This is a genomic window from Methylosinus sp. sav-2 (genome assembly GCF_004366495.1).
Lineage (GTDB): Bacteria > Pseudomonadota > Alphaproteobacteria > Rhizobiales > Beijerinckiaceae > Methylosinus.
In genome coordinates, this window is record NZ_SOEJ01000022.1 from 1 (window position 1) to 43,433 (window position 43,433).

A 43,433-nucleotide genomic window follows, 5' to 3' on the forward strand; every position below is an offset into this window, starting at 1 on the left:
CCTGACACCAGGCCGGATGAAAACCGGTCGCCGGCCGCCCAGATCACAGCCGTGAACAATTCATCCCGGCTGCCATAATGCGCGTAGAGCGTCGCTTTGCTGACGCCGGCTTCCTGAGCGATCGCCTCCATCGATGTTTCGGCGAAGCCTCGGCTGAGAAACAACCGGTGAGCCGCCTCGACGATGCGCTCGACCGTTCGCGGCCCTCTCGTCCTTACTTTCGGCCTGCCGGGCTCCGCCATTGCGATCCTCATTCGATATCCATAACTGAACGACATCGTTCAATAGTTGACGGTCGGCTTCGCTATTGATAGCCTTTTGCGGTGCAAATACAAAACCTAACCGTTCATTTGAACGGGGCGCGATGTTTCGGAAGAGATGGTCGCGGGGCTGCGCGCGCCCGTCCAATCCCACAAAGCACGCCGTCGCCGTCAGGGTAGGCAAGAGGGAATCATGAGCAACATTGTCTGCGACAAGCTCGGCATTCGCTATCCGATCCTGCAAGGGCCGATGGCCTGGGCCTCGGACAGCAAGCTCGCCGCAAGCGTTTCCAACGCCGGCGGGCTGGGGATCATGGGGCTCGGCTTCTGCCCGCCGGCCGTTTTCGAGGCCGAGATCCGCGCGGCCCGGGCCCTGACGGAGGCGCCTTTCGGCCTCAACATCATCACCTGCCTGCCCGACGCCGACAAGCTGCTGGAAATCACCCTGCGCGAAGGGATCAAGGTCGTCGAGATCGAGACGTTCCCCGCCTATTTCGACACGCTTCCGCGTTACGTCGAAGCGCTCAGGAGCCACGGCGCCGCGACGATCGGCAAGGCGTCCTCGGTGTCGGAGGCCAAAGTGTTCGAAGCGGCCGGGGTCGATTTCATCTCGGTCAAGGGGTACGACGGCGGCGGTCACATCTTCGGCCTCACCGGCACATTCTCCCTGATCCCCCAGGTCGTGGACGCCGTTTCCATCCCCGTGATCAATTCGAGCGGCGTCGCTGATGGACGCGGCGTCGCCGCTTCGTTCATGCTCGGCGCCGCCGGCGTCGAGGTCGGAAGCCGCTTCCTGGTCGCCGAGGAATGCCCGATCCACGCCAACTACAAGAACGCCATCGTCGCCGCCGGGGAGGGCGACACCGTTCTGACCGGCGTCAGCGCCGGCGACGGGGTGCGTGGCGTCAAAAACCGGCTGACGGATGAAATGCTGCGCCTCGAACGGGAACTGCCGCCCGACGACGCCGCGGAGCGCATCCGCGAGATCGGTCGTGGCGTCTTGCGCGCGGCGGCCGTCGACGGCGACGTCGAGAACGGCAGCCTCGTCGTCGGCCAGAACCTCGGGCTGCTCGACGCCATCTTGCCGGCGAGCGTCATCATGCAGGAATTGATCGCCGGCTATTCGAGGGTCGCGCCTCGAGCAACGTGAACTGGGCAAGTTCGAACTGCTCCGCAAACGAGCGTCCGGGGAGACGAGTCGGCGTTACCGCCGCCCGTCGAGCGACGAGGCGTTGCCTCCATGGCCCGGACCGTTGTCGTAGCGAGCGTGCGATCACGCGTCATCGAGCGGAGAAAATCCATGACGACCTATGAAATGCGCATCTACACGCTGAAATCCGTCGAGGCCGCCACGGCCTATCGCAAGATCTGGATCAAGCATATCGAAAGCCTGAAAGCATTCGGGATCGTCACACATGGCGTGTTTACCGTTGCGAGCGATCCGGCGAAAGTCGTCGCGCTCGTCGGCTATCCCGAAGGTGTCGATCCCAAGGCGGCCTCTGATCGCTATATGGCCAGCGATCTGTTCAAGGTGGACATGGCGGGTTTCGACATCGCCTGGCTCTCCTGCGTGGAGACGATATTGCTCACCCCCGAGACATTCTCTCCTCTCCGGTGACGAAACTCTCGAAATCGCTCCCGAAGCCTTCCAGCTTCTGAAAGACCGCTTTGAGCCGGTCGCGCCGGACGAGGGTCGCGTGGAGACGTGGGCCATTAGAAATGCGCGACGAACCAGTCGCGCGCCGCCGGACAGGATTGGGCGAAGCTCTCGCAGTAAGGAGCGAATTGACCGCAGGGTAGCGTCGCAAATTTCTTTGGTTCGCCGGCCCGTTCGAATACTTGGCGCGAGACCTCGAATGGCATCAGCGTAAGCAAAAGCATTTTCTCTTGAGCGACGCGATCCCGCAGCCGCTGCAGGACGCCCGGCCCGGGAATGTCGCCTTTCGGCGCAACCCGACGTTGGGCCTGTCGGCGCGACAGGTCTGCAAGGGGTCAACAGCGGTCTGGTTCGCCCTTTATTTTTCTCGCCTGCCTGGGTCTCGGACCCGCGCCTTCCGCCTCCCTCCGCTTCCGCGAGAACGGCGGCGGCAGTTTTTCCTCCACCCATGGCAGCAGGCGGATCGGGTGAGGCTGTAGATGCGCCGTCACGATCGGAATCTTCATGATGCTCGGCAGCATTTTGGCGAGCGCAATCGCGTCGCAGTAGATTTCCTCGCTCGGAGTGGCGCCCGAATGCCCCATGATGTCGCCCCGAATTTCGCTGTGTATTCCCTCCTGCTTCAATGTATTGCCGAAAGACTTGCGCATGGAATGGATGACCTTCTTGCGCTCCTTGGCGTCGGGAATGGCTTGGTGTAGCCCGTCGATCAGCTCGTCATAGAGCCGATCGCCCAGAGGTGACGAGGATGTCGGCGATTTGAGATCGGGGAAGACCATCTCATAGCCGAGCGCTCTCACGGCTGCGACATAATCGAGAAAGCCGAGGCAGATGAGCTCTGGATGCAGGACGACCGAGCGCTCGGAATACAGATTCTTGATGCGCCGAACTTCGCTCGTTCTGATCGTTATATAATGGAGGCGCTGCGTCGAGGCAGCCGCGTGAAGACGACGCGGAACACCCTCTGGATTTGCGGCTGGGAGAGGCGACTGGTCATGGCGGCCGGAAAGAAACAACGATCGGCGAGCGCGGAAATCTGGCCCGCGAGGTAGCGCGCTCTCCCGGGGTTGCTGGCGCCCAGGCCGAGAATCAGGGTCGCAGAATTTCTCGATTCGGCAAGGGCCGATGGCAGTCGCCGCCGCCAATAATAGTACGCGCCGCGACGCACGACATGGGGGATGGCGGGCACGAAAATCTCCGTGGTGTACCAGCCATGTGTCACAAGGGATGTGGAAACTCGCCCCAGCTGAGGCGATTTTCAAGCGATTCCAACGATTTGCGGAATTCTGGCTGGGGCGGGAGGATTCGAACCTCCGTATGGCGGAATCAAAATCCGCTGCCTTACCACTTGGCGACGCCCCAATGCGCCGACCAGCCGAGTCGCCGGGCGGCGGCTATCCCATAATGCCCCGGCGTCGCCTCCGCAACTTTTTCGCGCGCCTCTAGTCCCAGGCGCGCAGCGGCGTGAAGCGGGCGAATTTTTTCGATTGATGGCGATCCATGCGGGCCAGCACGTCGCGCAGGAATGTCACCGCCTCGGCGAGATATGGCCCCTTGTTCAGCATCACGCATTCGGCGCGCTGCGCCATGGCGGCGTCTGTGGTCTCGGCCCGGCTCGGCGCGCCGTCCTTGATGAACTGGTCGAGCACCTGCGTCGCCCAGATCACCGGCACATGGGCGGCCTCGCAGAGCCATAAAATCTCCTCCTGCATCTCGGAGAGCCGGGCGAAGCCGAGCTCGACCGCGAGATCGCCGCGCGCGATCATCACCGCTGTCGGATGATGCAGCGCCGAGCGCAGAATGAGCCGCGGCAGATTGCGCACGGCGAGCGGCGTCTCGATCTTCAGCACGATCGTCTGCTTGGGCAGCGCGCCGCGCCGCGCCGCGAGATGGTCCTGGAGGAGATCGACGTCGGCGGGCTCCTGCACGAAGGAGAAGCCGACGAGATCGGCCTCGGCCGCGACGAAATCGAGATCGCGGAAATCTTTTGGCGTCAGCGGCGGCAGGCGCAGATCGATGGTGGGGAAATTGAGGCCCTTCTCGACCTTCAGCCGCTCGCCCTTGCCGCGGGCGCTGAACACTTCCAGCTCCACGGCGCCCGCGCTCGCGCCGACGACGCGCGCGCCGATCTTCCCGTCATTGATCCACACTTCCGCGCCGAGCGCCAGCTGGCCGATCGCCTCCGGAAAGGAGGGCCGGATGGCGACCGGCCCGCCGGCGCGCGGATCGAGCGTCGCGACCATGGCGAAGCGGTCGCCGCGATAGAGGCGCAGCTTCTCGGGCGCGCGCAATTGCTCGATCCGGCATTTCGGCCCGGCGATGTCCATCAGCACGCGGCAATTGCGGCCGAGCGCGCGCTCGGCCGCGCGTATGTTGGCGATCATCGCTTTCCAGGCGGTAGCGTCGTCATGCGCGCAATTTATGCGCGCGCAGCCCATGCCGGCCTCCAGCAGCCGGCGGATCAGCTCGGGCTCGCTCGCCGCCTCGCTCGGCAGCGTGACCATCACGACAGCGTGCGGCGTCGTGGGGACTGCGCCGAAAATCCGATCGCGCGCGGCGCTTATGGCGTCCTCGCCGGCGCGCATGGCGGCGGCGGTGGGGTAGGGGGCGTCTGCCTCGCCGGCGAGCCGCCGCAGCGTCGCCAGAAGCGCGTCCAGAGCCTCCATCACCTTGGCCTCGCTGCGGCCGAGCGACGAGAGGCCGAATGCCGAGAGGCGCGATTGCAGATCGCTGAGATCGCGGCGGCGCAGGGCGAGGTAATGGGCGAGATTTTCCGCCGCCGGCGCGGCTTCGGCCGGAAACGGTCCGCCCCAGCTCTCGATGAGCCTCTGGCCGTCGGCGACGACCTCCTCGCGCAAGCGCGACAGGGCGGTCAACAATTCATGGAGATCGGCGCGAGCTTCGCTCGCCTGCCTGAAGTCGTCGTTCATTCGGGTCCACTCGCGGCGGGGGCCAGAAGCTTTCTCCCTCCATCGTGACGCTTTCGCAACGCTCCCGCGCGGCGCGTCGTCACACGGCCAGCGCGCCGGCGGCGGCGGCCGCGCCGCGCAGAGCGGCGATATTCTCGCGATAGACCGAGGCGCCGCTCCCGGCGAAGACGGCGGAGCCGGCGACGAGAACATCGGCGCCGGCCTCGACGATCGCCGTCGCCGTCTGCCGCGTCACGCCGCCGTCCACCTCGAGGAATATTTCGCGCCGGCCGATCATCTCCCGTATGCGGCGGATCTTGTCGATCTGCGAGGGGATGAAGCCTTGCCCGCCGAAGCCGGGGTCGACGCTCATCACCAGAATGAGATCGACATCGTCGAGCACATAATCGAGCGCGCGCTCGCTGGTGCCCGGATTGAGCGAGACGCCGGCCTTCTTGCCGAGCGAGCGGATGAGCCGCAGCGAGCGATGCAGATGCGCGCCCGCTTCGGCATGCAGGGTGATGATGTCGGCGCCCGCCTCGGCGAAGGCCGCGACATAAGGATCGACCGGCTCGATCATCAGATGCGCGTCGAAAATGCACGACGCGTGCGGGCGCAGCGCCTTCACTACGCCGGGGCCGAAGGTGATGTTGGGCACGAAATGCCCGTCCATCACATCGAGATGAATCCAATCGGCGCCGGCGGCGACGACATCGCGCACCTCCTCGCCGAGCCGCGCGAAATCGGCGGAGAGAATGGAAGGGGCGATGATGATGTCACTGGTCATATGAGGGGCTCCGTCGCAGCCGGCAGTCGAGTTGGTGGCGGGTCCCGCCGAGGGCGAATGCGCTCCGGGGGCCGCGTCGGGCGTCACGCGGATTTCGTAATGACCGTGCACCAGTGGGTTGGCGGGGCGCGCCCTGAACCGCGCGTCCGCCGCACATCACATAGAGGGGGGATCCCATGAAAAAAGCCATTGCTCTCGGAGCGCTGCTGGCGCTGTCGCTCACGAACGCTTTCGCCGCCGATTGCGTCGTTCACATCAAGCGCACGGCCTGCGCCGGCCAGGAGGCGGAATCCTACAAGAAGTGCAACGGCAAGCAGGAGTGCGACACGCAGGAATCCGCTGAGAGCGAAGCCGAATGCTCCGCGTCGGCGTTGAAGCACTGCGACAACTCCCGCCTGGACATCACGAAATACAAGGTCGTGACGGCGACCTTCAAGGGCGCGGCGCTGACGGGCGGCTTCGCCTCCAGCGGCAAGCCCAGCTCGAAGGGCACGAATTTCTGCGCCGCCGATCGTCCCGACCTCAATCAGTGCAAATAAGCGCGAAGCGCGCATCGGCGCGCCCGATATTTGCGGGCGCGCCGGTTTAGACCTCACTCCGCGGCCCTCTTTTCCGAGAATTGCGGATCGAGCGCGCCGCTAGCGTAACGCTTGGCCATGTCGGCGAGCGGGATCGGCTTGATCTTGCTCGCCTGGCCCGCGGCGCCGAATTCCTCATAGCGCTGCTTGCACACTTTGCGCATCGCCTCCTGCGCCGGCTTCAGATATTTGCGCGGGTCGAACTCGCCCTTGTTCTTCAGCAGCGTCGCGCGGATGGAGGCGGTGACGGCGATGCGGCAGTCGGTGTCGATGTTGATCTTGCGCACGCCGAATTTGATGCCGCGCTGAATCTCTTCCACCGGCACGCCCCAGGTCTGCGGCATCTCGCCGCCGGCCTCGTTGAACGCGTCCTGCAAATCCTGCGGCACGGAGGAGGAGCCGTGCATCACCAGATGCGTGTTCGGCAGGCGATTGTGAATCTCCTCGATCACATGCATCGCGAGAATGGCGCCGTCGGGCTTGCGCGAGAATTTGTAAGCGCCGTGCGAGGTGCCCATGGCGATGGCGAGAGCGTCGACCTTGGTGCGGGCGACGAAATCGACAGCTTGGCTCGGGTCGGTCAGCAGCTGGTCGTGGCTGAGCTTGCCCTCGGCGCCATGGCCGTCCTCTTTCTCGCCCTCGCCGGTCTCCAGCGAGCCGAGCACGCCGAGCTCGCCCTCGACCGAAGCGCCGACCCAATGCGCGAGATCGACGACGCGGCGCGTCACCGCGACATTGTAGTCATAGCTCGCCGGCGTCTTGCCGTCGGCCTCCAGCGAGCCGTCCATCATCACCGAGGTGAAGCCGAAGCGAATGGCGCTGGCGCAGGTGGCTTCGCTATTGCCATGGTCCTGATGCATGACCAGCGGAATGTCGGGATACATGATCGCCAGCGCCTCGATCATCTTGGCCAGCATCACGTCATTGGCGTAGGAGCGGGCGCCGCGGCTCGCCTGGATGATGACCGGAGCGTCGACCGAGGCGGCGGCCTCCATCACCGCGAGGCCCTGCTCCATATTGTTGATATTGAAGGCCGGCACGCCATAGTCGTGCTCGGCGGCGTGGTCGAGCAATTGTCTCAGGGTGATGAGCGCCATTTGCGGTGTCCTCCCAGTGCCGGAATTCGATTAAAGTCTACGGCGGCGCCGCCAGAGCAATGCGGGGGCGCAGGCCGATTCCGTTGATAGCGATATAGCGGAGCGCGGGCGATGTCATCACCTCCCGCGGCCGCTCGCCGAGAATTGCGGCGCCCTCTCGCGAGGGTTTCTCTTGGTCTATTCGTTCGAGCTCGAAATCGACTATTCATTCCCTGCCGGCGCGACGCCCGCGAAGCCGCGGGCGCCGTTCCGATTACGCCGATCGTCAGAGCAGCGCTTGCGCGGTCCCGGCCACGCCTTCGGCCGTTATGCCGAAGCGGGCGTAGAGCGCATCCGCCGGCGCGCTCGCGCCGAAGCCCGTCATGCCGACGAAAGCGCCGCGCTCGCCGATCCAGCGGTCCCAGCCGAGGCGCGCGGCGGCCTCCACCGCGACGCGCGGCGCCGAGCCGAGCACGCTGGCGCGATAGGTCGGCGATTGCGTCTCGAACAGCTCCCAGCAGGGCATGGAGACGACGGCGGCGCGCACGCCCCGCGTCCACAGAAGATCGGCGGCGGCGAGCGCGATCTGCACTTCCGAGCCGGTGGCGATGAGCGTTACATGGCGTCCGCCGCTCGGCTCGCGCAGCACATAGGCGCCGCGGGCGGTGAGATTCTCGCCGAGCGGCCGCTCCAGCGTCGCCAAATTCTGACGCGACAGGCTCAGCACGGAGGGCGTCGTCTTCGCATTGAGGGCGATTTCCCAGCTCTCCGCCGTCTCGATCGCGTCCGCCGGGCGGAACACATAGAGATTGGGCAGAGCGCGCAGCGAGGCGAGATGCTCGATCGGCTGATGCGTCGGCCCGTCCTCGCCGAGGCCGATCGAATCATGCGTCAGCACATAGACGACGCGCTGGCCCATCAGCGCGGAGAGGCGGATCGCGCCGCGCGCATAATCGGAGAAGACGAGAAAGGTTCCGCCATAGGGAACGAAGCCGCCATGCAGCGCTATGCCGTTCATCGCCGCGGCCATGCCGTGCTCGCGCACGCCATAATGAATGTAGCGGCCGGCGAAATTCTCCGCCGAGACGGAGCCGAGCCCTTTGGTGATGGTGAAGTTGGAATGGGTGAGATCGGCGGAGCCGCCGATCGTCGCGTCGGTCGCGGCGTTGATGACGCCGAGCACGGTCTCGGAGGATTTGCGCGTCGCCACCTTGGGCCGCTCGGTGGCGAAGCTCTCGCGCAGCGCGCGCAGCGGCCCTGCCACCGCGCCGGAGACGTCGCCCTTCAGGAAATTCTCGAATTCGTCGCGCTTGCCCGAGGCGGCGAGGCGCTGCTCCCAGGCGAGCCTTGCGCTCTCGCCGCGGCGGCCGGCGGCGCGCCAGGCCTCCAGCGTCTCCGCCGGAATCTCGAAAGGCTCATAGGGCCAGCCGAGCTCGGCGCGGGCGAGCTCGATCTCCGATGCGCCGAGCGGTGCGCCGTGAACCGTCTCCTTGCCCTGCTTGCCGGGCGCGCCATAGCCGATGACGCTGCGGCAGGCGATCAGCGAGGGGCGCGCCTCCTGCTGCGCGGCGGCGAGCGCGGCGGCGATCTCCGCCGGCGCATGGCCGTCCACGCGCTGCACATGCCAGCCGGAGGCGGCGAAGCGAGCGAGCTGATCGGTGGAGGTGGAGAGCGTCGTCGGCCCGTCGATGGAAATGCCATTGTCGTCCCAAAGCACGATCAGCCGGCCGAGCTTCAAATGGCCGGCGAGATCGATCGCCTCATGGCTGACGCCTTCCATCAGGCAGCCGTCGCCGGCGATGACATAGGTGCGATGGTCGACGATCTCATCGCCGAAGCGCGCCGCCTGCAGCCGCTCCGCAATGGCGAGGCCGACGGCGGTGGCGAGGCCCTGGCCGAGCGGGCCGGTCGTCGTCTCGACGCCGACGGTATGGCCGAATTCGGGATGGCCGGGGGTCTTGGAGTCGAGCTGGCGGAAGTTCTGCAGATCGTCGATCGTAACGCCCGGATAGCCCAGCAGATAGACGAGGGCGTAGAGCAGCATGGAGCCATGGCCGGCCGACAGCACGAAGCGGTCGCGATCCACCCAGTCCGGCGCGGCGGCGTCGAATTTCACGAACTGACGAAACAGCACCGCGGCGACGTCGGCCATGCCCATGGGCATGCCGGGATGGCCGGATTTGGCCTTCTCCACCGCGTCCATCGCCAGCGCGCGAATGGCGTTGGCGGCGCGGCGCTCGTCCTCGGCCGCGGCGACTTCGACGACAGTTTCCAAGACATTCGACATCGGGTTCGTTTCCTCAGGCTTCGCCACGTTTGCGTTTCATCAGCTCCAATATCCGCGGCGTGAGTATGAGCTGCATGGCGAGATCGAGCTTATTGCCCGGAATGACGATGGAATTGGCGCGCGACATCCAGCTGCCGGCGATCATCGTCACGAGATAGGGAAAATCGACGCCGCGCGGATCGCGGAAGCGGATGACGACGATCGATTCGTCCGGGCTCGGGATGGAGCGCGCGACGAAGGGATTGGAGGTGTCCACCGTCGCGGCGCGCTGGAAGTTGATGTCCGTCTCCGAGAATTGCGGGCAGATGTAATACACATAATCGTGCATCCGGCGCAGGATCGTCTCGGTGACGGCCTCGGTGGTGTAGCCGCGCGTGTTGCGGTCGCGATGGAGCTTCTGCGTCCATTCGAGATTGATGACCGGCACGACGCCGATCTTGAGATCGGCGTAGCGCGCGACATTGACCTCCTCGGTCACGACCGCGCCATGCAGGCCCTCGTAGAACAAAAGGTCGGTATTGGCGGGCAGCTCGCGCCATGGCGTGAATGTGCCCGGCGGCGAGGCGAGCACGGCGCCCTCGTTCGCGTCATGGACATAATGGCGATATTGCCCGCTTCCGGTCTCGCCATATTCCTTGAACAGATTCTCGAGCTCGCCGAGCAGATTGGCCTCGGGACCGAAATGGCTGAAATGCTGATTGCCCTGCGCCTGAGCGTCGCTCATGGCGGCTTTCATCTGGTTGCGGTCGAAACGGTGGAAGGAATCGCCTTCCACATAGGCGACCTCCACCTTCTCGCGGCGGAAAATCTGCTCGAATGTCTGCTTGACCGAGCTCGTGCCAGCGCCGGACGAGCCGGTGATCGAGATGATCGGATGCTTGATCGACATGACGACGCTCACCGCAGGCCGGAACGGGACGCGCAGGCCGGGAGGGCCGCGCGCGGGTTGCGCGGCCGCCGTCTTTCGCCGACGCGGCCGCGCTGCAATTCTCCTACAAGAAAAGCCGGGCGTTTGCTCGGCCCGCGCAAAAAATAATCTCGGCCGCCGCCGCCGGCCGTCCCATGCGCCGGGCTGGATTTTATTTTATTATTATATATCAATAATTTATGTTGGTATCTCGGTCTCCCTCCCTCCGGCCGTCGCCACGGCCCTGCGGTGGAGCGGTCGAGCGCTCGGTTGACCTCCCGGCGGGGTCGATTAGAGAGAGCGCTCCGGCGCTCGCGCCCCCGTTCTGCAGCAGGTGATTTCATGTCCGCCACCTATGACGTCCTCGGCGTCGGAAACGCCATTGTCGACACACTCTCGCGCGCGGAGGACGATCAGCTGGTCGCCGCCGGTCTCCACAAGGGCGCGATGCAGCTCGTCGATGAAGCCCGCGCCGCCGAGATCTACGCGGCCATGGGGCCGACGACTGTTATGTCCGGCGGCTCGGCAGCCAACACTCTGGTCGGCGTCGCCGGCTTCGGCCTGGCCGCCGCCTTCATCGGCAAGGTGAAGGAAGATGACGCCGGGCGCGAGTTCGCCCATGACATTCGCAAGGCCGGCGTCGCCTTCGAGACGCCTGTCGCCGCCGATGGCGCCGCCACCGCGCGCTGCCTCATTCTGGTGACGCCGGACGGCCAGCGCACGATGAACACTTTCCTCGGCGCCTGCCAGGCTCTCGGTCCGGAGGATGTCGACGAGGCGCTCGTGCGCTCGTCCAAAATCCTCTATCTCGAAGGCTATCTCTGGGATCCGCCGGCCGCCAAGGAGGCTTTTCTGAAGGCCGCCAAGGCCAGCCGCGCCGCCGGCAATCGCGTCGCGCTCTCGCTGTCCGACGCGTTCTGCGTCGATCGCTATCGCGGCGAGTTCTTGGGGCTGGTGCGCGACGGCCTCGTCGATATTCTCTTCGCCAATGAGAGCGAATTGCATTCGCTCTATGAGACCGCCGATTTCGCGACGGCGGCCAAGGCGCTCGGCGCCGAGGCCAATCTTCTCGGCGTGGTCACGCGCTCCGAGAAAGGCGTCGTCGTCGTCGAGGGGAAGAAATGCGTCACCGTTCCGGCCTATCCGGTGACGGAAGTGGTGGACACCACCGGCGCCGGCGATCTCTTCGCCGCGGGTTTCCTCGCCGGCCTCGCACGCGGCGCGCTCTATGAAGGCGCGGCCTCGCTGGGCGCGCTGGCGGCGGCGGAGATCATCGCCCATGTCGGCGCGCGGCCGCAGAAGGATCTGCTCCAGCTCGCCCGCGACCACGGCCTGCTGGCCTGAAGCGGCGCGCGCTTTTACCTCCCCCTAGAGGGGGGAGGTCGAGCGCGAATGCGCTCGGGAGGGGGTGAACCCCCCGAGTCTTTGTCGTTGAACCCCACCCCGGACCGCTTTGCGGTCCGACCCTCCCCCTAGAGGGGAGGGTGGCGCCCTCAGCGCTTCGTCGCGGCCAATTTGTCGGCGAGCGCCTGCGCTTCCTGCGTCAGCGCGGCGAAGAATTTCTCGGATTTCGCATGTTCGGCGAAGCAGTGGCGGAAGGCGGAGGAGCCTTCCTCCTGCAGCTTCGAATATTTCTCGAAATCCTTCTCGTCGGCGAGGCCGGAGGCGGAATAGGAATCCATCGCCTTCTTGGCCTTGGCCTGATGCTCGCTCCAGATTTTCTCGCAGGCGGGCGCGGATTCGATCTTCGCCTTGGCGGGCGTCGAGGCGATATAGAGCCGCCCTTCGCTGGCGACGGCGACGATGATCTCGTCCGGCAGCGCGCCGCCGGCGTCGTCCTGGCTGCGCAGATCGAGGAGGGCGGTCGCCAGCGTCGCCGCGGAGGGCTTGGCGATAGGCAGATCGGCGTATTTCTCGACGCCCGCGTCCGGGCTCACCGCCAGAGTGTAGAAATAGGGCGAAGGCAGCGCCTCACCGAGCGACTGCGGCGGCTTCTCGCCCTTCAGCCAATTCTTGCGATGGGCGCGCAAAAAGGCCTCGGCGAGGCCCTGTGTCGAGACGGTGAGCTGCGATTTGTCGTCGTCGCCGGAGAAGGCGAGGCCGTCGAGCTGATCGGCGCCGACGCCGTCGAATAGAGTCTCTATGCTGTATTTGCCGAGCTTCTGAAAACCAGGTACGGAGACGGGGCCGATGATCGCCTCCATCTTCTCGCCGAGCTCTTTGAGCGTCTTCTGCTCCTCCGCCTCGGCCGCTCCGGCGGCTTTGCCGGCGGCCTCCAGCTTGCGGAGCTTGGCGGTCGAGCGGTCGCGGAGGGAAATATAGGCTTCCTCCGGCGTCGCGGCCGTGGCGGCGAGGGGCGTGAAGGCGAGCAGGAGCGCGAGCGAAGCCGTTTTCGCCATCATCGATCTCACCTCATCCAGTGAATGGCCAGCAGCGCCACCAGCACGACGGCCAGCATGAACCAGCGATCCGACCGCCGCCGCGCCCGCGCCAGACCTTCGAGCGAATCTTCCGACAGCCGCAGGCCCTTCGTGCCGGCGGACGCCAGCATTTCGACGGCCGCCTCGGCGTCATTGAGCAGCTTGGGCAGGCGCGTCGTGAATTTGGCGACCTCGATCGCCGCGCGGCCGGCGTCCTCGAGCTTGGCCTTGGGGCCGAGATTATCCTCGATCCAGCTGCGCACGACCGGATCGGACGTCCGCCAAATATTCAGCGTCGGATCGAGCGAGCGGGCGACGCCCTCGGCCACCACCATGGTCTTCTGCAGCAGCACCAGCTCCGTGCGGGTGCGCATGTCGAACAGCGCCGTCACCTCGAAGAGCAGAGTGAGCAGCCGCGCCATGGAAATGTCTTGCGCATTCACCGTATGCAGCGGCTCGCCAATGGCGCGCAGCGCTTGCGAGAACTCCTCGACCGAGTGAATCGGCGGCACATAGCCCGCCTCGAAATGCACCTCGGCGACGCGCTTGTAATCGCGGGTGATGAAGCCGAACAGGATTTCAGCCAGAAAGCGCCGCTCCTTGAAGCCGAGCCGGCCCATGATGCCGAAATCGATGGCGACGAGCCGTCCCTTGCGATCGACGAAGAGATTGCCCTGATGCATGTCGGCGTGGAAGAAGCCGTCCCGCATCGCCGTGCGAAGGAATGACTGCAGCACCTTGCGGCCGAGATCCTTCAGATCATGGCTCATGGCGGCGACGCGAGCGAGGTCCGACAGCGGCGCGCCGTCGATCCATTCCAGCGTCAGCACCTCGCGCGTCGTGCGGTCCCAATCGACGCCGGGGGCGCGAATATCGGGATCGTCGGCCACATTGTCGCGAAATTCCGAGGCCGCCGCCGCCTCGAGGCGGAAATCCGTCTCGAGCTTCACCGAGCGGGCGAGCGTGTCGACGACCTGGATCATCCGCAGCCGCCGCGCCTCCGCCGAGAAACGCTCGGCGGCGCGGGCGAGAATATACATATCGGCGAGATCGCGGCGGAACTGGCGTTCCACATCCGGCCGCAGCACCTTCACCGCGACCTTGCGCTCGCCCTCCGCATAGGCGACGCGGGCCGGATGCACCTGGGCGATGGAGGCCGCCGCCACCGGCTCGCCGAAGGAGAGGAAAATCTCGTCGATCGGCTTGCCGAAGGCTTTTTCGATGATCTCGACCGCGGCCTTGCGGCCGAAGGGCTCCATTCGATCTTGCAGCGCGGTCAGCGCGTCGGCGATTTCGCCGCCGACCACATCCGGGCGCGTGGCCAGAAACTGGCCGAGCTTCACATAGGAGGGGCCGATCTGCGCGAAGGCGCGCACCAAAGCCTGCGGCGCGCCGCCGGCGCTGCTGCCGGGCTTGGCCAAAAGATTGCCGAAGCGCAGCAGAAATTGCGCCGGGACGGGCAGTATGGCCGGATCGACGCTCTTGAACACGCCTTCGCGCGCCAGAATGAAGCCGGCGCGCGCCAGTCGGAAGAAATGCCCGAAGCCGATGAGCACGAAGAGCCGCCGTTCGTCTTTTGGTTTTCGGGAAAGATCAGAGCTTCCAGCCGGAGTGGATCGCCACCACGCCGCCCGTCAGCCGCTCGAAGCCCGTGCGGCGGAAGCCGGCGCGCCGGATCATCCGCTCGAACTCGTCCGCGCGGGGGAAGCGCTGAATGGATTCGACGAGATAGCGATAGGGCTCGCCGTCGCCGGCGACGAGCTTGCCGATCGCCGGGATCACATTGAAGGAATAGGCCTCGTAGATCTTGTCGAGGCCCGGAATCGCGACCTGCGAGAATTCCAGGCACAGGAACCGCCCGCCGGGCTTCAGCACGCGATGCGCCTCGGCCAGCGCGACCTCGATCCGCGGCACGTTGCGAATGCCGAAGGCGATCGTATAGGCGTCGAAATGCGCGTCCGGGAAGGGCAGGGATTCGGCGTTGGCCTGGACGAATTCCAGCTTGTCGGAGAGGCCGCGCTCCTGCGCGCGGTCGCGGCCGACGTCCAGCATGTCGCCGTTGATGTCGAGCACGACGATCTCCGCCTCCGGCCCGGCGGCCTTGGCGATGCGGAAGGCGATGTCGCCGGTGCCGCCGGCGACGTCCAAATGGCGGAAGGGGCCACGGCGGGCGGGCCGCACCTTGGCGGCGAACACATCCTTCCACAGCCTGTGCATACCGCCAGACATCAGATCGTTCATAATGTCGTAGCGGCGCGCCACCTTGTGGAAAACATCGTCCACGAGGCCTTGTTTTTCGTCCAATCCGACTTCGGAGAAACCGAAATGGGTCGAGGTCTCGCGCTCAGAGGTCATAATCTCTCGGGTCCGGTGGCGTTCCGGGCGATATAACGCGCCTTTGCGCCTATGGCTATGGCTGGGGGCGAAAACCGCCCCGCTTCGAGAAGAGTCGGATCGCCGAGCGGTCCGGGGCGGGGGCCGGGCGAACGAGAAAAGGTGCCGGGAGAGGCGTTTCCACCTCCCCATTGAGGGGGAGGTCGAGCGCCGAAGGCGATCGGGAGGGGGTGAACGCCCGAGTCTTTGCCGCGGAACCCCACCCCGTCCGGCTGTCGCCGGCCGACCCTCCCCCTAAAAGGGGAGGGTGAGCGCGTCCCATCGCGGCTCGCGCTGCCCAAAACGCTCAAACGTGTTATCGATGGGCGAGGCTCGGCCACATCCGCCACGGAACGCGGGGGCGAGCCGGGGAGGGGCGGAACGGCGTCGTATGTCAAATCAGATCAAAGTCCTGGACCATGGTTTCGTCCGCCTCGTCGATCATATGGGCTCGGACCTCTCCATCGTGCGCGCGGCCCGCGTCTCCTATGACGCCGCCTGGCGCGCCGGCGAGAATGAGGGCTCGGACAAGAAGCTCATCGATTACCTCTGGAAGAACCGCCATACGACGCCCTTCGAGGCGGTGGAGTTCCAATTCGAGGTGATGGCGCCGATCTTCGTGCTGCGCCAATGGCACCGCCACCGCACCTGGACCTATAATGAGCTGTCCGGCCGCTACCGCGAATTGCCGGAGACCTATTACCTCCCCGATCCGGAAAACATCGGCGAGCAGGCGGTCGCTAATAAGCAGGGCCGCCAGCCCGGCGGCGATCTCGAGGCGCGCCGCGCCGAGGTGGAGAAGCTGCGCGCCGGCTTCGAGGCTGCCTTCGCCACTTATCGCGAGCTGCTGGCCGCCGGCTGGCCGCGCGAGCTGGCCCGCACCGTTCTGCCGGTCTCCACCTACAGCCATATGTTCGCGAAGGTCAATTTGCTGAATTTATTGAAGTTTCTGTCGCTCCGCGCCGATCCGCACGCGCAATATGAGATCCGCGTCTACGCCGAGGCGATGGAAAAGCTCATCGAGCCCATTGTCCCAGTCGCCGTCGCGGCCTGGAAGGCGGGGCGGTTCTGAGCCCATGCCCGAGCTGCCCGAGGTCGAGACGGTCCGCCGCGGGCTCGAGCCCGTCTTCACCGGCTCGGGCCTCGCGCAGGTGGAGCTGCGCCGCGCCGATCTGCGCTTTCCCTTTCCGCCGGGCTTTGCCGCGCGGCTCGCGGGACGGCGCGTCGAGGCGCTGAAGCGGCGGGCGAAATATCTCCTCGGCGAGCTGGACAGCGGCGAGACGCTCATCATGCATCTGGGCATGAGCGGCTCCTTCCGCATCGACGCCGACGACCCCGAGGGCGCCTATCACCGCGCCGCGACCACCAAGCCGGCGCATGACCATGTCGTGTTCCATTTCACGAGCGGCGCCAGCGTCACCTATAATGACCCGCGCCGTTTCGGCTTCATGCTGCTGGTCCCGCGCGGCGAGATGGCGGCGCATCCGCTGTTCAATGGTCTCGGAGTCGAGCCGCTGGGGCCGGAGCTGACGCCGCAGCGTCTCGCCGAGGAGCTGCGCGGCCGCAAGGCGCCGCTGAAAGCCGCGCTGCTCGATCAGCGCATCATCGCGGGCCTCGGCAATATTTATGTCTGCGAGGCGATGCACCGCTCGCATCTCTCGCCATTGCGGGCCGCCGGAACGTTGGTCGACGCCAAGGGCAAGCCGAAGCGCGGCCTCGTCGATCTCGTCGAGGCAATCAGGCAGGTTCTGGGCGAGGCGATAGAGGCGGGCGGCTCCAGCCTGCGCGACCATCGCCAGACCGATGGCTCGCTCGGCTATTTCCAGCACTCTTTCCGTGTCTATGATCGCGAGGACGCGCCCTGTCCGACGCCGGGCTGCCGCGGCCATGTCTCGCGCGTGATCCAGAGCGGGCGCTCGACCTTCTTCTGTCGCGACTGCCAGAAGTGAGCGCGCCAGTCCCGCGCAAGCGGCGGCGCTCAAAGCTCGCTCATACTCGCGGGTGATTCTGAGCGCTCCGTCCTCGCCGATCGACGCGCCGGCCATCGGGCGCAGCGGAGGAGAGTTTCATGGATAATGCGGACGCGCTCCCTCCTTTCATCGAGCTCGCCGGGGCGAGCGTCCCGCATAAGATCATCGACATTGGCGCGCGCCATATCAGCGGCGAGCCGGTCTATGCGCCTCTGCTGCGCGGCGGCGAGGCGACCATCGTCGGCTTCGAGCCCGACGAGGCCGCCGTCGAAGAGCTGAACGCGCGCAAAAATCCGGGCGATGTCTATCTGCCGCACGCGGTCGGCGATGGCGGACGCCATACGCTGCACATATGCGCCGCGCGCGACATGACCTCGCTGCTGAAGCCCAATCCGGCGGCGATGGAGATGTTCCACGGCTTTCCTGTCTGGTCGGAAGTCGTCGCGACGCAAGAGATCGACACTGTGCGGCTCGACGATGTGGCCGAGACAGAAGGCGCGACATTTCTGGAATTGGACGTGCAGGGCGCGGAGCTGATGATCCTGCAAAACGCCGTCGAAAGACTGCGGCGCGCCTATGTTCTCCATATCGAGGTCGAGTTCCTGCCGCTCTATGAAGGCCAGCCGCTATTCTCGGAAATAGAGCTGTTTCTGCGTACGCAGGGCTATGTGCTGCATCGCTTCACGCCGATGATGAGCCGCGTGCTGAAGCCGCTGATGCTCGGCAATGATATTTTCGCGGGCATGAGCCAGATCGTCTGGAGCGACGCCATTTTCGTGCGCGACTTCATGCGTCTCGATCTGCTCGCCGATGACGAGCTGATCGGCGTCGCGCAGATCGCGCATGATTGCTATCGCTCTGCCGATCTCGCTCTGCGCCTGCTCACCGAGCATGATCGCAGAAGCGGCCGCAATCTGGCGCGCGCTTATATGTTCGGCCTACGCCATCGGGCGCCGCGCGAGGCTGCGGAGTAGGCGGTAGCGGTCGCGTGACTTCGAGGAGGGGCGAGCGCCCCTCCGCGTCCTTTTAGCGTCAGAAGCCGAAGAATTTCTCGCGCAGCGCATCCTCATAGTCTTCCTTGGCGGCCAAGGCTTTGTTGCGGGCCTCGTCCTCGTCGAAATGCGCCTGCTCCCATTTGTCGACCTCGGCCACGGAATGCGGCGCGACAGTGACGAGCGCCTCTTCTTTCCGGATCGCCGCGATCCATTCCTCCATCGCCGCTTTGTACAGGGTCTGCAACTCGTCGAGCTCGGCGAATTCTTCGGCGGCCTGTTCATTCATGTCCGTCGTCCCTTTCCCGCGTTTGGGGAGTTGCAGGATAGGCGGTCCAAATGAAGGGACTGCGACGAGCGACGCTCGCGGGATTTCCCGCGCGCTCGACGGAATTTGCTTTCCCGACGCATTTTGCCGATAAGAAGCCGTCCTCCGCAAACCCCCGCACATCATGTCGCTCGAAACCGTTCCCGTCCTTCGCGTGGATGGCGTCTCCAAAACCTACGCCGAGACCGTGGCCGTGAAGCCGCTGAGCTTCGCGCTTCCCGCCGGCTCGGTGACGGGTCTGCTCGGCGGCAATGGCGCCGGCAAGACGACGACCATCGGCATGGTCATGGGCCTCATCGAGCCGACGACGGGAACCATCGAGATCTTCGGCCGTGATTTTCTGAAAGACCGCTATCACGCGCTCGGCCGCATGAATTTCGAGAGCCCTTATGTGGATATGCCGCATCGTCTCACCGTGCGGCAGAATCTCACCGTCTTCGGCCGGCTCTACGGCGTACGCGGCGTCGCCGACAAGATCGAGGAGCTGGCCGCCGATCTCGCCTTGAAAGAATTTCTCGATCGCCCGAGCGGGCGTCTCTCCGCCGGGCAGAAGACGCGCGTCGCGCTCGCCAAGGCGCTCATCAACGAGCCGGAGCTGCTGCTGCTCGACGAGCCCACCGCCTCGCTCGATCCCGACACCGCCGATTGGGTGCGCGGGCATCTCGAGGATTATCGCCGCCGCCGCAATTGCGCGATCCTGCTCGCCTCGCACAATATGGCGGAGGTGGAGCGCCTCTGCGATCGCGTGATGATGCTGAAGGAGGGAAGCCTCGTCGACGACGGCTCGCCCGCCGAGCTGCTCGCGCGCTATGGCCGCGGCAATCTCGAGGAAGTGTTTCTCGATGTCGCGCGCGGCCGCGGCAATGGAGGCGCCGCATGAGCGCGTCTTTGGAATTCTCGATCGCGCGGGTCGGCGCGATGACCTTGCGCTATTCCTATCTGCTGCGCTCGTCGCTGCCGCGCATGCTGGAGATGATGTATTGGCCCACGGTGCAAATGCTCACCTGGGGCTTTCTGCAGACCTATCTCCTGCGCGCGCCGGGCGGTCTCGCGGGCGCCGATAAGACGACGATCGCCGCCGGCTCGCTCATCGGCGCGGTGCTGCTGTGGGACATATTGCTGCGCGGCCAGCAGGGATTTTCTTTCTCCTTTCTCGAGGAGATGTGGTCGCGCAATATCGCCAATCTCTTCATGAGCCCATTGCGGCCGGCGGAATTCGTCGCCTCCATGATGGCGATGAGCCTCATTCGTCTCTTCGTCGGCATGGTTCCGGTGACGATCCTGGCCATTTGGTTCTTCGGCTTCAATCTCTGGGCGCTCGGCTTCGCTTTCGTGGCCTTTTTCGCCATTCTCATCATCTTCGCCTGGAGCGTCGGACTCTTTGTGTCCGGCCTGTTGCTGCGTTACGGCCTCGGAGCGGAAAGTCTCGTCTGGTCGCTGATGTTCGTCATTCAGCCGCTCGGCTGCGTCTATTACCCGGTCTCCGTTCTTCCCGGCTGGCTGCAGCCGATCTGCTGGGCCTTGCCGCCGACTTATGTGTTCGAGGGGCTGCGCGCTGTGCTCGGCGATCACGCGCTGCGGCTCGATCTCATGTTTTATGGCTTGGCGCTGGATGCGGCGCTGTTCGTCGCGGCGGCTTTCGCTTTCGTGCGCCTGCTCGCTGCGGCGCGGCGCGCCGGGACGCTGCTGCAGACGGGCGAATGACGCGCCTTTCGGCGGCCTGTCTCGTCCGGCGCTGAAGCGGATTTCCTGTTGCGGCATGACTGCCGGCGCTCGATAATGGATCGACAGCCGCTCGTTCGGCGCGCCGACGCTCGGCGCGCGCGCCTTCGCTCCTCGCCTGTCGAGTTCGATGGGAACAGCAGCTCGATGCGTATTCTGATCGTCGAAGATCAACCCGATATTTCCACGCTCATCGCCGATCGCGTTCGGCGCGCCGGCTATGCTCCCCATTGCGTCCAGGCTCTGGCCGATATTCCCGGGGCGCTCGGCGCCTGCGATTATTCGGTGATGCTGCTCGACCGGCGCTTGCCCGATGGCGACGGCCTGTCGGTCGTCGCCGCGGCCAAGCGTATTCGCCCCGGCATGCGCATTCTGGTGGTGACGGCGGCCCGCTCGATCGAGGATCGCGTGGACGGGCTCGACGCCGGCGTCGATGATTATCTGACCAAGCCCTTCTCGACCGAGGAGCTGCTGGCGCGCATTCGCGCCAGCCTTCGGCGTCCCGGCGGCGAGCCGGCGCCGCCGGTCATCGTCGGCAGGCTCTCCTTCGATCTCAATTCGGAGAGCGCCTCCGTCGGCGGGTTTCCGCTCATCGTGCCGCGGCGGGAGCTGATGCTGCTCGGCGCGCTGATGCGCCGCGCCGGACGCGCGGTCACTTTCTCGGCGCTGCTGCAAGAGATCTACGGCTCGGACGAGCATAAGCACATTGGCGCGCTGAAGATGGTGGCGATGCGATTGCGTCATCGCTTGGACGAGCAGGACGCCGGCGTCGAGATTCACGCGCCGCGCGGCATCGGCTATCTCATCCGCGAGGCGCGCGGGCCGTGAGACTCCGCGCGATGAGGCCATGGCCTTCGATGCCGCCGTCATCGAGGCTGCAATCGTTGTCGTCGCGATTGATCGTCTATGCGATCATCGGCTCCATTCTCGGCTATCTCATTCTGCCGCCCGTGATCGTCGTCGCCGTCCTGGTCTTGGTCCGGCCGGGAGGCGTCGCGGCTCTCGACGAGCTGCTGCGTCCGCGTGTGCAGGAGATGATGCTCGCGGCGCTGCGAAAGGACGCAGGCGGCGCAGGATCGATCACGATGACCGACGCATTGCGGGATTTTATTTCCGAGCACCCGGATTTTCGTTTTGGCGCCTTCGATCCGCGCACGGGGAAAGCGCTGTCGGGATCGTCGCCGGAAATGGCGGAGGCGTTCGAAGGCGTCGGCCGCCTCAAGCTGTCGAGATCGCCTATTCAAATCATTGTGGACGGAGCGGCGCGCAAAGGCGAGTCCTTCGTTCTCGACTCGCAGGTCGGCGAGGTCGTCGTCGCAACCGGCGGAGCGCAGTATCGATGGCGTGATTTCATGCGCTTGCCCTTCTATACGGCCACCCTGCCCGGCGCGATGTTCTTCCTTCCGAATTGGGTGGCCATGTGCCTCATCGCGCTCTTCGTCGTCCGTCGCGGTCTCGCGCCCATGCGCGCGGCGGCAGCGAAGATCGCGACGATCGACGTGAATTCGCTGAAGGAGGGCGTCGATCCCGACGAGGCGCCGTCGGAGATGCGGCCTTTCGTCGAGGCGGTGAACAAGGCTTTCGAGCGGGTGCGGGAAGGCGTCGAGCGCCAGAGGCGCTTCTCCGCCAATTCCGCGCATGAGCTGCGCACGCCGATCACCATTTTGCGCGCGCGCCTCGGCAAGATGGAGGAGGGGCCGCTCAAAGCCGAGATCGAGCGCGACGTCTTGCGCGTGCAGACGGTCGTCGAACAGATGCTGCTGCTCGCGCAGATCAGGGAGCGCGGGCCGATCGCGCCGCAAAGGATCGATCTGCACGATATCGTGCTGAGCGTCGCGGCCGATTATGTGCCGATCGCGATCGGCGATGATCGCGACATTCAGCTCGAGGCGCCGTCGCGCCATGTGATCGCGCTCGGATTGCGCTGGAGCGTCGAGAGCATCGTCGCCAATCTCATCGCCAATGCGGTGCGCGCCGAGCCCAGAGGCGGCGCCGTCGTCGTTCGCGTGCTGCCCGATTGCGTGATCGAGGTCGTCGATCACGGGAGCGGCGTCGCCGAAGCCGATCGCTGCCGCATTTTCGAGCCCTTCTGGCGCAAGGACGAGACGACGCCCGGCACTGGGCTCGGCTTGTCGATCGTCCGCGAGCTGGTCGAGCTGCAGGGCGGCGAGCTCGGCGTCGTGGAGACGCCGGGCGGCGGCGCGACCTTCCGTTTGCGTCTCCCTGCGGCCGGCGCCGAGTCGGAGCCGACGGCGACCGGCGCCGTTCAGCCCTCGCTCGACCAGCGCTGCGAGCGCAGCGCCTGAGCGATCGCCTCGGCGCGCGCCTCGGGCGTCGCGGGCTCGATCGGCAGGCAGGCGTTGCGCGCCGTCTCCAGCAGCACGGCCTTGGGATAGGCCTCGCCGGAGCGCCCGGAATGGGCGGTGAAATCGCAGCTGCACACTTCCATCAGCAGCGCGAAGCTCTCCGGCGCGTCGAAGGCGCCGAGCCGCTCCAACATTTGCGCCACCGGGCCGGCGCGCACTTCCGAGGCGCGATGCACGCGCTCGCATTCGGACAGCGCCGTCAGCGCCAGCGGGACGCAATCGGCGGGAACGCCGAAACGCTCGGCGATCCCGCTTATGCGCGGGCCGCCACGGTCTATGTGCTTGTAATGATGCGGCAGATGCTCACGCGGGGAGTCTCCCTTGCCGACATTCATCACCAGCAGGGCGAAGCGCACGGGAAGCGGCGCGTCTCTGCGCCCGGCCTCGTCCAGCGAGCGCAGCAAATGGGCGCCGAGATCGACCTCGCTCTGGCCGTCCGACAGTTGCGGCACGCCGAAAAGGGCGTCGACCTCCGGCAGAACGACCTGCAGCGCGCCGCAGATGCGCAGCACGCGGAACGCCTTGCCGGGCGCCGGTCCGCCGAGCGAGAGCAGCAGCTCCGGCCAGACATCGGCCGGATCGAGGCCGGCGAGGCAGCCGCTCTCGACCTGCTCGGCCATGAGATCGAGCGTCTCCTCGCCGGGATCGTCATCCGTCTCGGCGAGCAGCGCCGCCATTCGGAGAAGGCCGAGGCCGGGGTCGGTCTGGCCGAATTCGGGCAGGAAAAAAGGTTCTGAGGGCATGAGGCTTCGCGCGTGAGTGGTCCGCTGACGGCCTAGCAAACCGCTTGCCGCGCGCCTCACGCGCGGCCGGGCAGGGCGGCGCCGGTCATCCGCGGGGCGCGATTCTCGGGTGGCTTGGGCGCCGTGGCGCGGCTGCGCGCGTCGGCGACCGTGCCGGCATAGAGCGTCTCCGGCTCGTGCAAGCCGGCCGAGAGCAGCGCTCGCCGCACCGCCGGCCGCGCCCCGGCGACGCAAACCACCGTTCCCGCCTTTCGCAGTCGTGCGACAAAGCTCTCCAGCGCCCGCGCCGCCGTGCTGTCCACCAGCGGCGCCTCGCTGAAATCGAAGATGAAGACGCGCGGGTAGCGGCCGATCTCGTCCAGCGCCGCGCTCACCGTCGCCGAGGCGCCGAAGAAGATCGCGCCGCTGATCTTATAGACCATCACCTCGGCGTCGGAGGCGGCGGCGGAATCATAGGCGGGACGATGGCCGCCGTAATCATCGGCCTGATCCTCGTCGAGAAAGGCCTCGCCGGTCTGCACCTCGACGCTCTCGGCGAGGCGATGCAGGAAGAGGAAGGCGCCGAGCGTCACGCCGACGCCTATGCCGATCGTCAGATCCTCGAAAATGGTGAGCAGAAAGGTCGAGACCAGCACCAGAGCGTCGCCGCGCGAGGCTTTGAAAAGAGCTGCGAATTCCTTTTTCTCCGCCATGTTCCAGGAGACGACGGCGAGCACCGCGCCGAGCGCGGCGAGCGGAATGAAAGCCGCCAACGGAGCGGCGATCAGCATGAAGCCGAGCAGGAACAGCGCATGCAGCATGCCCGCGACCGGACCCTTGGCGCCGGAGCGCACATTGGTGGCGGTGCGGGCGATGGTTCCCGTCACCGGAATGCCGCCGAAGAGCGGCGCGACGACATTGGCGACGCCCTGCGCGGCGAGCTCGCAATTGGAGCGATGGCGCCGCCCGCTCATGCCGTCGGCGACGACGGCGGAGAGCAGCGACTCCATGGCGCCGAGCACGGCGATGGTCAGCGCGTCCGGCAGCAGCGCGCGCAGCCGCACGAGATCGAAATGCGGGACCGCCGGCGCCGGCAGTGTGCTCGGCACGCCGCCGAAGCGTGAGCCGATCGTCTCTATGTCGAGATGCAGCGCCGCCGTCGCCGCCGCGCAGACCGTCACGGCGATCAGCATTCCCGGCCAGCTCGGCCGCCAACGCCGCAGGCCGAGGATGATCGCCAGCGCCAGCGCCGAGACGCCGATCGTCGCCGGCTTGAGCGTGCCGCGCGCCTCCCACAGAGCCGTGAGCTTGGGGCCGAGCGCGGCCGGCTCCTGCGCGATGGAGAGGCCGAAAATCTCCTTGAGCTGGCTGGCGAAGATAATGACCGCTATGCCGGCGGTGAAGCCGACCGTCACCGGAAAGGGGATGTATTTTATGTAGGTGCCCCAGCGCAGCAGGCCGATGGCGAAGAGAATGACGCCCGCCATCATCGTGGCCAGCGCCAGCCCGTCATAGCCCTCGCGCTGCACGATGGCGAAGACGAGAACGATGAAGGCGCCCGCTGGCCCGCCGATCTGGAAGCGGCTGCCGCCGAGCATGGAGACGAGAAAGCCGCCGATGATCGCGGTATAGAGTCCGCGATCCGGGCTGAGCCCCGAGGCGATGGCGAAGGCCATCGAGAGCGGCAGCGCGACGATCGCGACAGTGAGGCCGGCGATGGCGTCGGCGCGCAGATCCGCGAGGCCGTAGCCCTCGCGTAAAATGGTGACGAGCTTGGGCGTGAACAGCTCGATGAAGCTGGGCTGGCGAAAACGTCGATCTCTCAACACTGGCTCCTTAGGTCGAGGAGCGGCGGGATCGTCGGCGCGAAGTCGGCGGTCGTCGTCGCGATTTATCCTATGTCGTCGGATTGGGCGGACCAGGGCGGCGCATCCTCACGCCGCGTCCGCCGCTTTCGCTGCGGGCGTTCTCGCCGAGCAGCTCGACGCCGGCCCCATTCAGCGCCTCGACGACTTTTGTGAGCGTCTCGATCACGCCGCGGACATTGCCCTCGCTCGCCTCCATGCGCTGAATCGTCGGCAGGGAGACGCCGGAAAGCTCGGCCAGCTTCTTTTGATCTATGCCGAGCAGCGCCCTCGCGGCGCGCAATTGAGCGGCGGTGATCATCTCATATGCTCACGCTTATTATATTAGCAGGCATGTTTTATCTCGCCAAGATGATGTTTAGAACATCATTCTCGCGCTTTTGCGACATGGCCGGGTTCTCGCCCGGCGCCGACGCATGTTAGCTTGGCGGATATGAACAAACCCGTTCAAATCGACGAGAGCTGGAAGCTGCGCCTCACGGCGGAGTTCGAGCAGCCCTATTTCGACGCATTGCGCCAATTCGTGCGCGAGGAATATGCGCGCGGCCCGGTCTATCCGCCGGCCAAGCAGATTTTCCGCGCCTTCGACGAATGCCCATTCGACGCCGTGGAAGTGGTGATCCTCGGCCAGGATCCCTATCACGGCCGCGGCCAGGCCAATGGCCTGTGCTTCGCTGTGGGTCGCGACATTCCGCCGCCGCCCTCGCTGCAGAACATCTTCAAGGAGATCGAGAGCGACCTCGGACGGCCCGCCTCGCGCGATCCCGATCTTTCGCGCTGGGCGCGGCAGGGCGTGCTGCTGCTCAACGCCACGCTCACCGTGCGCGACAGCGCCGCCGGCTCGCATCAGGGCAAGGGCTGGGAGCGCTTCACCGACGCCGCCGTGCAGGCGCTCTCTCGCGAGCGGGAGGGAATCGTCTTCCTGCTCTGGGGCAATTACGCGCGGCAGAAGGGCGCGGGCGTCGATCGCTCGCGGCATCTCGTGCTCGAGAGCGCGCATCCCTCGCCGCTGTCGGCGCGCGGCTTTTTCGGCTGCAAGCATTTCTCCAAGGCCAACGCCTATCTCGAATCGAAAGGACGCGCGCCGATAGACTGGTGAGATGCCTATATTACTGGAAGACATTATAAAATTAGTCGTTTACCGAAATGTAACCGCGGTTTCGTAGCTAAGTATTTATTGGAGCGCCGATGCGAGTCGGCATATTTCAGGGGCGTTTTCGTCGAGTTCGGCGGCGCGTCTCCAAATCATTTCGAGACGCGAGTTTTCGAGCATGCATTCTACGTTCTTTTGCAAGGCTGTTCATATTTCACGCCGATTTTACGACCTTTGTCTCGATCATCTGCGATCACGCTTCGTAGCGGTTCCATCGGCCGCCGTGCGCCTCAGCCTCGCGATGATGGCGAGCGCCTATGTCGGCGCAAAAGCGACGGGGCTGACGCTGCCATCCTTCCCGGACCCGAGCCTTTTCGTCGTCGCGGTCGTCGCTCTCGACCTCTATTGCCGCTTCGCCTCGCCGAGCTTCGTCTCGCGCGTCGCGCCGATATTCGTCTATTCGCTGATCTATATCGTGGCGACGTCGCTCGCAGGAATTTTCGCGAGCTATGCGACGCAGCGTCTCGCCATGCCGCTGCAGGACGAGCTGTTTCTCTCGCTCGATCGATGGCTCGGCGGCGATTGGCTGGCCTTCGCCCATTATGTCGACGATCGCCCCTTATTGGCGAAGTGGCTGCGGGAAGCTTATTCGAGCATGGCCATGCAGATCATCGCGCCTGTGGTTCTGCTGGTCGCGCTCGAGCGCATCGGCGAATTGCGCGTCTATCTTCTCGCATTCGCAATCGCGCTCACGGCGACGATCGTCATCGCCGCCTTCCTGCCGGCCTCGAGCGCTGTCACTCTCGTCGATAATTCGCTGTTTCACGAGCTTCGTTTCGGCGGTCGGACGCCGCTCGATCATCTGACCCGCCTACGCGAGTCCGCGCCGTTGAACCTCGAGAGCAGCACGATCGGCGGCCTTTTGAGCTTTCCCTCTTTTCACGCCGTGGTCGGCGCGCTGACGCCGCTGAGCCTGCGAACCGTGCGCCCGGCCTTCTATTTCTTGTGCGTCGTCGATATCGCACTGATGGCGGGCACGGTGACGGAAGGTGGGCATTATTTCGTAGATCCGATCGGCGGAGTCGCGCTCGCCTATCTGTCCTATCGATTGGCGCAGCGTATCGAGAGACGACGGCGTCGATCCATTCCATGTATCGGCGATACATTAGGATATCGCGCCGAGCGTCTCATGATAGAGGGTGGGCATCCGTCGCCGCTTTGCTTCGAGCTCGAGCGGTGAGGACGCCGACGCTCGTCGCTACTGCGGCGCAAAAATTGCTTTGTTCCTCCTGAGGAGCGACGAGCGTCGTCGTGCGGATCGAAAGCCGACATTTTTGTCGGCTCCGCGTCAGCGACAATGGAACGAATCGCACTCGCTCGATCTTTCGAGAGCGCTCCTTTTTCGTTTTCCTCGATGATCGACCTCGCGACGCGTCCGCTGGCTTGCGGGCCGTCGATTGCGAGTCCCGTCTCATCTATCCCCCAGGAAAATCGACCGTCACGGTCTCGAATGTTTCGAGAAGGGGCGGATAGCGAAAGCCGAACATGACGTCTATCGAAACGACCGCCTTCCAGCGCCTGGAGGCAGAAGGCCGGCTTTTGAAGCCCAGCCACAAGGGAGCGACGCATCACGCCGGCCGTTTCGGCTTTCGCGGCGAATTCGCCGTCACGCTCGATCCGCTGCTCGCATTGGAAGGCGTTCACGCCACTGCGGAGGAAGGCGACGCCGCACTGTCGTTTCTCGCCGGATCGCTCGCCTCGTTTCGTGAGCTTCCCGCTCTCGTCGCGGCGCTCGGCGCGAGCGCGAAGCCGGAGGGCAAATATTTCATCTATGTCTCCGATCTCGACCGCGCCTCGCGCTATGAGATCAGCATAGACGGCGTGCCGCTCTATGTTCTGCCGATCGACGACACCTCCGTCTACAATGAGCTGATCGAGCTTCTCTATCTCGATAAGACGAAGATGAAGAAATACGACACGGCCGAAAAGATCGACACGCTGGCCGATGGCGCGGCCAAATATGATCAGCGCTTCGAGTCCATCAGCTTCGAGGAAGGGTTGAAGCGCCTCTGAGCCTTCGGCGCTCGTCGACGCAGCGGCTTTCGCCCTGCGCCGACGCGCGCCTTCAATTCCCGCTCGGGGGCGCTTAGTTCCCGCTCGGGCGGCGTTTGGCGAACACGCCGACGATCACCGCGCGCGCGATATGCTCGGCCATGCATTGATAGCCGAGATCGTTGAGGTGGAAATTATCGCGCGCCATCATCTGCAGATTGGCGTGGTTCTGCGCGATGAAGCGCATCGCGTCATAGCGGCGCACATAGGCGACATTCTCCGCCGTCGCCACGCGCTGCAACACATTGCGGATCGCGAAATATTCCTCGTCGCGCGAGAAGCGCGAGCTGTATTGCAGGCCGACGAGAACGACGTCGATCTCATTGGCCTTCAGCCAGCGAATGGTCGAGCTCACCGTATTCTCGAACTCGTCCGGCGCGATGCGCACCAGCGCGTCATTGGTGCCGAGCTGCCAGAGCAGGAGATCGGGCTTTTCCCGCGCCACCTCGCTCTTGATGCGTTCGGCGGTGACGGCCGCCACCTCGCCGGAGACGCCGCGATTGGCGACCACGACATCGACGCCCTTCAGCGCCCCTTCCAAAATCGCCTCGAGCTGGGCTGGATAGCTCTTGGCGTCGGAGGTGGCGCCGACGCCGGAGGTAGAGGAGGAGCCGATGGCGAGAATGCTCGCCGTCTTGCGCTCGCGCAGCGCCTTGGCGAAATGCGGCAACGAGGCGGGCGCGGCGATATCGCCGGCCGGCGCCTCGCAGGCGGGACTGAGCGGCGGCGCCTCGGACGGCGGCGTGGACTCTGGCGCGCGTTCTTGCGCGAGCGCGAGCGACGCCGCGAGCGCCAGCGCTATGCAGGAGCCCGCGCCGATTTTGCCCGCAACCTTTCGCGCCATTCCGAAGCCCATGCGGTCGCCCCCATCGCAGCGATGCCGAACATTACGATAAAAGCGTCGCTTACAACATCCCCGCTATAGGCGAAGCGGAAGATCTGCCCGGCGAGGCTCAGCAGAGACCCGGCGCAGAATACATTGAGCGAATTGCGGCCGAGCGCCGACAAAAAATCGGCGAGGCGCGGAAGGCCTCGCGCGATCGCGTGGAAAGCGCCCGCGAAGACCGCGACGATGGCCAGATTGGAGAGCAGCCGCGCCGGCGACAAGAAGGTCTTGTCGAAAACGAAGAACAGCTTGGGCTCCGGCAGTGCGATCGGCGAGGGATCGAATTCGGTCCGCGCTGCGACGGCGCCGAGCAGCACGATCGGCAGCGCCGCCCACCACAGAGGCTTGCGATAGCGGCGCACGAGGCCGCCGATTCCATCCTCGCCGGCCAGCAGAAAGCCGAGCACGAAGACGAGCTGCCAGGCCAGCGGATCGAAAAACCAGGCGCCTTCGACCGGCCATGTGGGGAAATTGACGCCGAAGGCCAGCGCATAGGCCCAGAGGGCGAGCGAGGCCGGCAGCAGCAGCGCTCGCGCATGGCGATAGGAGAGGGCGATCAGCGGCGAGACCAGCATCAGCACGACATAGAGCGGCAGAATGTCGAAATAGCCGAGCTGAAAGGTGAGCAGCACGAGGCCGAGATTGGCGCGCACCGGATCGGAGAAAATCGCCGAGGCGTTGTTCCAGTCGAGCAGAAAGGGCGCGTCCAGCAGCAGCGAGGCGCCGGCGAGCAGCGCGACGGCCAATTGCGCGATCACCAGCTGCGCCAGATAGACGGTGAAGGCGCGCCCCTCGAGCCGCAGGATCAGATAGCGCGCCGAGAGCGGCTTCGCAGGGCCGTCCACCAGCTTGCGCAGCGCCCAGCCGGCGAGAAAGACGAACAGTTCCGCCGAATCGGAGATCGCCACATTGCGAAAGGTGAAGCGCTCGAAAAAAATCCCCGGAATATGATTCACGAAAATGGTGACGAGAGCGAAGCCGCGCCAAAAATCGATTTCATTCGGCTCGCGCATGCGCTTCTTCAATGGTTCAGCGGCTTCGTGTCCCACGGAGCCGAGGGGCCGGGGCGCGCTTGTTCAGGGCCTCGAATGCGGCCTTTTTTGGGAGCATTGCGAAAGACTCACATCGTGCGCTCGACGCGCCCTGGAAAGACGCGCAGGAGCTGCGCCCGGCCGCCCAGCGTGGCGAAGACTTCCGGATCGGCGCCCGTCATCCACACTTGTCCGCCGATGCGCGCAAGCTCGGCGTAGAGCGCCTCGCGCCGCAGCGGATCGAAATGCGCCGCCACCTCGTCCAGCAGCAGCAGCGGCGCGCGCCCCGTGGTCGCCGCCACCAGCCTCGCATGGGCGAGAACGAGACCGGCCAGCAGCGCCTTCTGCTCGCCGGTGGAGCAGGCGCGGGCGGCCTCGTCCTTGGGGCCGTGGCGCACGCGAAGATCGCTCGCCTGCGGTCCTTCCAGCGTGCGGCCGGCGGCGGCGTCGCGGCGGCGGGCGGCGGCGAGCCGCGCGCGATAGCGATCCTCCACCTGCAGCGCCGGTTCCTCGCCGATCATGCGCTCCAGCTCCCCCTCGATCGAAACCTGCGCCCAGGGAAAGGGCGAGCTGTCGTCGCGCTCTCTCGCGATGAGCGCGCGCAGCCGCAGCACCGTCTCGCCCCGCGCCGCCGCGACGGCCACGCCCAGGGCGGCGATCTCGCGCTCGGCGGCGTCCAGCCAGCGGGCGTCGGCGGTCTCCTCGGCGAGCAGCCGGTTGCGATTGCGCAGAGCGCGCTCGAGCTTCGCCGCGCGCGCGCCATGCTCGGCGTCGAGGCTGAGCGCCAGCCGATCCAGAAAACGCCGCCGATCGCCCGCCGGCCCCGCGAACAGCCCGTCCATCGCGGGGGTGAGCCACAGCGGGCGCAGATGATCGGCGAAAGCGCGGGCGGAGGAGACCGGCGCCCTGTCGATGCGAAAGCGCCGCGCCGCGCTCTGCTCGCCGCTGGCCGGCTCCAGTCCATGGCCGAGCTGCGTGACGGCGCCATCGGCGACGAGCTCGATCGAGACCGCGAAACCGCCGGAGCCCTGCCGCCGCGCGCAATCGGCCAGCTCCGCCCCGCGCAGCCCGCGCCCGGCCGAGAACAGCGACAGCGCCTCGAGAATATTGGTCTTGCCGGCCCCATTCTCGCCGGTGAGCGCCACCAGCTGCGCCTCTATCGCGCAATCCAGCGCGGCATAGGAGCGATAATCGGCGAGCTGCAGCCGCCGCGCCATGGGGGCGAGAATCGCGGGGGAGGGGCCGGACGTCATGCGGGACGCTTTGCCACGGCGGGGGGCGGAGGGCTAGCGGGGGTTAAAAACTCCAGTTTGCCTTTGGGAAGAAAGTGCCATGAGGTGACATTGGTGCCGGGTCCTTAATCGAGATGCGGACTATCCGTCGGATTCGCGACGGTGCCTGCGCACCCGAACAGCGGTATATTTTTGCTCAGGATGATTAGGGGCATGAGGCAATGTCATGCGTATGCTTTCTTCCTTCAGTAGTGAAGACAAATACGTCAGAACATGTTTGGGGTCGCGATGAAGATATTCGCTAAGTTGATCCTTAGAAAATGAACCTTTTTGGCACATTTCTACAATCAAAGCTTTTACTATTGACGGGCTTGCCCGCTTGCCGAGCCGTAAGAGCATCAGGCTTCCCTTAAGCTTGGTTGAGAAGACACTAGGAAATGTGGGAGCAGGCGGCAGGGAGGGCTTGTCAGGCAAGCTATCGGGTAACCCATCTTCGATATCTGGTAACCCTCCGCCCGATGACGCCTGCGCCAAGTGGCTGAGCATAGCGCTGCTGGCTACGTAGAAGGTCTGAGCCCCGTTTCCCCGCTTTTCGAGCAAACCAGCTCCGGTCAATCTGCGCAATTTGCCACTTGCACCTAATGTGTCGACGCCGGACAGCTCTCTAAGGGTTAAGTTACTGATTTGCCCGGCTTCCTTCACATAAGCGAGAGCCAAGCACTCGTCAGACGAGAGATTGTGTTCCTTATATCTAGACAGCCACGTCAACGTGACTTCATCCAATAGCTGATGGAATAGAAACGTCACTCTGAATATATCACTCTCCCTTTCGGACTCGAAGGCGGGGGAGGACAAGCCTGCTTGCTGTAAAAGTAGGCGCATAGTTCTCATGCCCGTGCCTTTTGTCTCAGCAAAGTCCGTCTCGTTAAGCAAGGCCGCGATATTAGGATTTCTGGCTATCGATCCATTGCGATCAAACTGATCTTGAGGCTTCATAGAATGGCCAGGGTTCTCAATAACAAGTCTATTTGAATAGCGAATTATCTGTATTGGTCTGTCAATTTTGTAATTTCTATGCATAAATGCATTTACAACAGCCTCCCGTATTGCCTTATATGGAATTATTGGCAGTTCAGTTCTCCTTGCGCGTCCGCCATCCGCAAGAGCGAACTTCTTCGGCAGGTCGTCGAGAATTGCGGATATGACGCGGTCAATGATCGATATGACGGGACCCCTAAAATCAATCGACGTAAACCGATTATTCGCGTCGTCGACCCATCCCTTACCTTGAACGCGAATATAATCAGCTCTAACAGATGGAAAAAATCTACGCAGCGACATAGTTTTTCCGAAGCATATAATACCGCACGCCGTAGCTCTTGTGACTTATTCAGCAGTCTTCAAGCTGGTCGTGCTATAAAGAATTTCGTCGTTTGTCATACTTAATACTAGTGACGTTGGTTTATGCTCCGCAATGAACCGCCTGTACAGTGCAATAGCGGTAGGGTCTATGTCCTGTGTGCTGGAGTCTCTAACCGTATGGGCGTCGTAGTTACTATGCGACCGATCTTGAAAAAAGGCGATTAAGTCATCCTGTGAACAATGAACGTCGCTTGATCCGATTCTCCGCAATACGCCACGCGGGAGCCCTAGGTTTTTGATCGAAATTGGCTTTTGCTCTGCAGGCAATTCAGCTATATCTATTCTTACTATTGTCCTATTTTGAATAAGCTCGCGCTTGACGATAGGCCGAATGGGGGTGTTAAACTTGCTCTGGCATGCTGATACGATGTCGCTTTGAATTTTATCTGGGTCTTTAATGCCAGTTAGCTTGTATACCGGAAATAATTGCCCAAGCTCTTTCTTTAAACCTAGCAGGATAACCCCGCCACCAAGACCCGGTTCGTTCGAGAATGCACAAATCGTTTCATAAATCGAGCTACCGACTTCGTTTCCTGACACCTCTTTTGCCTCTATAGCGTCAGATTCGTCCAGAAGATTTAGCTCGGCAATCAGATCGTCGGTGGACTTGCTATGAATCATGGTAGCCCTCACGACGAGAGCTTACCACGCTGCGCGCCAACGGAAAACGCGACGGTGCAGCCATCGGCGCGTCATTTTTCGTGAAAACCGGGTTGTGAATGACCGTCATGAGGCACGAGCGGAAACCGCCCTCGCCCCCCTCACGCCCGCCCATAAACCTCCGCCCCCGCCAGCAGCCGCAGACGGAAGCTCGCCACGTCGAAGATCGCCTCGCCGTCGGCCTCCTCTATGAGCGGCTCGGCGGCGGCGGCTTTCAGCAGATCGGGGTGGACGAGGCTGGCGCGGAGCCCGCCGCCGGGGGTCGTCCAGCCGCGTAGCGCATCGAGGCTCTGCAGGCGCAGCAGAGCGGTCACGCGCAGGTCTATGGCGACGGCGACGATATCGGCCGTGTCGGTCAGCCCGCGGCGCTCCAGCATCTCATAGAGCCGGGACGAGCGGGAGCCCGAGGCCCAGCGCTCCTCGACCGGAAGCGCGCGCAGCATGTCCATGACCTCGCCGAGCAGATCGGCCGAGATCGGAATGCGATTCACCTTGTCCAAATAGTCCGACATCCCTTCCCTCATTCCTGCGCGCGCGAATATAGACCATGGCGCCGCGACCGGATACGGCTTCTAGGGGAGGGCGATCGGGCTGGGCGGCGACCCCAGCCCGGACCGTTGCACGGTCCAACACTCCCCCTGAAGGGGAGGGTGGAAAACCGGCGCTCTTTCCGGGCCGGCGCGAAAAAGAGTATTCTCTTCCCTCTCTACGGCTTCCGGCTGATTGGTTCGCGCAATATTTGCCGCTTTCCTTCTCCCCGCATTGTGGGGAGAAGGTGAGGATGAGGGGCTCGGGGCGTTTTCCGTCTGTGGCTCACGCCCCGAGCCCCTCACCCCGGCCCTCTCCCCGCGAGCGGGGAGAGGGAGAACGCGCCGAACCATTCAGCCGGAAGTCGTATCCTAGCAGCGGAGCCGTCGCTTGGTTTCTTCCGATCCGCAGAGCCTCTCGGGCAAGCGCATTCTGCTCGTCGTCGGCGGCGGCGTCGCCGCTTATAAGGCGCTCGAGCTGGTTCGCCGGCTGCGCGAGCGCGGCGCCTTCGTGCGCGTCGTGCTCACCGCGGCGGCGGCGCGTTTCGTCACGCCGCTGTCCTTCGCCAGCCTCTCCGGCGAGCGCGTCTATGAGGACCTCTTCTCGCTCACCGACGAGCAGGAGATGGGCCATATCAGGCTCTCGCGGGAGGCCGATCTCGTCGTGGTCGCGCCGGCGACGGCGCATCTTCTGGCGCGCATGGCGCAGGGGCTCGCCGATGATCTGGCGACGACGCTGCTGCTCGCCACCGACAAAAGGGCGCTGCTGGCGCCGGCGATGAATCTGCGCATGTGGCTGCATCCGGCGACGCAGCGCAATGTCGCGACCTTGCGCGGCGACGGCGCGCTCTTCGTCGGGCCGGACGATGGCGAGATGGCCTGCGGCGAATTTGGCCCCGGCCGCATGGCGGAGCCGCTCGCCATCGTCGCCGCCATAGAGGCCGCGCTGCGCGGCGATACGGTTCTGCCGCCGCCCGTCGCGGGGCAGGGGAGGCTCGCCGGGCGCCATGTGCTCGTCACCTCCGGGCCGACGCGCGAGCCGATCGATCCGGCGCGCTTTCTCTCCAACCGCTCCTCCGGCAAGCAGGGCCACGCCATCGCCGCGGCGGCGGCGCAGGCCGGCGCGCGCGTCACTCTGGTCAGCGGCCCGGTCGAGATCGCCGATCCAAAAGGCGTCGCCACGCGTCATGTGGAGACGGCGCAGCAAATGCTCGAGGCGGTGGAGGCGGCGCTGCCGGCCGATGTGTTCATCGGCGCCGCGGCCGTCGCCGATTGGCGCGTCGAGCCTTCCGCCGACAAGATCAAGAAGGGCGCCTCGCGCGAGCCGCCGACGCTCGTGCTGCGCGAGAATCCGGATATTCTCGCCAGCGTCGCGCAGAGGCGCGAGGGGCGGCCGGCGCTGGTCGTCGGCTTCGCGGCGGAAACGCGCGACGTGCTCCTCCATGCGCAGGAGAAGCTCGCGCGCAAAGGTTGCGATCTCATCGTCGCCAATGACGTCGGCGCTGGAGTCTTCGGCGCGGACAGCAATGAGGTTCACCTCGTCTCGCGCGCCGGCCTCGCCTCCTGGCCGCGCTTGGACAAGACCGAGGTCGCGGCGCGGCTCATCGCGCATATCGCCGACACGCTGGGAGAGACGCCGTGACCAAGATCGCCATCCGCCGCCTTCCGCATGGCGAAGGCTTGCCGCTTCCCGCCTACGCCAGCGCGGGCGCGGCGGGGCTCGATCTTCGCGCCGCGCTCGCGCCCGGCGGCAAGCTGGTGCTGGAGCCCGGCGCGCGCGATCTGGTGCCGACGGGCCTCTCGCTGGCGCTGCCGCCCGGCTATGAGGCGCAGGTGCGGCCGCGCTCCGGCCTGGCGCTGGAATTCGGCGTCAGCGTGCTCAACGCGCCCGGCACCATCGATAGCGATTTTCGCGGCGAGGTGAAGGTTCTGCTGGTCAACTTCGGGACGCATCCATTCGAGATCTCGCGCGGAATGCGCATCGCGCAGCTCGTGGTGGCGCGCTACGAGCATGTCGAGCTCATCGAGGCGACGGAAGCGCTGGAGGAGACCGCGCGCGGCGACGGCGGCTTCGGCTCGACTGGGACGAGCGAGGTTGCGCCGGGCGAGGGCGGAGCCGAATGAGCCTTCTGCCGCGTCCCGCGCGTCTCGCCGTGCTGGCGGCGCTCGACATCGCCTTGCATGCGCGGGCGCGGCCGGTGTCGTCGCGGGCGCTGGCGGCGCGTCACGATCTGCCGCCGCGGCATCTCGAGAGCATGCTGCAGGCCATGGTGCGCGCCGGCATTTTGAAGAGCGTGCGCGGCCCGGCCGGCGGCTATGAGCTGGCGCGCGAGCGTCGCCGTCTCTATGTCGGCGAGATCGTGCGCGTCGCTCTGCGCGCGGAGGAGGGCGCGCAGAATGGCGAGGAGCCGCGTCTGCTGGCGCTCGCGGTCGATCCGCTCTTCGCGGAGGCGGAGCGTCAGGCGCTGGCCAAGCTCGATACGATCACGCTGGACGAGCTGCATGGGCGCGCGGTCGCCGCCGGCCTCGGCGAGATCGAGGCGAATGAGGGCGACTTCGAAATTTGATGGGCGCATGATAGCGACGGAAAGCAGGAGGCCGGCCTTGGATTACGAGACGATCGAGATCGAGACGCATGATCGTGTCGCGCTGCTGCGGCTCAACCGGCCGCGCGCGCTCAATGCGCTGAATGCGCGGCTGATCGGCGAGATCGCCGACGCTTTGACGCATTTCGAGGCGGACCCTCAAATCGGCTGCGTGGTGCTGACCGGCTCGGCGGAGGCCTTCGCCGCCGGCGCCGACATAAAGGAGCTGCGCGACAAGACCGTCGCCGAAGCCTATCTCGACGATTTCCTGGCGCGCTGGGACGGCGTGGCGCGCGCGCGCAAGCCCGTCATCGCCGCCGTCGCCGGCTATGCTCTGGGCGGCGGCTGCGAGCTCGCCATGATGTGCGATTTCATTCTGGCCGCCGACACGGCCAAATTCGGCCAGCCCGAGATCAAGCTGGGCGTCATTCCCGGCTCCGGCGGCACGCAGCGGCTGGTGCGCTCCATCGGCAAATCCAAGGCCATGGAGCTGGTCCTCACCGGCCGGCTGATGGGCGCGGAGGAGGCCGAGCGCTGCGGCCTCGTCGCCCGAATCGTTCCTGCGGACAAGCTTCTGGAAGAGGCGCTGAAGAGCGCGCGGACCATCGCCGCTCTGTCGCTGCCGGCCGTGCTGATGGCCAAGGAGGCGGTCGAGCGCGCCTATGAGACGCCGCTCTCGGAAGGCGTGCGTTTCGAGCGGAGATTGTTCTATTCGCTGTTCGCGACGCATGATCAGAAGGAGGGCATGACCGCCTTCATCGAGAAGCGCCCGCCGCGTTTCGAGCATCGCTGAGCGCGCCGCTCCGGCCCGGCCATTGACGAAACGACGCCGGCCCGCGTATAAGGCCGGCGAACTGGCCGCGATTTCGCGGCCGCTTTGCTTTTTTGGGCGGCGACCCCGCCCGCCTCGCCTCGACCGTCGAAGGAACAAAGATGGCCAACACCAGCTCGGCCAAGAAGGCCGTCCGCAAGATCGCCCGGCGCACGGCCGTCAACCGCGCGCGTCGCAGCCTGCTGCGCACGCAGGTCCGCAAGGTCGAGGAGGCGATCGCCAGCGGCGACGCCGCGACGGCCGCCGCCGTGCTCAAGAGCGTCGCGCCAGTCGTGATGCGCGCCGCGCAGCACGGCGTCATTCACAAGAACACCGCATCGCGCAAAGTCTCGCGTCTCACGGCGCGCGTGAAGGCTCTTTCTGCCTGATCTTTTCTTGCGCAAACGGCGTGTTTCGAAAGCCCGGCTCCGCCGGGCTTTTTTGCGTTCTGCGTAATATTTCGACGCACGGGCAAACCGACTCCGCTAGTCTTCGTAGTGTGAGATTTTTTTTCACACGCTTTTCTTGTGCGCAGCGTATACGGTTTAAAAACAGTTAATTGCGTTAAAGGCCCGCTGCGTCGCCAAGGCTCGCCGGGCTTGACAGGCCCCGTTCGTTAACGCGCGCGCTGCAACAATGCGAAGATCGCCGTGTCACGCCTTCCACCGTCGTAAGTTTTTCTGAGCGACGAATCATGACTTTATCCAGGCGAAGGGCGTGACTGCGGCTGCGATGCGGCGACGTTCCGCGCATTCTGCGGCTCGACGATCGTTGCGTGCGCAAAAGCGGGCGTGTAGGTTCGAAATGTGGCGTGGCGCTGAGGAGCGGCGTCGCTTGGATGGGTGAGTAGACGCATGTAAGCCTCCGGGTGACACCTTCTCTGCGATGGACTGCCCGACGCGTTCCACGAATGCGTCGACCACACCACGAATGCATCGGCCGATTCCCGCTGGGTGCGTTTCTGTCTGCGTATCTTCAGATCCGATTGTAAGGACCGCGACGGGCTTTCGCTCATCGCGGATGTAGGGGTGATGTGATGGCTTTTGGGCGGCGAGCCGACACGAGACCGAGCGACGACGTAGCGCAGCGCTACGACGCGCGAGGTCGCAGTCGAAAGGACGGACGAAGTCCCTTCGACCTCGGCGAAAATTCCGTGGGTCCCCCGAACCAGCTTTAAGCGTCCTCTAAGCGTCGATCGCGCATATCGATCGAAACCGACCGATCTATCCGTTTCACTATGACGACGCTGTCGAGGCGCCGCGCCTCGACTCGTCTTCAGCGCGAAAGAAAGCCATGTCCGATAATAGCGATGACCAGTCGAATTCCAGCGAGCTGTCGGCGGAGGGCCGGCAGAAATGGGAGCGCGTGCGCGGGCGGCTGCGCGCCGAGCTCGGCGAGGCCGTCTACAGCTCCTGGTTCGCGCGGCTGGAGCTCGAAGGCATGAAGGACGGCGCAGCGCTGCTGACGGTGCCGACGAAATTCTTGAAGAGCTGGATTCAGTCTCACTATGCGGATCGCATCCGCACGCGGCTGTGCGCCGAATTCACCTCGCTCGAGCAGATCGTCATCGACGTGCGCTCGCCGACGCGCCGTGCGCGCCCTCGTGATGCGGACGCCGTTTCCGGCGCCGTCGTCGAGAAGGCGCAACCGGCGCCTGCGGCCATTGTCGTCGAGCGCTCGGAGGCGCAGCACGTCAAGGCGCCGATGCGTCCCGCGGCGCGCGGCGACGGCGAGTCTTTCGGCGGTTCCCCGCTCGATCGTCGTCTGTCTTTCTCGACCTTTCTCGTCGGCCCCTCGAACCAGCTCGCCTATGCGGCCGCCTGTCGCGTCGCCGACGCCCGTCCCGGCGAGCATCCGCTGTTCAATCCGCTCTACACTCATGCGGCCGTCGGACTCGGCAAGACGCATCTTCTGCAGGCGGTGGCGCGCTCGGCCAATGACAATAAGCGCCGCGTGCTCTATCTCACTGCCGAGAAATTCATGAGCGGCTTCGTCTCGGCGCTGACGCAGCAAAATTCGATCGCCTTCAAGGAGCGGCTGCGCAACATCGACGTGCTGATCATCGACGATGTGCAATTTCTGCAGGGCAAGTCGATCCAGCAGGAGTTCTGCCACACGCTGAACTCGCTCATCGACGCCGGCAAGCAGGTCGTCGTCGCCGCCGATCGCCCGCCCTCCGACCTCGAGACTCTCGACGAACGCGTGCTCTCGCGCTTCAAGGGCGGGCTCTGCGTCGACATCGGCCCGCTCGACGAAGAATTGCGCATGAAGATTTTGGAGGCGCGCATCGCCGCCGCGCAGGAGGCGCAGCCCAATTTCCATGTGCCGCCGGCGGTCATGTCCTATATCGCCAAGACCATCGTCACCAATGGCCGCGATCTCGAAGGCGCGGTCAATCGCCTGCTCGCCCATTCGACGCTGAACGGCGCGCCGCTCTGCGTCGAGACGGCGGAGAACGCCATTCGCGATCTCGTTCGCAGCGCCGAGCCCAAGCGCGTCAAGATCGACGACATTCAAAAGCTCGTCGCCAGCCATTACAATATCTCGCGCGCGGATATTCTCTCCTCGCGCCGCACCGCCAATGTCGTGCGCCCGCGGCAGATCGCCATGTATCTGTCCAAGGTGCTGACGCTGCGCTCGCTGCCGGAGATCGGCCGGCGCTTCGGCGGACGCGACCATACGACCGTGCTGCACGCCGTGCGCAAGGTCGAGGAGCTCGCCTCCAAGGACAAGAGCCTGTCCGAGGTTATCGAGCTCTTGAAGCGAATGCTCGCCGAGTGAGCGAGGGATCACGGCCGCGCGCTCAGCGCGGCCGCCACATCCGCGCGTCTGGCTCTATCGGATAGGCGGCGTCCCACTCCGCCAGCTTGCTCTGATAGAGCGTGCGATAATCGGCGTCGCTCAGCAGCTCAATCTTTTCGAGATCGAGATCGAGCCCGATCTCGTGATAAATATCGAGATTGCGCAGATCCGGCCGCGGCAGCTCGCCGCTCTCGTAATCGCGCCACATGTCGCGATAGAGCGTCTCCAAATCGCCGACGAGCCGCGGCGTGTCGAACAGCAGCGACGTCTCGCGCACATTGGCGAGCCTGTCCCGTAGGCCCGCGAGCTTGCGCCTGTCCTTGCCGAGCTCGATGGCGAGCGCGACGTAATCGTCCGCCGAGGCGCAGGCGAGCTCGCCGACGCCCGCCGCGCGCACCAGGCTGGCGCAGACGCGCGAGGCGAAGCTGCGGCCGGCGAAGGTGACGATCGGCACGCCCATCCACAGCGAGTCGGCCGCCGTCGTATGGGCGCCATAGGGGAAATTGTCGAGAAACAGATCGGCGAGCGGATAGCGCGCCAAATGATAGGGATTGGCCATCTTCTCGGCGAAAATGATGCGCTCCGGCGCGACGCCGCGCGCTTTCGCCTCCTCGCGCACGCGGGCGTTGGTCTGCTCCGTGCCGGTCAGCAGCCACAGCACGCTACCCGGAACCGCCGTCAGAATGCGCGCCCAACGATCGAAGGTGAGGGCGGTGAGCTTCTGCATGCCGTTGAGCGAGCAATAGACGAAGGCGTCCTCCGGCAATCCCGCCTCGACGCGCGTCGGGCGCTGCGGCGCGACGACGCGCTTGCGATCATTGGGCTGGTAGCAGGCGAGCCGCGCCACCTTCTCCGAGTAGTAGATCTCCGCGCCTTCGGGAATGATCACCGGATCGGCGATGATGTAATGATGATAGGGGCTGCCCATCGTGCCGGGGAAGCCGAACCAGTTGACGATGATCGGCGCCGGCCGCAGCGAGAACACCTTGGTGCGCGCATCCTTGGTGTAGCCGTTGAGATCGACGAGAATGTCGATCTCGTCCTCGGCGATTTTTTTCGCCGCCGTCTCGTCGTCCATTCCGTTGATGTCGGTCCAGCGATCGACGGCGGCGGCGATGCGCTCGCGCGTCGGATCATTGCGCGCGATGCCGCAATAATAGGCGTAGATCTCGAAATGCGCGCGATCATGCGACTCCAGCACATCGGTCATGGCGAAGCCGACCGCATGCTCGCGCAGATCGGAGGAGACATAGCCGATGCGCAACCGCTGCTTGCGCGCCCGCTTCGGCTCGGCTGCGCGCAGGCTGCGCTCGGGTAGGCCGCGTTTGGGCCGGCCGATGGAGCGCTTCTCGTAATGATGCGCCTTGGCGAGCTGGAACATCGGATCGTCGGCATGATTGGCGAGCGACAGCGACGAAATGCCATTGGCGAGATCGGCGAGGCTCACGCGCTCGGAGGGCTGCACGACCGGCCATTTGCATTGGCGCTGGCGCAGCGCGATCCAATGCTGCACGACTTCCTGCCGCTTGGGATCGATCTCCAGGATTTGCCGCAGCGCGTCTTCCGCCGCCTCGTCCTTATTGAGGCTCTCGAGCACGCGCCCGGTCTGCTGCAGCGCGCTGAGCTTGTGAGCGACCGACTCGCCATTGACGGCGGCGGTCCGCTCGACGAGCGCCATCCATTGCGCGACCGCCGCGCCGACGAGGCCGGAATCCTCGAGCAGCCGCCCCAGATTGATATAGGGCGGCTGGAAATCCGGCTGAATGCGGATCGCTTCGCGCAGCGCATTGATCGCGCCCGGGCGATCGCCCGAGTCGGCCAGCGCGGTCGCAAAGTTGAAATAGGCCGCATAGACGACGGGATCGTCGGCGTTGAAGGCGATCCAATGCTTGTAGAGCTCGGCCGCCCGCCGATCGAGCCCCAACGCTTTCAATTGCGCGGCGGCGGTGAACAGATCGGCGATGGTCAGCTTGCGCGAGTAGGATTTTTCGATCGCTGCCTGGAACAGCGCGAGGGCGGTCTCCGATTCGTTCGGCTGCGTGGTCATGTCGACGTCCATTCGAGAGGGCGGCGCCCGGGCGATGCCGCCCGGAGCGCCGTTGCGGACGGGTGACGAAAGTCACCGCGTCTCGCGCCCCTCGCCGTCAGCCGATGAGAGACACGAGCGCGATAGCTTGATCCACGGACATTGCCTGAATCTGGGTTGTCGTGAAGGCGTTGCCCTGGGTCGTGCTGAGCGCGGCGATATCCGCGGTGGTCAGGCCGGCGATGGCCGTGGTCGTCAGCGCCGGAATGCCCGTCGTGCTGCTCAGAGCGCTGAAGTTGGTCGTGCTCAGCGCGGTGAGCTGCGTCTTGGTGAGGCCCGCGACCTGCGTGCTGCTCAGCGTGTTGATCTCGGTCGTGGTCAGCGAGTTGATCGATGTCGCCGAGAGCGCGCCGACCTGCGCCGAGGTCAGCGCCCCGACCTGCGTCGAGGTGAGATTGCCGACCGCGGTCGAATCCAGTCCGCCGATCTGGCTCGTCGAGAAGTCGCCGGCGTCGATCGCATCCAGATAGCTCGCCGACAGCCCGTCCAGCTGCGTCGCGGTGAGGCCGCGAACCTGCGTCGAGGTGAGGTCGGTGACCTGCGTGGTGGAGAGGTTCGAGATTGCCGTGGTGGTGAGCTTGCCGAGCTGCGTTGCGGTGAGGCCGGCGAGCTGCGTGGAGGTGAAGGCCTGCACCTCGGTCGAGGTCAGCGCGCCGAAGGCGGTGGCAGAGAGCGAGCCGATCTGGGTGGCGGTGAGATTGCCGACCTGGGTCGTCGAAAGATCGCCGACGCTTGTCGCGCTGAAGGCCGCGATCTGGCTTGTCGAGAAGTCGGCTGCGTCGATAGCGTCGAGATAGGAGGCGGCGAGGCCGCCGATCTGCGTTGCGGTGAGGCCGCGCACCTGCGTCGAGGTCAGATCAGTGACCTGCGTGGTCGAGAGGTTCGAGATCGCCGTGGTGGTGAGCTTGCCGAGCTGCGTTGCGGTGAGGCCGGCGAGCTGTGTGGAGGTGAAGGCCTGCACCTCGGT

The 43,433-nt window shown here is 65.1% G+C and carries 41 protein-coding genes, 1 tRNA gene and 1 pseudogene; 20 read left to right on the forward strand and 23 right to left on the reverse strand.

The genetic code is table 11. The features are described 5' to 3' along the window. On the reverse strand, positions 1–242 hold a 242-nt coding region (locus EDE12_RS20205), incomplete at its 3' end, for a helix-turn-helix domain-containing protein (RefSeq protein ID WP_166671909.1). A gap of 211 nt (positions 243–453) precedes the next feature. On the opposite strand from EDE12_RS20205, the gene EDE12_RS20210 reads away from it, so the two are divergent. Further along, complete coding sequence (locus EDE12_RS20210) at positions 454–1,410, forward strand: nitronate monooxygenase (RefSeq protein ID WP_036290277.1); 957 nt, start codon at positions 454–456, stop codon at positions 1,408–1,410. A 150-nt stretch (positions 1,411–1,560) separates the two neighbouring features. Beyond that, positions 1,561–1,878 (forward strand): NIPSNAP family protein, encoded by a 318-nt coding sequence (locus EDE12_RS20215; protein ID WP_026598073.1) that lies wholly within the window; start codon positions 1,561–1,563, stop codon positions 1,876–1,878. A 374-nt stretch (positions 1,879–2,252) separates the two neighbouring features. Here the strand turns inward: EDE12_RS20215 and EDE12_RS20220 are convergent, their stop codons facing one another. From EDE12_RS20220 to rpe, 4 genes are all read right to left on the reverse strand, one after another. Continuing rightward, on the reverse strand, positions 2,253–3,179 hold the full coding sequence (locus tag EDE12_RS20220; protein ID WP_134188270.1) for a hypothetical protein: 927 nt from the start codon (positions 3,177–3,179) through the stop codon (positions 2,253–2,255). 25 nt (positions 3,180–3,204) lie between these two features. Continuing rightward, positions 3,205–3,279, reverse strand: a tRNA-Gln gene (locus EDE12_RS20225). 80 nt (positions 3,280–3,359) lie between these two features. Continuing rightward, a complete protein-coding gene (locus EDE12_RS20230) occupies positions 3,360–4,847 on the reverse strand; it encodes a pyruvate kinase (RefSeq protein ID WP_026598075.1) in 1,488 nt (495 codons plus the stop codon). 79 nt (positions 4,848–4,926) lie between these two features. After that, positions 4,927–5,613, reverse strand: coding sequence for a ribulose-phosphate 3-epimerase (rpe, locus tag EDE12_RS20235; protein WP_026598076.1), 687 nt, complete (start codon positions 5,611–5,613; stop codon positions 4,927–4,929). 176 nt (positions 5,614–5,789) lie between these two features. Between rpe and EDE12_RS20240 the strand changes: the two genes are divergently transcribed. Continuing rightward, the gene (locus EDE12_RS20240) at positions 5,790–6,152 is read left to right on the forward strand and encodes a hypothetical protein (RefSeq protein ID WP_024879313.1); all 363 of its coding nucleotides are present in this window, start codon (positions 5,790–5,792) and stop codon (positions 6,150–6,152) included. Between the two features lie 53 nt (positions 6,153–6,205). Here EDE12_RS20240 and fba read toward each other — a convergent pair whose 3' ends face one another. From fba to EDE12_RS20255, 3 genes are all read right to left on the reverse strand, one after another. Further along, positions 6,206–7,288, reverse strand: coding sequence for a class II fructose-bisphosphate aldolase (gene fba / locus EDE12_RS20245; RefSeq protein ID WP_024879314.1), 1,083 nt, complete (start codon positions 7,286–7,288; stop codon positions 6,206–6,208). A gap of 265 nt (positions 7,289–7,553) precedes the next feature. Beyond that, positions 7,554–9,554 (reverse strand): transketolase, encoded by a 2,001-nt coding sequence (gene tkt / locus EDE12_RS20250; RefSeq protein ID WP_026598077.1) that lies wholly within the window; start codon positions 9,552–9,554, stop codon positions 7,554–7,556. A gap of 13 nt (positions 9,555–9,567) precedes the next feature. Then, positions 9,568–10,443 (reverse strand): phosphoribulokinase, encoded by an 876-nt coding sequence (locus EDE12_RS20255; protein ID WP_026598078.1) that lies wholly within the window; start codon positions 10,441–10,443, stop codon positions 9,568–9,570. A 360-nt stretch (positions 10,444–10,803) separates the two neighbouring features. On the opposite strand from EDE12_RS20255, the gene EDE12_RS20260 reads away from it, so the two are divergent. After that, positions 10,804–11,805, forward strand: coding sequence for an adenosine kinase (locus EDE12_RS20260; RefSeq protein ID WP_026598079.1), 1,002 nt, complete (start codon positions 10,804–10,806; stop codon positions 11,803–11,805). Between the two features lie 149 nt (positions 11,806–11,954). Here EDE12_RS20260 and EDE12_RS20265 read toward each other — a convergent pair whose 3' ends face one another. From EDE12_RS20265 to ubiE, 3 genes are read right to left on the reverse strand one after another with little or no spacing between them, the layout of a single operon-like run. Next, positions 11,955–12,863 (reverse strand): hypothetical protein, encoded by a 909-nt coding sequence (locus EDE12_RS20265; RefSeq protein WP_134188271.1) that lies wholly within the window; start codon positions 12,861–12,863, stop codon positions 11,955–11,957. Between the two features lie 5 nt (positions 12,864–12,868). After that, entirely contained in the window at positions 12,869–14,437 is a 1,569-nt protein-coding gene (gene ubiB, locus EDE12_RS20270) for a 2-polyprenylphenol 6-hydroxylase (RefSeq protein WP_026598081.1), read from the reverse strand. Positions 14,438–14,474: 37 nt separating this feature from the next. After that, a complete protein-coding gene (gene ubiE / locus EDE12_RS20275) occupies positions 14,475–15,236 on the reverse strand; it encodes a bifunctional demethylmenaquinone methyltransferase/2-methoxy-6-polyprenyl-1,4-benzoquinol methylase UbiE (RefSeq protein ID WP_024879320.1) in 762 nt (253 codons plus the stop codon). Positions 15,237–15,645: 409 nt separating this feature from the next. Here ubiE and thyX point away from each other — a divergent pair, with 409 nt between their 5' ends. From thyX to EDE12_RS20290, 3 genes are all read left to right on the forward strand, one after another. After that, the gene (gene thyX, locus EDE12_RS20280) at positions 15,646–16,326 is read left to right on the forward strand and encodes an FAD-dependent thymidylate synthase (protein ID WP_026598082.1); all 681 of its coding nucleotides are present in this window, start codon (positions 15,646–15,648) and stop codon (positions 16,324–16,326) included. A gap of 4 nt (positions 16,327–16,330) precedes the next feature. After that, positions 16,331–17,203 carry a bifunctional DNA-formamidopyrimidine glycosylase/DNA-(apurinic or apyrimidinic site) lyase gene (mutM, locus tag EDE12_RS20285; RefSeq protein ID WP_026598083.1) on the forward strand — a complete coding sequence of 291 codons (873 nt, stop codon included), beginning with the start codon at positions 16,331–16,333 and terminating at the stop codon, positions 17,201–17,203. Positions 17,204–17,322: 119 nt separating this feature from the next. Beyond that, positions 17,323–18,198, forward strand: a complete 876-nt coding sequence (locus EDE12_RS20290; protein WP_024879323.1) for an FkbM family methyltransferase — start codon at positions 17,323–17,325, stop codon at positions 18,196–18,198. A gap of 58 nt (positions 18,199–18,256) precedes the next feature. Here the strand turns inward: EDE12_RS20290 and EDE12_RS20295 are convergent, their stop codons facing one another. Further along, positions 18,257–18,505 carry a hypothetical protein gene (locus EDE12_RS20295; protein ID WP_024879324.1) on the reverse strand — a complete coding sequence of 83 codons (249 nt, stop codon included), beginning with the start codon at positions 18,503–18,505 and terminating at the stop codon, positions 18,257–18,259. Between the two features lie 163 nt (positions 18,506–18,668). Here EDE12_RS20295 and EDE12_RS20300 point away from each other — a divergent pair, with 163 nt between their 5' ends. From EDE12_RS20300 to EDE12_RS20315, 4 genes are all read left to right on the forward strand, one after another. Continuing rightward, a complete protein-coding gene (locus EDE12_RS20300) occupies positions 18,669–19,424 on the forward strand; it encodes an ABC transporter ATP-binding protein (protein WP_024879325.1) in 756 nt (251 codons plus the stop codon). Continuing rightward, complete coding sequence (locus EDE12_RS20305) at positions 19,421–20,248, forward strand: ABC transporter permease (RefSeq protein ID WP_026598084.1); 828 nt, start codon at positions 19,421–19,423, stop codon at positions 20,246–20,248. Before EDE12_RS20300 ends, EDE12_RS20305 begins: the two co-directional genes overlap by 4 nt. A 165-nt stretch (positions 20,249–20,413) precedes the next feature. Further along, positions 20,414–21,094, forward strand: a complete 681-nt coding sequence (locus EDE12_RS20310) for a response regulator transcription factor (protein WP_026598085.1) — start codon at positions 20,414–20,416, stop codon at positions 21,092–21,094. Positions 21,095–21,150: 56 nt separating this feature from the next. Further along, positions 21,151–22,572: a HAMP domain-containing sensor histidine kinase gene (locus EDE12_RS20315; protein WP_134188272.1), complete on the forward strand. Its 1,422-nt coding sequence runs from the start codon at positions 21,151–21,153 to the stop codon at positions 22,570–22,572. Here the strand turns inward: EDE12_RS20315 and EDE12_RS20320 are convergent. The 3 genes from EDE12_RS20320 to EDE12_RS20330 all read right to left on the reverse strand — a co-directional run bounded on the left by EDE12_RS20320 (position 22,533) and on the right by EDE12_RS20330 (position 25,520). Then, positions 22,533–23,375 (reverse strand): tRNA nucleotidyltransferase, encoded by an 843-nt coding sequence (locus EDE12_RS20320; protein WP_026598086.1) that lies wholly within the window; start codon positions 23,373–23,375, stop codon positions 22,533–22,535. The two genes, EDE12_RS20315 and EDE12_RS20320, sit on opposite strands and share 40 nt — an antisense overlap. Before the next feature lie 56 nt (positions 23,376–23,431). Next, a complete protein-coding gene (locus EDE12_RS20325; RefSeq protein ID WP_026598087.1) occupies positions 23,432–25,180 on the reverse strand; it encodes a SulP family inorganic anion transporter in 1,749 nt (582 codons plus the stop codon). Positions 25,181–25,250: 70 nt separating this feature from the next. Beyond that, the gene (locus EDE12_RS20330) at positions 25,251–25,520 is read right to left on the reverse strand and encodes a helix-turn-helix transcriptional regulator (RefSeq protein WP_026598088.1); all 270 of its coding nucleotides are present in this window, start codon (positions 25,518–25,520) and stop codon (positions 25,251–25,253) included. Between the two features lie 132 nt (positions 25,521–25,652). On the opposite strand from EDE12_RS20330, the gene ung reads away from it, so the two are divergent. The 3 genes from ung (at position 25,653) to EDE12_RS20345 (ending at position 28,385) form a co-directional block, all read left to right on the forward strand. Further along, entirely contained in the window at positions 25,653–26,318 is a 666-nt protein-coding gene (gene ung / locus EDE12_RS20335) for a uracil-DNA glycosylase (RefSeq protein ID WP_026598089.1), read from the forward strand. Positions 26,319–26,490: 172 nt separating this feature from the next. After that, positions 26,491–27,552, forward strand: coding sequence for a phosphatase PAP2 family protein (locus EDE12_RS20340; RefSeq protein ID WP_084768393.1), 1,062 nt, complete (start codon positions 26,491–26,493; stop codon positions 27,550–27,552). A gap of 305 nt (positions 27,553–27,857) precedes the next feature. Beyond that, the gene (locus EDE12_RS20345; RefSeq protein ID WP_024879334.1) at positions 27,858–28,385 is read left to right on the forward strand and encodes a hypothetical protein; all 528 of its coding nucleotides are present in this window, start codon (positions 27,858–27,860) and stop codon (positions 28,383–28,385) included. Positions 28,386–28,458: 73 nt separating this feature from the next. Here EDE12_RS20345 and EDE12_RS20350 read toward each other — a convergent pair whose 3' ends face one another. From EDE12_RS20350 to EDE12_RS20375, 6 genes are all read right to left on the reverse strand, one after another. Beyond that, entirely contained in the window at positions 28,459–29,268 is an 810-nt protein-coding gene (locus tag EDE12_RS20350; RefSeq protein WP_024879335.1) for a GDSL-type esterase/lipase family protein, read from the reverse strand. Next, the gene (gene opgC, locus EDE12_RS20355; RefSeq protein ID WP_026598092.1) at positions 29,223–30,323 is read right to left on the reverse strand and encodes an OpgC domain-containing protein; all 1,101 of its coding nucleotides are present in this window, start codon (positions 30,321–30,323) and stop codon (positions 29,223–29,225) included. The genes EDE12_RS20350 and opgC overlap by 46 nt, the downstream gene beginning before the upstream one ends. A gap of 107 nt (positions 30,324–30,430) precedes the next feature. Further along, a complete protein-coding gene (gene recF / locus EDE12_RS20360; protein ID WP_245511949.1) occupies positions 30,431–31,594 on the reverse strand; it encodes a DNA replication/repair protein RecF in 1,164 nt (387 codons plus the stop codon). A gap of 120 nt (positions 31,595–31,714) precedes the next feature. After that, entirely contained in the window at positions 31,715–32,914 is a 1,200-nt protein-coding gene (locus EDE12_RS20365; RefSeq protein WP_084768396.1) for an ATP-binding protein, read from the reverse strand. Positions 32,915–32,959: 45 nt separating this feature from the next. Beyond that, positions 32,960–33,616, reverse strand: coding sequence for an ATP-binding protein (locus tag EDE12_RS20370; protein ID WP_084768398.1), 657 nt, complete (start codon positions 33,614–33,616; stop codon positions 32,960–32,962). Between the two features lie 140 nt (positions 33,617–33,756). Continuing rightward, positions 33,757–34,167, reverse strand: a complete 411-nt coding sequence (locus EDE12_RS20375; RefSeq protein WP_026598093.1) for a hypothetical protein — start codon at positions 34,165–34,167, stop codon at positions 33,757–33,759. 406 nt (positions 34,168–34,573) lie between these two features. Between EDE12_RS20375 and coaBC the strand changes: the two genes are divergently transcribed. From coaBC to dnaA, 6 genes are all read left to right on the forward strand, one after another. Next, positions 34,574–35,824: a bifunctional phosphopantothenoylcysteine decarboxylase/phosphopantothenate--cysteine ligase CoaBC gene (gene coaBC, locus EDE12_RS20380; protein WP_026598094.1), complete on the forward strand. Its 1,251-nt coding sequence runs from the start codon at positions 34,574–34,576 to the stop codon at positions 35,822–35,824. Beyond that, positions 35,821–36,306, forward strand: coding sequence for a dUTP diphosphatase (gene dut, locus EDE12_RS20385; RefSeq protein WP_026598095.1), 486 nt, complete (start codon positions 35,821–35,823; stop codon positions 36,304–36,306). The genes coaBC and dut overlap by 4 nt, the downstream gene beginning before the upstream one ends. Then, the gene (locus EDE12_RS20390; RefSeq protein WP_024879341.1) at positions 36,303–36,749 is read left to right on the forward strand and encodes an Rrf2 family transcriptional regulator; all 447 of its coding nucleotides are present in this window, start codon (positions 36,303–36,305) and stop codon (positions 36,747–36,749) included. The genes dut and EDE12_RS20390 overlap by 4 nt, the downstream gene beginning before the upstream one ends. 37 nt (positions 36,750–36,786) lie before the next feature. Further along, positions 36,787–37,560, forward strand: a complete 774-nt coding sequence (locus tag EDE12_RS20395; protein ID WP_026598096.1) for an enoyl-CoA hydratase — start codon at positions 36,787–36,789, stop codon at positions 37,558–37,560. Positions 37,561–37,700: 140 nt separating this feature from the next. Next, on the forward strand, positions 37,701–37,967 hold the full coding sequence (gene rpsT / locus EDE12_RS20400) for a 30S ribosomal protein S20 (protein WP_024879343.1): 267 nt from the start codon (positions 37,701–37,703) through the stop codon (positions 37,965–37,967). Between the two features lie 904 nt (positions 37,968–38,871). After that, positions 38,872–40,359: a chromosomal replication initiator protein DnaA gene (gene dnaA, locus EDE12_RS20405; protein WP_051465390.1), complete on the forward strand. Its 1,488-nt coding sequence runs from the start codon at positions 38,872–38,874 to the stop codon at positions 40,357–40,359. Positions 40,360–40,381: 22 nt separating this feature from the next. Here the strand turns inward: dnaA and EDE12_RS20410 are convergent, their stop codons facing one another. Both EDE12_RS20410 and EDE12_RS22005 read right to left on the reverse strand, forming a co-directional pair. Next, positions 40,382–42,427, reverse strand: coding sequence for a glycosyl transferase (locus tag EDE12_RS20410; RefSeq protein ID WP_198029867.1), 2,046 nt, complete (start codon positions 42,425–42,427; stop codon positions 40,382–40,384). Between the two features lie 97 nt (positions 42,428–42,524). Further along, positions 42,525–43,433 (reverse strand): annotated as a pseudogene (locus EDE12_RS22005) (hypothetical protein); the annotation flags it as partial.

Excerpts from the sequence above, each read along its gene's own strand:
- mutM (WP_026598083.1), top strand. The coding sequence starts at position 16,331 with ATGCCCGAGCTGCCCGAGGTCGAGACGGTCCGCCGCGGGCTCGAGCCC.
- EDE12_RS20310 (WP_026598085.1), top strand. The coding sequence starts at position 20,414 with ATGCGTATTCTGATCGTCGAAGATCAACCCGATATTTCCACGCTCATC.
- EDE12_RS20345 (WP_024879334.1), top strand. The coding sequence starts at position 27,858 with ATGACGTCTATCGAAACGACCGCCTTCCAGCGCCTGGAGGCAGAAGGC.
- EDE12_RS20260 (WP_026598079.1), top strand. The coding sequence starts at position 10,804 with ATGTCCGCCACCTATGACGTCCTCGGCGTCGGAAACGCCATTGTCGAC.
- opgC (WP_026598092.1), bottom strand. The coding sequence starts at position 30,323 with ATGCGCGAGCCGAATGAAATCGATTTTTGGCGCGGCTTCGCTCTCGTC.
- thyX (WP_026598082.1), top strand. The coding sequence starts at position 15,646 with ATGTCAAATCAGATCAAAGTCCTGGACCATGGTTTCGTCCGCCTCGTC.
- EDE12_RS20305 (WP_026598084.1), top strand. The coding sequence starts at position 19,421 with ATGAGCGCGTCTTTGGAATTCTCGATCGCGCGGGTCGGCGCGATGACC.
- EDE12_RS20255 (WP_026598078.1), bottom strand. The coding sequence starts at position 10,443 with ATGTCGATCAAGCATCCGATCATCTCGATCACCGGCTCGTCCGGCGCT.
- EDE12_RS20210 (WP_036290277.1), top strand. The coding sequence starts at position 454 with ATGAGCAACATTGTCTGCGACAAGCTCGGCATTCGCTATCCGATCCTG.
- recF (WP_245511949.1), bottom strand. The coding sequence starts at position 31,594 with ATGACGTCCGGCCCCTCCCCCGCGATTCTCGCCCCCATGGCGCGGCGG.
- dnaA (WP_051465390.1), top strand. The coding sequence starts at position 38,872 with ATGTCCGATAATAGCGATGACCAGTCGAATTCCAGCGAGCTGTCGGCG.
- EDE12_RS20330 (WP_026598088.1), bottom strand. The coding sequence starts at position 25,520 with ATGATCACCGCCGCTCAATTGCGCGCCGCGAGGGCGCTGCTCGGCATA.
- ubiE (WP_024879320.1), bottom strand. The coding sequence starts at position 15,236 with ATGACCTCTGAGCGCGAGACCTCGACCCATTTCGGTTTCTCCGAAGTC.
- EDE12_RS20230 (WP_026598075.1), bottom strand. The coding sequence starts at position 4,847 with ATGAACGACGACTTCAGGCAGGCGAGCGAAGCTCGCGCCGATCTCCAT.
- EDE12_RS20410 (WP_198029867.1), bottom strand. The coding sequence starts at position 42,427 with ATGACCACGCAGCCGAACGAATCGGAGACCGCCCTCGCGCTGTTCCAG.
- EDE12_RS20375 (WP_026598093.1), bottom strand. The coding sequence starts at position 34,167 with ATGTCGGACTATTTGGACAAGGTGAATCGCATTCCGATCTCGGCCGAT.
- EDE12_RS20300 (WP_024879325.1), top strand. The coding sequence starts at position 18,669 with ATGTCGCTCGAAACCGTTCCCGTCCTTCGCGTGGATGGCGTCTCCAAA.
- EDE12_RS20390 (WP_024879341.1), top strand. The coding sequence starts at position 36,303 with ATGAGCCTTCTGCCGCGTCCCGCGCGTCTCGCCGTGCTGGCGGCGCTC.
- ung (WP_026598089.1), top strand. The coding sequence starts at position 25,653 with ATGAACAAACCCGTTCAAATCGACGAGAGCTGGAAGCTGCGCCTCACG.
- fba (WP_024879314.1), bottom strand. The coding sequence starts at position 7,288 with ATGGCGCTCATCACCCTGAGACAATTGCTCGACCACGCCGCCGAGCAC.
- EDE12_RS20290 (WP_024879323.1), top strand. The coding sequence starts at position 17,323 with ATGGATAATGCGGACGCGCTCCCTCCTTTCATCGAGCTCGCCGGGGCG.
- tkt (WP_026598077.1), bottom strand. The coding sequence starts at position 9,554 with ATGTCGAATGTCTTGGAAACTGTCGTCGAAGTCGCCGCGGCCGAGGAC.
- EDE12_RS20340 (WP_084768393.1), top strand. The coding sequence starts at position 26,491 with ATGCATTCTACGTTCTTTTGCAAGGCTGTTCATATTTCACGCCGATTT.
- EDE12_RS20295 (WP_024879324.1), bottom strand. The coding sequence starts at position 18,505 with ATGAATGAACAGGCCGCCGAAGAATTCGCCGAGCTCGACGAGTTGCAG.
- EDE12_RS20240 (WP_024879313.1), top strand. The coding sequence starts at position 5,790 with ATGAAAAAAGCCATTGCTCTCGGAGCGCTGCTGGCGCTGTCGCTCACG.
- EDE12_RS20265 (WP_134188271.1), bottom strand. The coding sequence starts at position 12,863 with ATGATGGCGAAAACGGCTTCGCTCGCGCTCCTGCTCGCCTTCACGCCC.
- EDE12_RS20320 (WP_026598086.1), bottom strand. The coding sequence starts at position 23,375 with ATGCCCTCAGAACCTTTTTTCCTGCCCGAATTCGGCCAGACCGACCCC.
- EDE12_RS20370 (WP_084768398.1), bottom strand. The coding sequence starts at position 33,616 with ATGATTCATAGCAAGTCCACCGACGATCTGATTGCCGAGCTAAATCTT.
- EDE12_RS20215 (WP_026598073.1), top strand. The coding sequence starts at position 1,561 with ATGACGACCTATGAAATGCGCATCTACACGCTGAAATCCGTCGAGGCC.
- EDE12_RS20365 (WP_084768396.1), bottom strand. The coding sequence starts at position 32,914 with ATGTCGCTGCGTAGATTTTTTCCATCTGTTAGAGCTGATTATATTCGC.
- EDE12_RS20350 (WP_024879335.1), bottom strand. The coding sequence starts at position 29,268 with ATGGCGCGAAAGGTTGCGGGCAAAATCGGCGCGGGCTCCTGCATAGCG.
- rpe (WP_026598076.1), bottom strand. The coding sequence starts at position 5,613 with ATGACCAGTGACATCATCATCGCCCCTTCCATTCTCTCCGCCGATTTC.
- rpsT (WP_024879343.1), top strand. The coding sequence starts at position 37,701 with ATGGCCAACACCAGCTCGGCCAAGAAGGCCGTCCGCAAGATCGCCCGG.